This is a genomic window from Mycobacterium sp. IDUB_28, assembly GCF_055419285.1.
Genome location: NZ_JBVAXK010000003.1, coordinates 303,391 through 361,061 on the forward strand (window position 1 = coordinate 303,391; position 57,671 = coordinate 361,061).

The following is a 57,671-nucleotide window of genomic DNA, read 5'->3' on the forward strand; positions in this document are numbered from 1 at the left end:
GGTCCCCGTGCGAGATCTGATGGTCGTTGAGGATGCGCAAGGATTCCCAGATGCTGCCGACCGGTGTCCGGCCGGCGCATTCCGCGAGCGGCACCCCCCGAACGGGCTCGTGGGCATACATCGTCCAGCCGCGGTCCAGAGCGGCCAGCGCGATCGTCGCGGTGTTCGCCACGCCGATGTCACTGATGGCGATCGCCATCAGGGCGCGATGCTCGACAGCGCGTCGCAGCGAGGTCTGCAGTGGTGCGGTCTCCGACCCGCGCAGCCGCAATTTCCACCACAGTTGACGCAGGGCACCGCCACTGCGCTGATGTGGCCCGTACAGTTCGACCGCGGCACGTGCCGCAGGCTCGGTGGCTTCGGCCGACAACACCAGCGGCCCCGGACCGCCGGGTCGGACCACCAGCAGCCGGGACGCCAGAAATCCGCGTTTGGCCATCGCGCGGACGGCGCCGTCCAGCGGGACCTCCAGCGCGGGGGTCCCGACGACCAGGACCACGAACGCGCCGACGAACCAGCCGACCGACAGCCCGACCACTGCACGCGCGGGGATGATGGCGCTGATGACGAGGTGGATCGGCACGAAAGCCAGCAGCAGCGTCCACCACCAGCGCCGCCAACGGGCGGGCAGCCACGGCCCGGACACGGTCAGTACCGCCGCAAGCATTGCGATCCAGCGCGGGTCGTCGAGGAACTGCGACGGCAGCGTGCTCAGCTTGTCGGTGAGGTCGAAGTGCCAGTTCGGCGCGGCGATGCGGTTGCTGCTGATCGACAGCGGCAGTACGGCCAGCAGCGCGGCGGCCCCGTACGCGCCGAGCAACTTCCACTGCCGCGACACGATCAGCCCGATCAGGATGATGAACGGCAACGCCAGGATGGCGATGCCGTACGCGAGGTACACCAGATCGGATTGGGTCTGCGTCAGCACCCCGACGATCTCGGAGATGGATTTCTCCAGCGCTATCCAGCGGGGGCGGGTGATCAGCGAACTGGTGATCACCCCGACGAGCGCGAGGGTCGCCAACCCCAGCCGGATGATGTCGTTGGTGCGCCGGGTCAGTGGTTGCAGCAAGCTGCCGGACACCGTGATGTCGCGCCCGTCGACTCGCATGTGCACGGGTCGTCCTTCGAGGTCCTTGGGATCGGTTCCGGCTGCCGTGTTCTACGACAACTTAGCCTGCGCCGTGCGCCGCAGCCGTTCCGATCCCCCTTTTGTTCTAGGGTCGGCGGTGGTGTCCATCGACTGCGGGAAGTCTGGAGTGTGAGCGAGCATCCGCTGTTCAGCGGCCAATTCGCAGCGACGCGGTGGGCGCTGGCCGACGGTCGTGAGCTGCTCTTCTTCGCGATGCCCGGCCACGTCCCCGCGCCGGTTCCGGATCGCCGGCCGCTACCCGAGCGCGACCCGGCGCCCTCGGAGCTGCGGTATGACCGGACCACCGGGCAATGGGTGATCATCGCTGCGCATCGCCAGGATCGGACCTACCGGCCGCCGGCCACGCAGTGTCCGCTGTGTCCGGGGCCGACGGGAATGACCAGTGAGGTGCCCGCCCCCGGATACGACGTCGTCGTCTTCGAGAACCGGTTTCCCAGCCTGGCCGGTACCGGCCTCATCAGCGACCCCGGCGACGACGCCTTCGTGTCCGCCGCACCCGCCGGGCGATGCGAAGTGATCTGCTTCTCGGCCGACCACACCGGCTCCTTCGCGGGTCTGGACATCGGGCACGCCCGCCTGGTGGTCGAGGCATGGCGGCACCGCACCGCCGACCTGCTGACCCGGCCCGGCGTTGCGCAGGTGTTCTGCTTCGAGAACCGCGGCGAGGAGATTGGTGTGACGCTGAGCCATCCGCACGGCCAGATCTACGCGTATCCGTATGTCACCCCGCGCACCGCCTTGATGCTGCAGCAGGCTCGTCGGCACCGGGCCCGCCACGGTTCCAACCTGTTTGCCGACCTGCTGGCCCGCGAGGTTGCCGACGGCGCCCGGGTCATCTCGCACGGGGAGTTGTTCACCGTTTTCGTGCCGTTCGCTGCGCGCTGGCCGGTGGAGGTACACATTTATCCGAATCGGTTGGTGCGCAACATCACTGAGCTGACCGGTGCGGAACTGGACGAGTTCGCGGTGACGTATCGTGACGTGTTGCGCAGGTTCGATCGGATGTATTCGTCACCGCTGCCCTACATGTCGGCGCTGCACCAGTACACCGATGCCCAGCGGGACGGCTATTTCCACGTCGAGCTCATGTCGATCCGGCGCAGCGCCGCCAAGTTGAAGTACCTGGCGTCCGCCGAGTCGGCGATGGATGCGTTCATCAGCGATGTCACCCCCGAAACGGTTGCCGCCCGCATGCGCGAGCTGGGTTCGTGAGCGTCCGTTACGCAGCGCCCGGGCGGGTCAACCTGATCGGCGAACACACCGACTACAACTTGGGTTTCGCGCTGCCGATAGCTTTGCCGCAGCGCACCGTCGCCACCTTCTCATCCGACCGCAGCGACGCAATCACCGTGCACAGTGATCGCGCCGACGAATCGGTGCGGATCAGGCTCGACACCGTGCCGGGTGAGGTGACTGGGTGGGCGGGCTATGTAGCCGGGGTGGTGTGGGCGCTGCGTCGGGCCGGCCACCGGGTACCGGGCGGAACGATGGCGATCAGCAGTGACGTCGAGATCGGATCTGGTCTGGCATCCTCTGCGGCGCTGGCGTGCGCGGCAGCGGGTGTCATCGACGCCGCCGCCGGTATCGGCCTGGAGCGGACCCTCCTGGCCAGGATGGCGCAGCGTGCCGAGAACGAATACGTTGGTGCGCCAACGGGTTTGCTCGACCAGTTGGCGGCGTTGTTCGGCAAGACGAAGAAAGCGTTGCTGATCGATTTCCAGACCACCACGGTCGAGTTGGTGCCTTTCGATCCGGACGCTGCCGATGTCGTTCTGCTGCTGCTGGATTCACGGGCCCGACACAGTCATGCCGGCGGGGAGTATGCGACACGACGAACCTCCTGTGAGCGGGCGGCTGCCGCTTTGGGCGTTGCCTCGTTGCGTGACGCGCAGGACCGCGGGCCGGCGGCACTGAGTGCGATCGCCGATCCGGTCGACGCCCGCCGCGCCCGGCATGTCCTGACCGAAAATCAACGGGTGCTGGATTTCGTTGCCGCGCTGCAAGATTCGGATATGGTTGCGGCCGGTCGAATCATGACCGCGTCACACGCCTCCATGCGCGACGATTTCGGCATCACCACCGGGCACATCGATCTGCTCGCCGACACCGCAGTGGCTGCCGGCGCGCTGGGTGCCAGGATGACCGGAGGCGGGTTCGGGGGAAGCGTGATCGCCCTGGTACCGGCGGATCGAACGACTGCCGTCGCATCGGCGGTACGACGGGCGGCGTCTGATGCCGGTTACGAGGAGCCGACGATCTGTTCGACGAGTGCTGCCGACGGGGCGTCCGTGTGTCAATGAGTGAGCGCGCCGGACTGCGGGCCCGCTCGGGCCGCTATTGAGGGCGGACGTGCGCATGGTCTGTCTTGACCCATAGGTCCGGCCACGGAGGTCGTAAATGAGGATCCGGCGAACCTGTTCGTCTCCGCGCAGCGCCGCTGAGTGGATCATTGCGGATCCTCAGCGGCGCGGGTATGCCCGCGCCAGTGCCGGTACCCGCGGCGCGCCGCGAACGCACCGATGATGGCGGTCACACACCACACGCCTATCGCCGCGTAGGCCAGCGTCGAGGACCGGTCGCGGATCGAGGCACCGAGCGCGGTGTAGACGAAGGCGCGGGGCGCCGATCCGATGAATGAGCCGATCGCCATCTGCCACAACGGAACTCCGAATGCACCGAACGTGTAAGAGGCGAGGGCGTCGGAGATGCCCGGAACGAATCGCTGGCCGACAACCGCCCACAGTCCGCGCCGCTCGATCAGCGCGTCGATGCGGTCGGCCCGGCGGGCACCCAGCAACCCGCGGGCGCTGTCCCGGCCGGCCCGGCGCCCGATCCGGCTCGCGACGATCGCAGTGCCCACCGACGCGCCCAGCGTCACGAAGATGCCGACCACCGGACCGAACAGCAGCCCGCTGCCGGCGGCCAGCACCGATCCCGGCACGAACAATGCACCCAGCATTGCCGACACCGGCACGTACACCAGCGGCGCCAACGGGCCCGTCGTCGCGACCGCCCGCCGCACCGCGTCGATATCGATCACGCGCGCGATGGCTGTCAAGTAGAACATCGCGAATAGGAAACCGAGCAGCAACACCAGTTTGACGATGTGGCGGCGACGCGAGTTGGGGACTACTTCGTCACTGTGGACCATGGTGTCTGCGTAGCCGCTAGGTGGCCCGCAGCCGAAGCGCCAACCCACTGGCCCGCACTGCGCGCCGCTCGATGGCGGCACGAACCGTGGCCTCGCCGCCGACTACCCGCACCTTCTTCTTGGCGCGCGTGACCGCGGTGTAGAACAGCTCCCGGGTGAGCAGCCGCGAATCCTCCTGCGGCATCAGCACAGTCACCTCGTCGGCCTGGCTACCCTGGCTCTTGTGAATGGTCATGGCATGCAGAGTCTCGACGTCCGACAGCCTGCTGCTTGCGAAGTCGAGCAAACCGCCGGCGCCGGCGATGACGGCCCGTAGCTGGCCCTCGCTGTTCAGCACCGTCACCCCGATGTCGCCGTTGTACACGCCGAGCCCATAGTCATTGGCGGTGACGAGCACCGGCCGGCCGGGATACCACGACGACCAGATCGACTCGCCCGTCGCCTCGGCCAGCCAGCGTTCGACCTGACGGTTCCAGTGCGCGATCCCGAACGGCCCGCGCCGATGCGCACACAACAACCGATGCTCGTCAAGGGTCCGCAGCGCCGCCCGTGCATCGCCGAGCACGGCAGCCTGGCGCAACCGAACCGCGTGTGGCACCAGCACATTTCGCAGCCGCTCAGGAGCGTCGTCGGTGGCCAGCCACTCGATGTGATCCCCGCCCGCCCGGAGCACATCGATGGCGAGGTCGGCGTCACCCGACCGGATCGCCGACGCGAGCGCACCGATCGATTCACCGAACCGGTGCGATGTCTGCAACGCCGCCAGCGCGTGGTCGCGCGGGCCGAGCCCGTCGACCAGGTCGGCCAGTACCGCACCGGCTTCCACCGAGGCCAACTGATCCGGGTCACCCACCAGCAGCAGCCGCGCCTGCGGGCGCACCGACTCCAGCAGGCGCGCCATCATCGTCAGCGACACCATCGAGGTCTCGTCGACGACGATCACATCGTGGGGCAACCGGTTGCCGCGGTGATGCCGGAAACGCGACGAGGTATCGGGACGGCTACCCAACAGGCGGTGCAAGGTGGTTGCCCGCAGGCCCGAGACGCGTTGCCGGTCAGCAGCATCCAACTTGTCGATCTCCAGTTGCACCGCCTCGTTGAGCCGGGCGGCCGCCTTGCCCGTCGGTGCCGACAGAGCGATGCGCAGCCGCGGCCTGCCGTCCCGCTCCGCCTGTTCGGCGAACAGCGCCAGCAACCGGGCCACCGTGGTCGTCTTTCCCGTCCCCGGTCCTCCGGTGAGGACCGTGAGGCGCTGCCCGAGGGCAATGCGTGCGGCCGCCCGCTGTTCTTCGTAGCCGGACGGGAACAACCGCTCAATGCCGGGCGGATGTTGCGAACTGCGTGCGGCCAGCAGGGCAGTGAAGTCCTGGGCGACCTGCTGTTCCTCGCGCCAGTATCTGTCCAGATACAACAGACGGTCGTCGTAAACCCGTAGCGCCGTCGGACTTTGGGTCAGCGGGCTGGCCAGCACGGCCGCGATCATGTCGACTGCACTGGGCCAAGGCAGGTCGGGGACGCCCACCTGGGCTTCGACCGACGTCAGGTCGACACACACCGAGCCACCGCGCAGCGCCCGGACCGCCAACGCGATCGCCAGCGCGACGGACGGATTGGTTTCCCCCGACATCGTCGTGAGCCGTTGCGCCACATGGACATCCGCGGATTCGATGACGCCGGCGTCGTTGAAGGTGCGCAGCAGGCCGGTCGCGCTGACAGCCTGCCGACGGTCGGTGGGGTCGAGAATTTCCGACGGATTCGTCATGCCATCACCCTGCGTGCATCCAGCAGCTCGGACAACGCCGTCACCAGCGAAGCCGACGGCGCCCAACTGAACACCCCAGCCGGATGGCCGTCCATCACCGGCGTGGCGGGGCCACACATCCCGCGCACAAACAGATACAGCACGCCACCGAGATGCCGCTGCGGATCGTATCCCGGTTGCCGCCAGCGCAGAAACCGGTGCAGCACAACGCTGTACAGCAATGCCTGCAGCGGGTAATCGGAATGCAGCATTGCCGCGGCCATGCGCGTCGGCGTGTAGTCCGCGGCGGTCAGCGGTCGGTCCGGATCGCCCAACCAATTGGTTTTATAGTCGACGATCAGGTAGCGATGCCCCCCGCCGGCGGGGATGCGCAGCACGGCATCGATCGAACCACTCAGATATCCGCGCAGTGACTGCCCGCCCAGCGCTTCACCGCTGAGCCTGTCGGCATAGGAGGCCAGCGGATCATCGGCAGGAAGATGCGACCGCAGCAGCAGTCCGACATCGGAGAGCCGGATATCAGTCGCGGTGCCGCGACCATCGCCACCGGCCAGCGGAAACTCGAAATCCAACTCTCGCAACCGATCCGGCAGACCAATCTGCCGCAGCGTCAAACCGTCGGCCAGCGGACCCAGCGCAGTGTCATGCATCGGGACCAGGGCCGCAGCCAATTCACCGGTGGGCACCTCCACCGGCCACCACACCGAGTGCGTCTGGATCTGTGCCTCGAGCTCACCGGCGAGGTCGACCGCCAACGGATCGCTGGTTTCCAAGACCGCGTGCACCAGCGTGCCGAACCTGGCACCGGTGGGCAGCGCACCCATGGGTGAGGGCACCTCCGATGCGGGTGCCGCAGCAACGAGGGGGATGTCACCGGCTTCGTCATCGAGCTCGGTGGTCTCCGGTTCACTGCTCACACCCGTGGCTGCCGTCTTCTCGGCGACCCGGATGAGCCCCGAGTAAGAGGTACGCCGCCACGCGGTGTCGATCGGGCGATGAAAGTGCCGGATCCCAAGATCCGACGGCGGCGCCGGTTCGGACATCGTTGGGACCGAGGCGATCACGGATTCCTCCACGACCGGCCCGCCCGCGGTCTCCCATTCCTGCAGGCGGGCCCAGGCATCCTCGTCGCTGATCTTCGCGGGCGTGCAACGGTCCGGAACCACCGTTTCTCCGGGCCGCCGCCCGCGCAACAGCCGCGACAGACCACCGTTGGGTTCGTCGAACGCCGGCGACCACCAGGCCACCACCTGCGATTGGGCTCGGGTCATCGCGACGTAGGTCAACCGGCTGTCGTCGTTGGCAGCTTCCTTGCTGCCCAGCTGTTCGACGACGGGAAAATCCGGGCTGTCCCTGCCACCGACATGCAGACAGCGCACACCCTGGTCGTGGAACAACACCAGGTCGCGTTCCCGGATATTGCGATTGAACGCGAACGGCAGATACACCACCGGGTACTGCAGACCCTTGCTCACCCACACCGTCATGATCTGGACGGCGGCGGCATCGCTGTCGATCCGGCGTTTGCGTTCGCTGGCACCACCCCGCTCGTCACGCTGGTCGCGCAGCCAGTCCCGCAGTGCGGGCAGCGAATAGCGCTCGCGGTGGGCAATCTCCTGCAACAGTTGGGTCACGTGCGCCAGGTCGGTCATGTGCCGCTCACCACCATGCCACGACAGCACGCGGTCGCTCATGCCGTTGCGCTGCGCGGCCTCGAAGATCGCGGCGACGCCGCGCTCCCGTGCGTGGTCCGTCCACTCCCGCAGGGTGTCGGCCACCCGGTCGGTCAGCGCATCACCACCGGCAGCGAGATCGGCTGCCGTGTGACCGAAGAACATCGTCGCAGCGGCAGCGCGGACCACGCCGGGGCGGTGCGGCTGATCGAACGCCTCCAACAGGGACAACCAGTCGTCGGCGGCCGCCGAGCTGAACACGTCCGAGTCACCGGTGTACACCGCCTGGATGCCTGCCTCGGTCAGTGCGCGGTGACAGGCGCGGGCGTCCTTGTGCGTCTCGACAATCACCGCGACGTCGCGGGCCGCGATCGGCCGACCGTCATAGGTCGCCCCGCTCGCCAACAGCGCGCCGATGTCAGCGGCCAGATCGCGGCCGATGTGTTCCCGCAGGACGTCGATCGGCAGGTTCTGAACACCGCTGCGGCCCAGCGTGTTCCGTTGTACGACCCGAAGCCGGAACGGATCGTTCCTGGGGGCCCCGGCCAGACGGTGGCCCTGGTGATACGCCTGCACCTCGTGGACCACGATGGCGGGGTCACCGAGTTCGGCACCACCCAACACGGCCTGCAGGCGATCGACGAGCGCCCGGTCGCTGCGCCAGTTGGTGGCCAGCGTCCGTCTGTCGCCCGCCGTCCGTGCCGCACGAAGATAGGTGACGATGTCACCGCCACGGAAGGCGTAGATCGCCTGTTTCGGGTCGCCGATCAGGATCAGCGTGGACCGCCCGCTGAATGCACGTTCGAGTACCTGCCACTGCACCGGATCGGTGTCCTGGAACTCGTCGACCATGACGATGGGCCAGCGTTGGTGCATGCGGGCGCGGGCCGGTGACTCCTCGGCGTCCAGCGCCTCGGCCAACCGGCTGAGCAGGTCGTCGTAGCCGAGTATGCCGCGCCGCCGTTTGCGCTTCTCCAATTCGGCCAGCACATCTTTCGCGAAATCCACCCGCGATGCGGCCGGAGTGCCCGGCTGCGGGTCGAGCGGACGAAGCTGCGTGCACGGGTTGTTGACCACGTTGCGCGCAATGCGCAGTGCGTCGGAATAGGTCAGTGCGGGAGCATCGCGCACCCGACCGAAATGCGCCAGGTAGAGATCGTCGACGATCTCGGTGACCAGTTCGTCGAGGTCTTCGACCAGCGTGACACCCGCATCGGTATCGCCGGCTACCCCGAGCGATTTCAGTACCAGCTGGCAGAACTGATGGATGGTGGCGATGGTCGCTGCATCGAAGCCGGCCAGCGCGTCGCGCAGCCGTTGCTGGCGCTCGCGGCGCTCCTCCTCGCTGCCCTGCACCAGGTGTTGCACCAGTTCGTTGTCGCCGGCCGCCGGATCGTCGAAGGCCCGCAGCGCATCAACGATCTGGCAGCGAACGCGCTCGCGAAGTTCCAGGCTGGCCGCCCGGCCGAACGTGACAAGCAACATCTCATCGAGGGTGGCCCGGCCCTCGGCCAGATAGCGGGTGACCAAGCCGGCCAGCGCGAACGTCTTGCCGGTGCCGGCGCTGGCTTCCAGCACGGTGGTGGATCGCTCAGCGGGCAGCGGGCCCAAGAGATCGAATGCCTGCATCACCCCGGCGGCCTTTCCGCGCGCAGCATGGGCAGCCACACGCGAGCGGCGAAGGCGCCCAGGCGGTTGTCCTCGGCACCGCATTCCTCACCGGGCCGCAACGGTTGCATCAGCCGGGTCAGCGGCGCGTTCCTGCCCCAGGCTTGCACCTGAGCCGGCTCGTCCACCTCGTACTTCCACCGGTACCGGGCCGCTGTCACCGGGTCTTCGCGACTGAGACGGGCCGCCGCCCACGCGTAGGAAGTCTTGACCGGCAACGGAATCGGCTCCCGGCGCCCGGCATCGTAGATCGCGACCAGCTCCCGTAGCACCTCGACGGGCGCCACCTCCTGCGGGCGCCCCAAGCCCTCCTCCCGCGGGGTCGTCCCGCGCTTCGGCCGGCCGATGCACACCGCCGACCAGTCCCGGTCCGGTGCGTGAGCGAGCAGGGCCAACAACAGGATCCACGACTCGATCAGGTGCTTGCCACCGATTTTGGAATACCTCACCGGCACCAGCCGATCGCCGAACACCTGCGGCACCGTGCCGGTCAGGCGCCGGGAGCCGAGGTCGACGTCGATGTCGTAGGCCCTCGCGTCGCCGCGACGATAGCCGCGTGCTGCATCGGCCAGCAATGCCGCCTGGCCGCGGATCTCGGTCACCTTGCGCCAGCCGAGTTGCCCGGGCGGCAGGGTGCCGCGACGCCACTCCGCATTGCGCGCCTCGTCCGGTTCCATGCCGCCCAGGATGTCGTTCAGCATCCGGTCGCCGACCGTCCATGCCTCGAGATCGTCGATATCGACCGGCATCGCGTCCTGGACGCCGTCGACGTCCCACGGCAGCGTGTACACGAGCGCGCGGAAAAATCCTTTGACCGGATCTTTGAAGAAGTCGACCAGATCGGCCAGGACGACGTCAGCGGGTGGGGGTTGAGGCAGCGGTCCGTCGATGAACTTCGGTTGCGGGCCCCGTATTCCGGCGGCCGACCGGGCCGCCCGCAGCACGGTCGGATCGAAGCTGAACGGCACCCCGGCCACCAGTCGGCCCGGTTGCACATTGCGGACATCGAAGGGCTGCAGAGGATGTTCGACCACTATCCGAGAGCGGACCGGCGCGCTGGTCGTCATATCCAGGGTGTCGAGCAGTTCTGCCAGCGGCACCGCGGGCGGTCGGCGTTGACCCGAGTGTTCGTTGGCGCCGGTGTAGGTGATGACCAGATGGCTGGTCGCCGCGCCGATGGCATCGAGCAGCAGTTGACGGTCCTCGGAACGGATGTCGCGTTCGCCGGTCAACGGGCGGCGAGCCAGGACGTCGTCGCCGTCTACGACACCGAGTCGGGGGAACACGCCGTCATCCAGACCGACCAGGCAGATCACCCGGTGGGGGACCGAACGCATCGGCACCATGGTGCACACGGTCAGGGTGCCGGTCCGGAAGTTGGCGCGGGTGGGACGCCCGGCCAGGTGACGCTGCAGCAGTGCGCGGATGTCGGTGAGTTGCAGCGAGGTCTCCGACCGGTCGCCCGCGGTGCGAAGCACGTCGGCGAATTCGCTCTGCATCTGGTTGGTCTGCCAGGCGTCAGCATCCTCGGTGCGGGTCAGCAACGCTATGCCGCCGGACAGGGCGGCCAACCACTCCCGCAGTGGCCGGGTGCCGGTCAGCGAGTCGACCACGCGCTGCAACCGATCGATGAACTCGGCGAACTTGCCGACCAGTTCGGTGCGGTTGCTGCCGACATCGTCCAGCGGCAGCGTCGAATCGATCCAGGCGCGCGAAGCCTCGGACATCGCGACACCAGCCAGGATCCGGTCGACGCCGAACCGCCAAGTGTTGTGCACGAAGTCGACGCCGAACGGTCGGCGATGCTCCTGATCGAAACCCCACCGGATGTTGGACTGCCGCACCCAGCCGGTGATGTCCTCCAGATCGTCGTCGCCGAACCCGAACCGGGCGCGCACCGGAGCGGCCTGGGCGAGATTGAGGACCTCGCTGGCGGTGGCCCGGCCCCCGGCCAACGACAGCAATTCCGATGCGACGCCGAGCAGCGGATTCGTCTGCAGCAGAGAGCGGTCGGCGAGACGCACCCGCAGGCGGTGCGCGGGATGCAGATTGTCGACCACGTCACCGAGGCCGAAATCCGCGACGATCAACGGCGCATACGTCTCGATGTCAGGACACATCACCAGGATGTCGCGCGGCTCCAGCGTCGGGTCCTCAGCGAGCAGCCCGAGCAGCACCTCGCGCAACACGTCGATCTGGCGGGCCGGGCCGTGGCAGCTGTGCACCTGAACCGAGCGGTCGTCGTCGGCCAGCGTGCGACCTACCGGCCGGACAGCATTGGCGGCCAGATCGGCCTGTAGCCAACCGAGCAGCGTGGCCGGCCGGTCGGGACCGCTCAGCGCCTCATCGGTGGCGGGGTGTTCAGGCAGCCCGCGTTGCAGCTCGCGCTGATCCCGACCCAAGGTCGCCAGCAACGGGTGGCCGACCGTGCGGTGGCTGGTGTCCGCGCGCCGCGGTATCGCACCGTGCCGGCCGGCGAGGGACCGCCACAGCTCATCGCTGGGGTGTGGCAGCCACAGGTGCAGCTCGTGATGGGTGGCGACCGCCTCCAACAGTTCGATGTCGGTGCACGCCAGCCGGGTGTGCCCGAACAGAGACAACCGGGCTGGTAGATCGGCGGGACCGCCGTGCAGGCGAGCAAGCGTTGTGGCGTGCCGGACGTGCGGCGGATCGGCGGGAATGATCGCCACCAGGGCCCGCCACAGCTCGGGCTGCCAGGACAGATCATTCTCGAGGTCACCCACATCGCCGTCCAGCCAGTCGACGAGCAGACCGGGACGTTGCCGGGCGTAAGACGCGAAAAGCCCGGCCAGCCGGCGGGCGACCCCGTACCGGCGCCCCCGGCGCAACTCGGCCTCGTCGCCAACGTCGAAGTGACCCAGATGCTTTGCCAGAGTGCGACACCACGGCTGGTCCAGCGAGCAGTCGATCACCTGCAGGAGCGGCCAGGTCATCGCCTCCGGCGACCACGGGTCGCCGTCGGTGGTGCCGGTGAGTTCAGCGATCAGTGAAGCCGGGCTGCGGAAAGCGACCCCGGCGCACACGCCGTCGCCGCGATCCGGCCCCGCGCCCAACCGGTGGGACAGACGCTGACTCAACCAGCGTTCGACGCCGCGGGCCGGTACCAACACCAGGTCCTGGGCGAACGGGTCCGGCGGCGGCACAGTCAGCAGGGTGCCGAGACCGTCAGCAAGCAGATCGGTCCGTTCAGCCCGGTGAAGATGAAGCGCCATCGCGGGCCACCATAGACCGCCGCTGCGGCACTGCATGGTCGCGACCCGCTGCGCCCGGCTTCGCCGCGCTTGCGATCGCTCCGCGCTATCTGGTCGCGACCCGCTGCGCGCGGCTTCGCCGCGCTTGCGATCGCTCCGCGCTATCTGGTCGCGACCCGCTGCGCCCAGCTTCGCCGCGCTTGCGATCGCTGGGGGCGGCTCGCGTGGCAGCATGAGGTCATGGAGACCTGGGACGCCATCTGCGCGCGGCGAAATGTTCGTCAGTACACGAACGAGCCGGTGTCCGACACCGACCTGGACCGCATCGCCGAGGCCGGGTGGCGGGCCCCGTCGGCCAAGAACCGGCAGCCGTGGGACTTCGTCATCGTCACCGAACGCGCTGTGCTGCAAGAACTTTCGACCGTGTGGATGGGTGCCGGTCACATCGCATCGGCCGCGGCCCCCATCGTGCTCGTGGTGCCGGTTCCGCCGGACGAGCGCAGAAAAGTCATCGACCAGTACGACATGGGCCAGGCGACCATGGCGATGATGCTCGCGGCTACCGACCTGGGTATCGGCACCGGGCATTCATCGGTGGGGGACCAGGACAAAGCGCGGGCGATCCTGGGCGTTCCGGACGATCACCTCGTGGCGTTCATGCTCGGCATCGGATACCCCGCCGACCGGCCGCTGCGGCCCATCCGCAAACCGGACCGACGGCCGTTCGACGAGGTTGTCCATCGTGGCCGCTGGTGAGGCGACGGACCCGCAGCCGCGGACTCGGTCGCGCAGCACGACCGTCTGGAACGTCATCGGTTATCTGCTCTACGCCGCGATGGTGGCCGCCGGCCTGGTAGCCGTCTGGATCTCACTGTTCTTCGCTATGGCCACCGACGGCTGCCACGATTCTGCCTGCGACGCCAGCTACCACGTGTACCCGGCGATGCTGACCATGTGGATCGGAGTTCCCGTCGCACTACTGCTCACGCTGGTGGTCATGCTGGTGCAGTCGATCCGAGGCAAGATCGTGGTGGTCTGGCCGCTGCTCGGATTGCTGGCGCTGGGCGGCGTTTACCTGATGTCGCTGAAAATTTTGCACTGACCGGTCCCACGACCGGACATCGATACGGGCATGCTGGGGCCATGGACCGAAACGAGATCACCGAGCAGATCGTGATTGCCCGCCTGGCCAAAGGGGTGAGCTGGCAGCAGCTGGCCGACGCCATCGACAGACCGCTGCTGTGGACCACGTCGGCGCTGCTCGGTCAGCACCCCGTCCCGGCCGAACAGGGCAAAATCCTGGTCGAGATGCTGGGACTGGACGCGTCGGCCATACCGGTGCTGGCGGCACCCCCGATGCGCGGCGGACTGCCCACCGCCGTGCCGACCGATCCCACCATCTACCGCTTCTACGAAGCGCTTCAGGTCTACGGCGGCGCGCTGAAAGAGATCATTCACGAGCAGTTCGGCGACGGCATCATGAGCGCGATCAACTTCAGTGTCGACCTGCAGAAGAAGCCGCACCCGTCAGGTGACCGGGTGGTGGTGACGTTCGATGGGAAATTCCTTCCCTACCAATGGACTTCGGCGCACGATTGACATGGCCAACGAGAAGGTGGCCGACCAGCGGCCCAAGGCGGCGCGTCGCAAGCCCGTCGACCTGGTGTTGTCCGGTGGCGGCGTCAAAGGCGTCGGACTGGTCGGGGCCGTGGTCGCCCTGATGGACGCCGGATACGCGGTCAAACGGGTCTCCGGCGTCTCCGCCGGTTCGCTGGTCGGATCGATCCTGGCCGCTTCGTCCGTCGGCGACACACTGACCACCGACCAGCTCAAGGAGATCGCACTCACTCTGCCGTATCAGAAATTCCGCGACAGCGGACCGGTCGGGCATCTGCCGGTGGTCGGTCAGGCCTGGGGATTGCTACGCGAAAGTGGTTTGTATCGCGGCGATTTCGCGCATCAGTGGATCCGCAGCGAGCTGAAGAACCTGGGTGTGACGACGTTCGGCGACCTCGCCTTGACCGACCGGCAGATCAGTGCCGAGCGCCGCTACCGACTGGTCGTGACCGTCACCGACATCACCACCGGGCAGTTGGTGCGGCTGCCCTGGGACTACGAACGGCTGTACGGACTGGATCCCGACGAGCAACTGGTCGCCGACGCGGTGCGCGCGTCGATGTCGATTCCGTTCTACTTCCGCCCGGTCACGCTGACGAGCGCTGCCGGAGTCACCTCGACCCTGGTGGACGGCGGTGTGCTGTCGAACTTTCCGATCGACTCTTTCGACCGGCTCGACTGCAAGGCCCCGCGCTGGCCCACCTTCGGCGTCACGGTGGTGCCCAATCTGCCCGAAGGCAACGACCAGATGATTCCGGGCGTGAGCGCGTTGCGTCTACTGGGACCACCGTCGGTGTTGCTCGAGCAGTTGATCACCACCATGTTCGTCGGTCATGACCAGACCTACCTGAACCAGCCCTGGGTCAGTGCCCGCGCGATCCGCGTCGACTCGACCGCGGTCAACTTCCTGGACTTCGGCATCTCACGCCAGGACGCTGAAGCGTTGTACGACAAGGGATATCAGGCGGCCGAGAGGTTCCTGTCCACGTGGAACTGGGTGGAATACCTCGAAAAATTCCGGCAGTACCAGTAACGGGCGACCTACAGGCCGAATTCCTTTTCGATCCCGTCGATGCCGGCCCGGATCGCCTTGAGCGCGTCGGCCCGCGCGCGCAACTTGGTCGCGGCGTGCGCCGACTGGTGCAAGTGGGCGAACTCGTGTGCGGCTTCCTCGGCACGCGCGACCACCATGTCCGGCAACGCCATCTCGTCGATGAACCCGGCGGCCAGGGCCGTCTCCCCGAAGAACGTCTTGGCCAGGCCGGTGGCCTGCTGGTAAGCCGACCGGGTCAACCGAAGCTGCAGGACCTCCAGGGCCGCCCAGGGGATCACCATGCCGATAGCGACCTCATTGGCCTGAATGTTGTACGCGTGCGCGGCGATGCGGTGGTCACCGGAGCACAGCAGAAATGCGCCCATCGCGATCGCCGGACCGGTGCACGCCATCACCACCGGCTTGGGATAGGACAACAGCCGATACGACAATTCGAAGCCGCCGCGCAGCATGTCGATCGCTGGCTGCGCCTCGCCGGAGGTCAGCACCTTCAGGTCGAAACCGCCGCTGAACACCCGCTCGTTGCCGGTGATCACCAGGGCTTTGACGTTGTCGCTGTCGGCCTGGTCGATCGCGTCGTTGAGCGCCTGCTGCATGGTGGGACCCAGCGCGTTGACCTTGCCGTCGTCCATCCGGATGACCCCGATGCTCTCATCATGGGTGTAGACGACCGGACCGCTCATGGGTGACTCCTTCGCTGGGGCAACGGAGTCGATTGTTACACGCGTTGACTGCGGTGCTTGCCCAGCTCGTTCTCTGCGTCACCCCAGCGCAGGCTGACGTCTGTCGGCTCATCGAGCTGCCGGGTCCGCCACCTGTCCTGGGTCTCCTGCACGGCGCGGTTGATCCGATCGATCTCCCCGCGGAACACCTCGGGCCGCGTTTCCTTGCTCGCGTAGTGGAAGTACGTCAGCAAGGTGCGCAGCAACTCGAGCTTCTGCTTCTCCCGCTTCGCCAAGTCGTGTGTGGTCATCAATTCGATGCGCTGCACCGGCGGCAGGGCGTCCCAGTCCAGCACCACCCTGGTCTGCAGCGCGCGACGCGGGCGCTGCCAGAACTTCCAGCCACGTGGCTGCTCCGGCCGGTCGTAGTAGACCACCGTTCCTTCGAAGCGGGATTCGACACCATGGCCGATCTCGGCGCGGTCGAGCGCTGAATCCCACACCATCCGCCACTCCTGGCCGGGAGCCAGGGTAGGCAGTTCGCGCGGCAGCTGGAGCTCCACCACGTCGGCGTAGCCGTCGGAGGCATTCTCGTATTCCGCGACGGTGGGCGGGTTGGGGAAGTTGAACCGGATGTCGTACGCGGCGGTGCGCCCGAAGTTGCGCACCACCAACTCGATGACATGCCAGTCCGCGACATGCGGCTCCATCAGCATGGCGACATAGGGCCGGGTCTTTTCGGCGGCCAGCGCGCGATTGCGCTGCAGTTGCCGGTGGGTGAAGATCAGCGCGACGACGCCGAGCGCCAGGGCCGCCCAGGCAGCCCACGCCAACCAGGTACTGGACTCCACGTTCTCGAACCCGTGCCAGCTTCCTTGGACCCAACCCATGGAACCCGCCCTTCGCTCACCGGATGTAGCTGTGATGATCGTAGAGGGGCTTGCTGTGTATTGCTGCCAGACGTATCGACCGAGCGCAGAAGATTGTCCGTGTTCGCCGCTCGGCGCTCAGCCGCCCATCAACATGCGCCATTGATCCAGGTTGGCGGGCCGGTACACGTAGTTGGTGCGTTTGACCGTCGACAGCGATGCGCTGGGGTCGGCCGCGTACCAGTGCCCGGGAAACACCGTCGGGTCACCGGGCAGGCCGGCGAGTTGCTGCAGGCTGCGATACATCTCGTCGGAATCGCCGCCGGGGAAGTCGGTGCGACCGCACCCGTCCAGGAACAACGTGTCGCCGGCGACCAGCCGTCCGTCGAGCAGGAAGCACTGGCTGCCCGGGGTGTGTCCGGGCGTGTGCAACAGTTCGATGTCGATGTCGCCGACGCTGATCTTGTCGCGGTGCTCGTGCGTGGTCAGATCGCTCATCGGGATTCCGGTGATCCGCGAGACCCACACCGCCTCGTGGGTGTTGACGTGCACCGGCACGCTCACCCGCTCCAGTAACTCCGCCAGCCCTTTGAGTTCAAACCCCATCATGGAGCCGCCGACGTGGTCCGGGTGGTGATGCGTCACCAGGACACCGGACAGCTGCAGGCCGTCCGCTTCCAGCGCGTCGACCAGGTCGCCGGCGGCATACGCCGGGTCCACCACCACGCAGTCGCCCGTCTGGCGGTCGCCGATCAGGTAGGCGAAATTTCGCATCTGAGCCGCGATGGGGTCGCCGGCGGCAAAGTCGCGACCGGAGAGTAACTGGCGAAAATAAAGACGGTCCGAATCTGGCACGTCACCAGAGTATGGGGAGCGGGCAAGCGCGCTGAGTGCGGTGGCGGTCGCACCCGGCCGGGGGTCGCGGCCGGCGCTGTCCCAGCCCGGCGGTTTGGAGACGCTGTGGGCCAGGTTGTACCCTCTTTTAGGCCCTTGAGAGCGCACCGCACGACTGGTCGCTACGGGTGAACGGCCCCCTTAGCTCAGTCGGTAGAGCGTTTCCATGGTAAGGAAAAGGTCAACGGTTCGATTCCGTTAGGGGGCTCGGCGGACGCCGAGCAAGGCGGACGGCACGTACCAGAGGCGATGTAGCTCAGTCGGTTAGAGCGAACGACTCATAATCGTTAGGTCGCCGGTTCGAGTCCGGCCATCGCTACAAGACAACATTGGCACTTCGAGAGAGACCTGAGAGAACAAAGTCATGGCTTCCAGTACCGACGTCCGGCCCAAGATCACTTTGGCGTGCGAAGTGTGCAAGCACCGTAACTACATCACCAAGAAGAACCGCCGTAACGATCCGGACCGGTTGGAGCTGAAGAAGTTCTGCCCGAATTGCGGCAAGCATCAGGGGCACCGCGAGACGCGTTGACGCGTGCGGGGAATTTTCACACTGATCCGGAAGATTTAGGTAGGTTCAAGAGCCGTGCCCTTGAGCGCAGACATCGTCGGGATGCACTATCGCTACCCCGACCATTACGTGGTCGAGCGGGAGAAGATTCGCGAATACGCCAGCGCCGTCCAAAACGACGACCCGGTGTTCTTCGGTGAAGACGCGGCGGCCGAGTTGGGTTACTCCGGCCTGGCGGCTCCGCTGACGTTCATCTGTGTGTTTGGATACAAGGCGCAATCGGCATTCTTCGACCACGCCAACATCGCGATTTCGGACGAGAAGATCGTCCAGATCGACCAGATCCTGAAATTCCAGAAGCCGATTGTGGCGGGCGACACGCTGTACTGCGACGTGTACGTAGATTCGGTGCGTGAGTCGCACGGCACTCAGATCATCGTGACCAAGAACATCATCACCAACGACGCCGGCGAGACAGTGCAAGAGACCTACACAACCCTGGCCGGCCGCGCCGGTCAGGACGGAGAAGAGGGATTTTCTGATGGCTCTGCGTGAGTTCAGTTCGGTGCAGGTGGGTGACCAGCTCCCAGAGCGGATCTACCCGCTGACCCGCCAGGATCTGGTCAACTATGCCGGTGTCTCGGGTGACCTCAACCCGATTCACTGGGACGACGAGATCGCCAAGATGGTCGGGTTGGACACCGCGATCGCGCACGGCATGCTGACGATGGGCATCGGCGGCGGTTACGTCACGTCGTGGGTGGGAGATCCCGGTGCGGTTACCGAGTACAACGTGCGGTTCACCGCCATCGTCCCGGTTCCCAACGACGGCAAGGGCGCTGAGCTGGTGTTCAGCGGCCGGGTGAAGTCCGTCGACCCCGAGAGCAAGTCGGTGACCATCGCGCTGACCGCCACCACCGGTGGCAAGAAGATCTTCGGCCGGGCCATCGCCTCGGCGAAACTGGCGTAGCGGATGGCCCTCAAGACCGACATTCGTGGGATGACGTTCGAGTACCCCGACTACTTCGAGGTGGGCCGCGAGCAGGTTCGGCAGTTCGCACGGTCGACGAAGTGCGACACCCGGGCCAATTTCGACGAGGACGCGGCCGCCGAGCTCGGCTACGACGCGATTCTGGCCCCGCTGACCTTCGTATCGATCCTGGCGAAACTGATCCAGGACGATTTCTTCCGCAACGTCGACGTGGGTTTTGAGACGATGCAGATCGTGCAGGTCGACCAGAGATTCGTCTACCACAAGCAGATCAAGGTCGGCGACAAGCTGTACGGCAGCCTGCGCGTCGAATCCGTCAACGAACGTTTCGGTGCCGACATCGTCGTCACGAAGAACTTCTGCCACAACCAGGACGGCGACCTGGTGCTGGAGGCGTTTACGACCCTGATGGGGCACGAGGGGGACAACTCCATCCAGCTCAAGTGGGACAAGGAAACCGGGCAGGTCGTCCGGACCGCGTAATTAGTATCTGGGACCTGCGTCGATGTACACTCGGACCTCGGGTTTTCCCATCACAAGCGCGCTGTCCGTCGGTTCGCAGTACCGCACGGGGAGCGCGCGAGTTGTGTAAGCCCGTAAAGGGGCGTAGCTCAACTGGCAGAGCAGCGGTCTCCAAAACCGCAGGTTGCAGGTTCAAGTCCTGTCGCCCCTGCTGAGGCCGGCCCGGCTGGAGCGAGGAGCCGGACCGCAGGTGTGCCGTGCCATGGTGGACACTGGAACAGTGACCCGTCGAACAGGTACGGCGCGCGGAATAGTTGACGAACGAAGGAGCACGCGGTGAGCGACGAAGGCGACGTTGCCGACGACGCCGCAGGCGACGGTGGTGCCGTGGTGACCAAGGCCGCGGCGCGGCCACAGCGGCCCACGGGCAAGCGGTCCCGGGTGCGCCCGGTGGAGGCCGACGACGACGACTCGACCAAGGTGGAGCTGTCCAAAGAGCCGGCCAAGAAAGACGTGGCCAAGAAAGACTCGTCGAAGACAGCCAAGGGCAAGTCGGCTCAGCAGACCAAGGCCAAGAAGCCGAAGACCGCCACATCGGTCAACCCGTTCGTGTTCGTCTACAACTACATCAAGCAGGTTGTGGCCGAGATGCGAAAGGTCATCTGGCCCAATCGCAAGCAGATGATCACCTACACCTCGGTGGTGTTGATCTTCCTGGCCTTCATGGTTGCGCTGGTAGGCGGTACCGACCTGGGTCTGAGCAAGCTCGTGCTGCTGGTGTTCGGCTGAGAAGTAATAGAGAGGACTCAATACCGTGACTACCTTCGACGGTGACACGTCCGCGGGTGAAGCGGTCGACGTGCAAGAGGCCCCGGAAGTTGTAGAGACTCCTGCGGAAGACGTCGATCCGGCTGCCGCGCTCAAGAAAGAGCTGCGCGCCAAGCCCGGCGACTGGTACGTGATCCACTCGTACGCGGGCTACGAGAACAAGGTGAAAGCCAATCTCGAGACCCGGGTGCAGAACCTCGACGTCGGCGACTACATCTTCCAGGTGGAAGTGCCCACCGAAGAGGTCACCGAGATCAAGAATGGCCAGCGCAAGCAGGTCAACCGCAAAGTGTTGCCCGGCTACATCCTGGTGCGCATGGATCTGACCGACGACTCGTGGGCAGCGGTGCGCAACACCCCGGGCGTGACCGGGTTCGTCGGCGCGACGTCGCGTCCGTCGGCGCTCGCGCTGGACGACGTGGTGAAGTTCCTGTTGCCGCCGGGGTCGGCCAAAAAGGCCGCCAAGGGCGCGGCGAGCACCGCCGCGGCGACAGAGACCGGTGGGCTGGAACGTCCCGTTGTCGAGGTCGACTACGAAGTCGGCGAATCGGTGACAGTGATGGACGGCCCGTTCGCCACGCTGCCGGCCACCATCAACGAGGTCAACGCCGAACAGCAGAAGCTCAAGGTGCTGGTCTCCATCTTCGGCCGGGAAACGCCGGTGGAACTGACCTTCAGCCAGGTCTCCAAGATCTAGCCCGCTGGGCAGACAATTCAGGAAGGAACGAAGACAACTCATGGCCCCGAAGAAGAAGAAAGTCGTCGGGCTGATCAAGCTGCAGATCACGGCGGGTCAGGCGAATCCCGCACCCCCGGTCGGCCCCGCGCTCGGTCAGCACGGCGTCAACATCATGGAGTTCTGCAAGGCGTACAACGCCGCGACCGAGAATCAACGCGGCAACGTGATCCCGGTGGAGATCACGGTCTACGAAGACCGCAGTTTCACCTTCGCGTTGAAGACGCCGCCCGCCGCCAAGCTGCTGCTCAAGGCCGCCGGCGTGCAGAAAGGCTCGGCCGAACCGCACAAGACCAAGGTCGCCAAGGTCACCTGGGACCAGGTGCGCGAGATCGCCGAGACCAAGAAGACCGACCTCAACGCCAACGACGTCGACGCCGCGGCCAAGATCATCGCCGGCACCGCCCGGTCGATGGGTATCACGGTCGAGTAGGTACACATCAGGACGCGTGGGAGGGCCAGCTTCGGCCCGATCAACCACGAACCCAACACAGATTGGATTGACAATGAGCAAGACCAGCAAGGCATACCGCGCGGCCGCTGAAAAGGTGGACCGCAACACTCTGTACACCCCGCTGCAGGCAGCCAAGCTCGCCAAGGAGACGTCCTCGACCAAGCAGGACGCGACCGTCGAGGTGGCGATCCGGCTCGGCGTCGACCCGCGGAAGGCCGACCAGATGGTCCGCGGCACGGTCAACCTGCCGCATGGCACCGGCAAAACGGCGCGCGTCGCGGTGTTCGCGGTCGGTGAGAAGGCCGATGCGGCAGTGGCGGCGGGAGCGGACATCGTCGGCAGCGACGACCTGATCGAGAAGATCCAGGGCGGCTTCCTGGACTTCGACGCGGCGATCGCGACGCCCGACCAGATGGCGAAGGTCGGCCGCATCGCTCGGGTCCTCGGACCCCGTGGGCTGATGCCGAACCCCAAGACCGGCACTGTGACCCCCGATGTCGCCAAGGCCGTCGCCGACATCAAGGGCGGCAAGATCAACTTCCGGGTGGACAAGCAGGCCAACCTGCACTTCGTCATCGGCAAGGCGTCGTTCGACGAGAAGAAGCTGGCGGAGAACTACGGGGCCGCGCTGGACGAGGTGTTGCGGCACAAGCCGTCGTCGTCCAAGGGGCGCTACCTGAAGAAGGTCACGGTGTCGACGACGACCGGACCCGGTATCCCGGTGGACCCGTCGATCACGCGCAACTTCGCCGCGGAGGCGTAGCTCCTCCTCGCGACTGTGCATCCTGCGACGCCGCACCGGCGTGTCTCGTCGCGAGATGCACAGTCGGCGCGGGGCCGACGGCCCTCTAGGCGACCGCGCCCGGCTTCAGGTAGGTCACCAGGCTGACGTCGAGCATCTCGTCGTCGAAGTAGTGCTCACAGCCCCGCAGATACTTCATGTACCGCTCGTAGACCTCCACCGAGGTCACCTCGATGGCCTTCTCGCGGTTGGACTCCAACGTGTCGCCCCAGATGTGCAGCGTCTTGATGTAGTGCGGCCGCAGCGAAACAGGCTCGGGGACAATGAAACCGGCCTTTTCGCCGTGCTCGACCATCATCCCGGTGGACGGCAGCCGGCCGCCTGGGAAGATCTCGGTGACGATGAACTTGATAAAGCGCACCGTGTCGAAGGTGATCCGCTTCCCGCGGGCAGCCATGTCGTACGGGTGGTAGCTGACGCTGCTCTGGACGACCAGCCGGCCATCCTCGGGCATGATGTCGAAGCAACGCTTGAAGAAATCGTCGTAGTTCTCGTGACCGAAGTGCTCGAAGGCTTCGATGGACACGATCCGGTCGACGGGCTCGTTGAAGTCCTCCCAACCCTGCAGGAGCACCCGCCGGGAACGGTCGGTATCGAGTGCCTCCAGCACCTGCTGGGAACGGGCGTGCTGATTCTTGGACAACGTCAGCCCGACGACGTTGACGTCGTACTTCTCGACGGCACGCTTCATCGTGGTGCCCCAGCCGCAGCCGATGTCCAGCAGCGTCATGCCGGGCTTCAGGTCCAGCTGGTCGAGGTTCAGATCGATCTTGGCGATCTGGGCTTCCTCGAGCGAGATGTCCGGCGGCTCGAAGTAGGCGCAACTGTAGGTGCGGGTCGGGTCCTGGAACAGGCCGAAGAAGTCGTCGGAGACGTCGTAGTGCGCCTGGATGTCCTGGAAGTTGCGTTCGCGCGTCTTCGTCGGGCTAAGCGGGTTCTCGGCCATTCTGGTCTTTCTTCTCCTGGATCATCGGTAGCCGCACATGCGGGGCCTCGGGCTGAAATGCCAACCGTGCGAGCCCGTCGTGGTACGAAGTCTACTTCGCCAGGGTGAAGTGGTTGCAGTCGATATAGCCAATGCGAAATGCCTTGGCGCAGCCGGTCAGATATCTCATGTACCGGTCGTAGACCTCTTCGGACTGGATCTCGATGGCCTCGTCCCGGCGGGCCTGCAGGGCCTCACCCCAGAAGTCCAGGGTCCGGGCGAAGTCCAGCTGCAGCGACTGGATCTGAGCGACGTTGAAGCCGACCTTGGTCGCGTGCTCCTCGACCTTCTCGATCGTCGGCAGCCGGCCGCCCGGGAAGATGTCGGTGGTGATGAACTTCATGAACTTCGCCCACTCCATCGTCAACGGCATGCCACGCGCGATGATGTCCCGGGGATGCAGTCCGGTGATCACGTGGAGCAGCATGACGCCGTCGGTGGGCAGGGCCTGGTAGACGAACTTGAAGAAGTCGTCGTAGCGGTGAAAACCAAAGTGTTCCACCGCCTCGATTGTGACGATCCGGTCCACTGACTCGTCGAAGTCGGCCCAGTCGCTGAGCAGGACCCGGTGTGTGCGATTGGTGTCGACCTGGTCGAGCAGCTGCTGGCAGTAGTTGTGCTGATTCTTGGAGAGCGTGAGACCGACGACGTTGACGTCGTATTTCTCCAGCGCTCGCTTGAGCACCGGACCCCAGCCGCAACCGACGTCCAGCAGCGTCATACCCGGCTCGAGGCCCAGCTTGTCCAGCGCCAGGTCGATCTTGGCGAGCTGGGCTTCCTGCAGGTCCATGTCCTCGCGCTCGAAGTACGCACAGCTGTAGGTGCGTGTCGGATCCACGAAGAGTGCGAAAAACTCGTCGGACAAGTCGTAATGCGCCTGAACGTCGTCAGAATTGGACCGCAGACTTCCGGCGCGGGTGTACGTATCCGCCATATGTCCTCCCGTAGGACATGCCCACCCCCCCACGAGGTGGCCATCCACCGGACCCTACACGGGCGGGGGCACATCCTATGTATCTGACGTCGCCGCGAGGGCCTTTTCATCGAAATCGGGGGCGGCCAGGCATCGCTCTGGCCGCCCGCGTCACTACTTTTCCAGCGTGAACTGGTTGACGTCGATATAGCCGACCCGGAACGAGTCGGCGCAACCGGTCAGGTATTTCATGTACCGGTCGTAGACCTCTTCGGACTGGATCTCGATCGCTTCGTCCCGGCGCGACTGCAGCGCCGCGGCCCACAGGTCCAGGGTCTTTGCGTAGTGCTGTTGCAGCGACTGGCGGCGGGTCAGCGTGAAACCCGCGCGCGAGGAGTGGTCTTCGACCTTCTCGATCGACGGCAACCGTCCGCCCGGGAAGATCTCGGTCATGATGAATTTGCTGAACCGGGCCATCTCGAACGTCAGCGGCATGCCACGCTCAATCATCTGCGGTCCGGTCAGTGCGGTGATCGAGTGCAGCAGCAGCACGCCGTCGTCGGGGAGCAGTTTGTGGGCCAGCGCGAAGAAGTCGTCGTAGCGGTCGTGGCCGAAATGCTCGAATGCACCGATCGACACGATGCGGTCGACGGGTTCGTCGAACTGTTCCCAGCCCGCCAGCAGCACCCGCCGCTCGCGGGTGGTGTCCATCGCGTCGAAGGACTGCTGCACGTGCGCCGCCTGGTTCTTGGACAGCGTCAGGCCCACGACATTGACGTCGTAGTTCTCGATCGCACGGCGCATGGTGGCGCCCCAGCCGCAACCGACGTCCAGCAGGGTCATTCCGGGCCGCAGGCCCAGCTTGCCCAGTGCCAGGTCGATCTTGGCGATCTGAGCCTGTTCCAGCGTCATGTCGTCGCGCTCGAAGTAGGCGCAGCTGTAGGTCTGGGTTGGATCAAGGAACAGCCGGAAAAAATCGTCGGACAAGTCGTAATGCGCCTGCACGTCATCGAAGTGCGGCTTCAGCTGTTGAGCCATGTTTTGGTGTGCCTTTCCGGACCACATCGGGTCCCCGGTTGCATGCGAAATTGAATGTGCAACCCCCGAACATGCGAAATGCATGCTATCCGATGCAGCGCTGCATCGCTAAATTGTGACGCGTCCGACCAGCGCGAACGGCGGCGCTATTTGACCAGGGTGTATTGAGCTACATTCGACAGGCCTTTGCGGAACAGGCCCGCGCAGCCGGTGAGATAACGCATGAAGCGGTCGTAGACCTCTTGCGACTGGATAGCGATCGCCTGCTCGCGATTGGCTTCCAAATTCGCGGCCCACATATCGAGCGTTCGCGCGTAATGCGGCTGCAGGTATTGAATCTCGTCGACCGCGAATCCACTGTTCTTGGCATTGTCGATGATGTCGACTTCGCCGCACATTCCGCCGCCGGGGAAGATTTCCGTCGCCAGGAAGCGGAAGAACCGCAGATCGCTCATGGTCACGGTGATGCCGTGATCACGCCAGTACGTCTGCTCGTGGGTGAAGATGCTGTGCAGCAGCATGCGGCCGTCGTCGGGCATGATCTCGTAAGAGCGATCGAAAAACGCCGGCCAGCGCTCCTTCTTGAACGCGTCGAAGGCTTCGAAGCTGACGATTCGATCGACTTTCTCGTGGAACTCTTCCCACCCCTGCAGGCGTGCCTCGGCGCGTCGCTCAGTCGGGATCGCGGCCAGCCTTTTCTGGCTCAGCGCGGCGTGGTGCCGGCTCAAGGTGATGCCGATGACGTTGACGTCGTACTTCTCGACCGCACGGACCACCGCACCGCCCCAACCGCAACCGACGTCCAGCAGCGTCATCCCGGGTTCGAGGTTGAGCTTGTCCAATGCCAAGTCCAACTTGGCGAGTTGCGCCTCCTCGAGCGTCATGTCGTCACGCTCGAAGTACGCGCACGTGTAGACCATGTTGGGGTCGAGGAAAAGCCGGAAGAAGTCGTCGGAGATGTCGTAGGTCGCTTGGGACTCTTCGTAATACGGCTTTAGTTCGGCCATGTCAGACAACCTCCTGTTCCAACGGTAACAACCTCGCACGCGACACAAGACACGGAGAAGGAATTCATCGAACTAACCCTTGACCGTGTCGGCGGCGGCGAAATTGCTCGTGAGTTCACCGATCACTCGATCCCACAACTGCTTCGGCAAATCATGTCCCATCCCGTCGACTAACACCAATCGGGCACCGTTGATCGCCCGCGTGATGGCCCGGCCGCCCGCCGGGCGCATCAACTTGTCGGCGCGGCCATGGATCACCACGGTCGGCGCAGTGATGCGCCGGTCATAGTGCAGCAGGCTGCCGCTGCCCAGGATGGCGCTGAACTGCTGAGCGAGACCCCAGGGGTGGTAATTGCGGTCGTAGCTTTCTGCGGCATCGGCGCGGGCTTCGTCGTCGGGCGTCGGATACTTGGGACTGCCGATGATCTTGCCGACTCGAACCGTGTTGTCGATGATGACCTCGCGCGGAGACTTCGGGTCCGGTCCTTTCAGCAGTGCCAACAGCTGCCGCGGCCCCGGCGGCGGCAGCGCCCGCTGGTTGTTGCTGGAGAAGATGATGCCCAACGTCTTGGTGCGCTGCGCGTACCGCGCCGCGAACACCTGAGCGATCATCCCGCCCATCGAGGCGCCGACGATGTGCGCCTGCTCGATGTCCAGATGGTCCAACAGGGCGGCGGCGTCGTCGGCCATGTCTTCCAGCCGGTAGGCCGCCTGGCTGGGCAGACCGAGAAACGACCGGACCAGCCGCACCGGCAGGGGCTGCTGGGCGGATTGCCGTTCCGACTTGGTGGACAGGCCGACGTCGCGGTTGTCGAAGCGGATGACGCGCAGGCCCTGGTTGACCAGGCGTTCGCAGAATCCGGTCCGCCACAACAACATTTGGGCGCCCAGGCCCATGATGAGCAGCACCGGGGGATGGTCCAGCTCGCCCATGTCCTCGTAGTAGAGCTTCACATCCCCGGAGGCGGCGGTGCCGCTACGAACGTCCACGGCGCTAGACCTCGACGTCCGCGGAATGCTCGCGGCTGACCTCGACCATGAAGTTGGCGAAGTACCCGGTCAGCTGCGGATCGGACATCATCTGCCACCTCGGCGCCAGCAGCTTCATGTACCGCTCGACGTAGAGGAACTGCTTACCGATCAACACCAGCTCGCGCGGCAACTTCACGTCGTAGGCGTCGGCCAGGGCGGACAGTTGGCGGCCGATGTCGGCGTAGGACATGTCGCCCAGTGACTGCATGGTCAGCGGGGTGGCGAACTTCTCCAGGTCCTTGGCGGCCTGCGCCTCAGGTTTCACCGTGCCGACGGCGCCCATCAGCACGACGATCTTGCCCGCAGCGGCGTGGTCCTTCTTGACCAGCAGCGCGTACACCAGTTCGCGCAGCAGCCAGCGGGTGCGCGGGTCGATGCGGCCCATGATCCCGAAGTCGAAGAACACGATGCGGCCCTCATCGTCGACGTAGAGGTTGCCCGCATGCAGGTCGCCGTGGAACAGCCCGTGCCGCAGCCCGCCCTCGAACAGGCTGAACAGCAGGGCTTTGACCAGCTCGGTGCCGTCGAAGCCGGCCTTGCGGATCGCCGCGACGTTGTCGATGCGGATCCCGTGCACCCGTTCCATCGTCAACACGCGTTGGCTGGTGAAGTTCCAATGCACCTGCGGCACCCGGATGTTCTTGCCCAGCGGCGACGCGTGCAGATGCGACACCCAGGCGTCCATGGACTGGGCTTCCAGCCGGAAGTCCAGCTCTTCGGCCAGGTTGTCGGAGAAGTCGGCGACCACGTCCTGCGCCGAGAGCCGACGGCCCAGCTTGGCCAGTTCGACGGCTTGGGCGAAGCGCTGCAGGATCTGCAGGTCGGCGGCCACCCGGCGGCGGATGCCCGGCCGCTGGATCTTGACCACTACCTCCTCGCCGCTCTGCAACGTCGCGTAGTGCACCTGGGCGATCGAGGCGGACGCGAACGGTTCTTCTTCGAAGTGGGCGAACAGGTTGGCGGGCTCGTCACCGAGTTCCTCGACGAATAGTTTGTGCACCTCGTCGGTGTCGGCGGGCGGCACCCGGTCCAGCAGGCTGCGGAACTCGCGGGACAGCGACTCGCCGAACGCCCCCGGGCTCGACGCGATGATCTGGCCGAACTTCACGTACGTCGGACCCAGGTCGGCGAACGTCTGCGGAATCTGCTTGATGACCTTCTGTTGCCACGACCCTTTGCCGGGCAGGCTGGTGACCACGCGCGCAGCGGTGCGGGTGACCTGCCAACCGGTGACAGCTACCCGGGCCGCTTCGACCGGCAAGGGCACCCGGTCCAGCTTGGCCACATCGCGATGCTTGGTGGAACTCATTTGAGCAGTGTGCCAAACCTGGATGGTCAACTCTAAATTTGCGTGACCCCGCTCACGTGCTTTACGCCGGACTGGCCGGTCTGCGCCACGGCGTGATCCACGGCTTCGGTTCCCAATTCTCCAACCCGGCGATGAGTTCGTACATAGTGGCGCCGTCGATGGATTCCCGGATGATGTCGGCTTGCCCGGAGTGCCGGGCCAGCTCGTTGATCACGTGCAACAGGACCCAGCGCACCGACCAGGCGTCGATGTCTGTCGGGAACCACGGGGCGTCCCGCGGCACCGGCACCCGGGCATCGAGGTCGGCGGTCTCGGCCAGCCGCAGGGTCCGGGCATTCTGCTCGGTGAAGGCCCGCAGCAGCCCGGCCAGTGTCTCGTCCGGTCCCATCACGTACTCGGCGTGGAACTGCGCGGCTCGCACCTCGAACGGTCGGGTGTCCCGCTCCGGCTCGCCGGGTGCGGCGGCGACCCGCGCCATCCAGCTGCGCTGCATGCCGGTGGCGTGTTTGACCAGGCCGCCAATCGACAGCGCGCTGGCCGACGGCGTCGAGCGCGCCTGTTCGTCGGTGAGTCCGTAGCAGACGGCGAAGTACGCGCTCTGGTGGTAGGCGAGGTATTCACGCAGCGCGCTGCGTTCGTCGGCTACTGGTGCGGCAGGTGCAGGCATGTATCACTCCTTGTGTAGGTAGAGGTCGCGCAGGCAGGCGATTTCGGCGCCGTGATGGATCGCTTCCCGATTGATGTGCAGGACGAGTTCGAGCAGCGCGTACTCGGCGTAAGGGCCTTCGGCCGGTCCGCACGGGCGGTTCAGATCGGTAGCGGACAACGATCGCACGCCGGATATCCAGGCCGCGTAGGTCTCGTCGAGCTGGTGCAGCGCGGTGGCGGCGTCGGTGGCATAGGTCCAATGCTGATAGTCGGCCGGCGGCCCGCCGAAATGGTTGTGGTTGCGCATCGCGAAAACACCGACGATCACGTGGGCCAGCCGCCAGGCGATGGTGGTGAACGGAACCGGATCCGGTGTCGGGTAGGCGAAGTCGATCGAGCCGTCCGCGTGGACGGTCCAGCAGTCGGGTACCGGCTGCCAGAAGTACTCGTCGTCGGTCAGACCCGCCAGACGGGGACGCAGTTGGGTGCGCCAGTGCACGTCCAGTTGATCGGCCAGCTGTGCGGTCAGGTCTGCCATGTCCACCGAGTTTTCCATCCACGACGGCTGCGGGTCGCCGTAAGGTGCGGGAATGCAGGTGATTTCGGTCGGTTCGACCGAACTGTTCGTCGGTCCGTCCCAGGCGCCGTTGCAGCTCGTGCAGGTCGGGGTTGCCGTCACCGGACCAACGACGGTCTACGTCGACGGCGACGGCCTGAGTGGGTCGATGGTGGCCGAACTCGGACAACTCTTGCTCGAGATCCCGGTCAAGGTGCGCCGCCCCGTCGTCGGACAGCGACGGGCGGCACGCGTGCGGGCGGGCGACGCCGACATGCCCTTCGAGTTCGTGGTGGCCGAGCCCGGTTGGACGATGTTCATGATCAGCCATTTCCACTACGACCCGGTGTGGTGGAACACCCAGGGTGCCTACACCAGCGAATGGACCGAAGACCCGCCCGGACGCGCCCGGCAGACCAATGGTTTCGAGCTGGTGCACGCGCATCTGGAGATGGCTCGTCGCGATCCTGACTACAAGTTCGTGCTGGCCGAGGTCGACTACCTCAAGCCGTACTGGGACACCCGGCCGCAGGATCGCGCCGACCTGCGCCGGTTCCTCGCCGACGGCCGGGTCGAGGTGATGGGCGGCACCTACAACGAGCCCAACACCAACCTCACCAGTCCGGAGACGACCATCCGAAACTTCGTGCACGGCATCGGGTTTCAGCGCGATGTGCTGGGCGCGGACCCGGCCACCGCCTGGCAACTCGATGTCTTCGGCCACGATCCGCAGTTCCCGGGAATGGCTGCCGACGCCGGGCTGACCTCGAGCTCGTGGGCGCGTGGACCGCACCATCAGTGGGGTCCGGGGCAGGACGGCATGCAGCGCATGCAGTTCTCCAGCGAATTCGAGTGGATCTCGCCGTCGGGCAACGGTCTGCTCACCCACTACATGCCGGCCCACTATTCGGCGGGCTGGTGGATGGACTCGTCGACCACGGTGCAGGAGGCCGAGGAAGCCACCTACGCGCTGTTCGAGCGACTCAAGAAGGTCGCGCTGACCCGCAACGTGTTATTGCCGGTAGGCACCGACTACACCCCGCCCAACAAGTGGGTCACCGAGATTCATCGCGACTGGGCTGCCCGCTACACCTGGCCGCGCTTCGTGTGCGGGCTGCCGCGCGAATTCTTCGCCGCGGTGCGCGCCGAACTCGGCGAGCGGGGCGCAGTGGCCTCGCCTCAGACCCGCGACATGAACCCCATCTACACCGGCAAGGACGTGTCCTACATCGACACCAAACAAGCCAACCGTGCGGCGGAGAACATCGTCCTGGACGCTGAGCGCTTCGCGGTGTTCGCCGGGCTGATGACCGGTGCCGAGTACCCGCAGGCAGCGTTGTCGAAGGCATGGGTGCAGCTGGCCTACGGCGCCCACCACGACGCGATCACCGGATCGGAATCCGACCAGGTCTACCTGGACCTGCTGACCGGCTGGCGCGACGCCTGGGAGCTGGGCGGCACCGCGCGGGACAACTCGCTGCAGCTGCTGTCCGGCGCGGTGGCCCGCGACCGCGACTCGGTGGTGGTGTGGAACCCGTTGACGCAGCAGCGCAGCGACGTCGTGACCCTGCGGTTGGACGCGCCGGCTACCGGGGTGCGGGTGCTGGACTCCGATGGGATCGAGGTGCCCGCGCAGGTTGACGACGACGCGTGCTCGGTCAGCTGGCTCGCCCGGGATCTGCCGTCGCTGGGCTGGCGCACGTACCGGCTGGTTCCCGGCGACGCCGCGGGCTGGGTCCCGAAGGCGGGCCGGGAGATCGCCAACGAGCATTACCGCCTGACCGTCGACCCGCAACGCGGCGGGGCGGTGACCTCGCTGGTACACCAGGGCCGCGAACTGATCGCCGTCGGCGAAGTCGGCAACGAGCTCGCCGTCTACGACGAATACCCCGCGCACCCGACCCAGGGCGAAGGTCCCTGGCACCTGCTGCCCATGGGCCCGGTGGTCGGGTCCGCGGAAGAACCCGCGACCGTGCAGGCGTATCGCGGGCCACTGGGCCAGCGGCTGGTCGTCCAGGGTGGCATCGGCACCCTGTTGCGGTACACCCAGACCCTGACGCTGTGGCACCAGGTCGACCGTCTGGACTGCCGCACCACCATCCACGACTTCATCGGCGAGGACAGGTTGTTGCGGCTGCGCTGGCCGTGTCCGGTGCCTGGCGCGACGCCGGTCAGTGAAGTCGGGGACGCCGTCGTCGGGCGCGGATTCGCGTTGTTACATGACGGGGACCGTTCGGTGGACACCGCGCAGCACCTGTGGACGCTGGACAATCCGGCCTACGGCTGGTTCGGGTTGTCGTCAGTGGTTCGCGTGCGGATCGGGAGCACCACGCGGGCAATCTCGGTGGCCGAGGTGATCGCGCCGTCGGAAACCGTGTCGGGTCCGTTGGCTCGCGACCTGATGGTGGCGCTGGTGCGCGCCGGTGTGACGGCCACCTGCAGCGGCGCCGACCGACCCCGCTACGGCCACCTCGACGTCGACTCCAACCTGCCTGACGCCCGGATCGTGCTGGGTGGGCCGGCTGGCAACGTATTCACCGCGGCGCTGCTGGCCGAGGCCGATCCCGCCTATGCCGACGAACTCGAACGGCAACTCACCAAGACCGGCAAGGCGCGGATATGGGTACCGGCGGCGACGGACCTGACCGCGGTCTGGGTGCCTGACGCCGACCTGCGGGCCCGCCGCGCGCTGCCGGTGCTGGTGATCGCCGGACGCGACGACAAGAGCTTGGCCGCCGCGATCGCCTCGGTGGTTCGCGACCTGGCCGACGCCGAGATCGTCGTCCGCCAGCGCTGCCCGGTCGACGCCGCGACGTTTGAGGACTACACCGTCGCTGTACTGAACCGCGGGGTGCCCAGCTTCGCGGTGGACACCGAAGGCACCCTGCACACGGCGCTGATGCGGTCCTGCACGGGCTGGCCGTCGGGCATCTGGATCGACGAGCCACGCCGCACCGCGCCGGACGGTTCGAACTTCCAACTGCAGCACTGGACCCATGATTTCGACTACGCGCTGGTCTGCGGCCGCGGTGATTGGCGGCGCGCCGGGGTGCCGGTCCGCAGCGCCCAGTTCGCCAACCCGCTGATTGCGGTGGCTCCCCGCGACCAGCACGGGGCGTTGCCGCCGGTTGGGTCGCTGCTGCGGGTCGAGCCCGAGTCGGTAACGCTGGGGGCGCTCAAGGCCGCCGGGAACCCGCTGACCTCCGGCCGCGCCGAACCCGTCACATCGAGCGACGTGGCCGTGCGGCTGGTCGAATCGACCGGTGTGGCGACTCGGGTCGAGGTCAGCTCGGAACTCGGTGAGCTGCGCGCGATCCGGCACGCGAATCTGCTGGAAGTGGCGCAGCGCCGCACCGGCGCCATCCGGCTGCACGGCTATCAGGTCGCAACTGTTCGAGGTCACCTTGACGTGCCTGCCCTACCTGTCGAACCTACTGAGCTGGCTCCGCAGGCCGAGGTGGCCCAGCCGCTCTACGCCCGGTACTGGTTGCACAATCGCGGCCCGGCACCGCTGGGCGGACTACCGGCCGTCGCCCACCTGCATCCGCAGCAGCTCAGCGCCGAGGCGGGCGACACGGTGACACTTCGTCTCACCGCTGCCAGCGACTGCACCGATGCCGAACTGGGCGGCACCGTCGAGGTGCGGTGTCCCGACGGTTGGTCCGCCCAACCGGCCGAATTGCCCTTCACCCTGGGCGTCGGTGCGCACCTGGAAACCGACATCGTGCTCACCATCCCGGCGCACGCGCCGGCAGGGTTATATCCGGTCCGGGCGCAGTTGCGCCTGACCTCCGACGTGCCGTCGTGGCGGCAGGTGGTCGAGGACGTCGCCGTCCTGGCCGTGGGAACCGACGACGACGAACTCCTCCATCTGCGTGACGGTCCGACCGACATCGTGCTTTCCGCGGGACAAGCGATGCGGCTGACCGTCACGATCGGCAGCCGGGCCCGCGCCGATCTGGCGCTCGAGGCACACCTGATCAGCCCGTGGGGGACGTGGGAGTGGACCGGGCCGGCCGCGGTCGGGGCCGTCCTACCGGCCGGCGGCGCCGTCGAGCTGACCTTCGATGTGGCACCGCCCCGCTGGCAGGATCCCGGGCAGTGGTGGGCGCTGGTCCGGGTCGGCTGTGCGGGCCGGTTGGTCTATTCGCCGGCGGTCAAGGTGACGGTGACATGACCCATCACGTGGTGGCGACGGTCGGCGGCGCCGAGGTCGAGGAAGCCGAAGTCGATGCGCGCGAGGCGCGGTTGCGCAACGGACCTCGCGCTGCCGCGTTGCCGGCCGTCGGCACCAGCGAGGGCCGCCAGTTGCGGCGCTGGCTCACGCAGCTGATCGTGACCGAGCGGGTGGTTGCCGCCGAAGCGACCGCCCGTGGCCTGTCCGCCCTCGATGCCCCACCCGAGGCTGACCTGCTGCCCGACGTCACCGCCCGGCTGGAGATCGGCAGCATCGCCGCCGCGGCGCTGGCCGATCCGCCGGCGCGCGCGTTGTTCGCCGATGTCACCGCGGGTGTCGACGTCAGCGACGACGATGTCGCCGACTATCACCGGCGCAACCCGATGCGGTTCGCGCCGGCCCGCCCCGCCGGACTCGGATGGCGGACACCGGCGCTGGTCGCCCCGCCGCTCGATCAGGTGCGGCAGGCGGTCGCCGGGCATCTGCTGGGGGCTGCTCGGCGGCGCGCGTTCCGGGTCTGGCTGGACGTGCGTCGCGCCGAACTGGTGCAGCTGGCCCCCGGTTACGAGCATCCTGGCGATCCCCGCCAGCCTGACAACACCCACCGACACTGATGCTGACGCTTTGCCTGGATATCGGCGGCACCAAGATCGCAGTCGGTCTCGTTGACGACGTCGGCGCGCTGGTGCACACGGCTACCTGCCCGACGCCGGCCGGTGTCGATGAAGAACAGATCTGGGCCGCGGTCGAGGCCCTGATACGCGACGGACTGCACGTGGCGGGCGGGGTGGTGGCCGGCGTCGGGATCGCGTCGGCCGGTCCGGTGGATCTGGCCGGCGGCACGGTCAGCCCGATCAATATTCCGGCCTGGCGCGGTTTCCCACTGCAGCAACGGGTTTCAGCCGTCGTGCCCGGGGTGCGGGTACGGCTGGGCGGTGACGGCGTGTGCATGGCACTCGGTGAGCACTGGCAGGGCGCGGGACGCGGTGCCGGCTTCCTGCTGGGCATGGTGGTGTCCACCGGGGTGGGCGGGGGCCTGGTGCTCGAAGGGTTGCCCTATGACGGCCGCACCGGTAATGCCGGTCACGTCGGTCATGTGGTGGTCGACCCGAACGGTCGGGGGTGTGCCTGCGGTGGGCGCGGCTGCGTCGAGACCGTCGCGTCCGGTCCGTCGATGGTGCGTTGGGCTCGGGAAAACGGCTGGTCAGCGCCGCCGGCGGCGAGCGCCAAGGAGTTGGCCGACGCGGCCGCCACCGGAGATCCGGTGGCGCTTGCGGCATTTCAGCGGGGAGCCGCCGCGCTGGCCGCGATGATCGCCTCCGTCGGCGCGGTATGCGACCTGGACCTGGTGGTTATCGGCGGGGGAGTGGCCCGCTCCGGGCCCCTGCTGTTCGACCCGCTGCGTGCGGCGCTGGCCGAATATGCCGGATTGGACTTCCTGACCGGTCTGCGGGTGCTGCCCGCCGAACTCGGCGGAAATGCCGGGCTGGTGGGCGCGGCGCGCCTGGCCGGGCTGTAGCGAGCGGCGCGCCGCGGCAGCGTCGTGGGTCGCGCGTGGGTGCGAATTGGCTGTTCGGACCAGGCCAGGCTATGGTGGGTGCCGATCCACCGAAGACCGTCGGTCACCGAGCAATCGGTTGAAGGTCCGGGAACATCCCGGCGGCCCACGCAGGAGGACGAGGCAAGACCGCCGGCCGACGCGCCGGTGAATCCCAACGCCCCGGCCGCACCCTGCGCCGGGGCGTTAGTCGTCTGCGGTGGAACGAGACGCCGAGTCCACACACGTACAGGAGGCATGCATGGCCAGGGCTGACAAAGCCACCGCCGTCGCCGACATCGCCGAGCACTTCAAGAGTTCGAGCGCGACCGTCATCACCGAGTACCGCGGTCTGTCGGTGGCCAACCTCGCCGAGCTGCGCCGATCGCTGGGGGAGGGAACCACCTACGCGGTGGCCAAGAACACCCTCATCAAGCGCGCTGCCTCCGAGGCCGGCATCGAGGGGCTCGACGAGCTGTTCGCCGGTCCGACGGCGATCGCATTCGTCACCGGTGAGCCGGTGGATGCCGCCAAGGCACTGAAGACCTTCGCCAAGGAGCACAAGGCGCTGGTCATCAAGGGCGGTTACATGGACGGACACGCGCTGTCCGTCTCCGAGGTCGAGCGCATCGCCGACCTGGAATCCCGCGAGGTGCTGCTGGCCAAGCTGGCCGGTGCGATGAAGGGCAACCTCGCCAAGGCTGCCGGGCTGTTCAATGCGCCCGCGTCGCAGATGGCCCGCCTGCTGGCCGCTCTGCAAGAGAAGAAGGACTCCGAAGCCCCCGCAGCCGCAGCTGCGGAGACGCCCGCAGCTGCCGAGGCACCCGCCGAAGCGGCATCCGCCGAATAACTCCGACCAAACGCACAAAGTTCAGAAAGGACCCACACCATGGCAAAACTGTCCAGCGACGACCTGCTCGACGCCTTCAAGGAAATGACCCTGTTGGAGCTCTCCGACTTCGTCAAGAAGTTCGAGGAGACCTTCGAGGTCACCGCGGCCGCCCCGGTCGCCGTCGCCGCGGCCGGCCCGGCCGGTGGCGGCGCAGCCGCTGAGGCCGCCGAGGAGCAGACCGAGTTCGACGTGATCCTCGAGGCCGCCGGTGAGAAGAAGATCGGTGTCATCAAGGTGGTCCGCGAGATCGTCTCCGGCCTGGGCCTCAAGGAGGCCAAGGACCTGGTCGACGGCGCGCCCAAGCCGCTGCTGGAGAAGGTCGCCAAGGAGGCCGCCGACGAGGCCAAGGCCAAGCTCGAGGCCGCCGGCGCCAGCGTCACCGTCAAGTAGTTCCATCCGCGCAGCCCTCGGGCATCCCGGCAACGGGGTCCCGGGGGCTTCCGCGTTTATCAGCGCAGTGCAGCCAGCTGCGAGCGCTGTACCCGCTCAGCTGAATCGCCTAGGGCGACCAGCAGATTCGTGGTCATTGCGGCCAGCACGGGGACCAGTGCCGAGCCGTCGGCGCCGTAAAACCCGGCCAGCTCGAGCATCACGTAACCGTGGATGAGCGCCCAGAATTGGGCTGCCGTGGCCACCACGGACGCATCGTCGTCCGCCGGGCACGCCGTGATCCGGCCGGCGAGAATGCACCGGTGCACCGCGCGCACCACGTGGGCGAAGCTGGGTTCGTGCTGCTCGATCTCGTCGAGCGACAGCGTCAGGACGTCGCCGGTCGGCGCGTTGATGCCGTGCGCACTGGTGCTGCCGAACATCAGCCGGTACATGTGCGGGCGCTCGATCGCATACCGCCGGTAGGCGGCTCCGACGGACATCAGATCGGCCACCGGGTCGTCGGTCTCCGGCACCGCCAAGGCGGCGTCGAACTGGCGTAGACCCTCCTCGGCGACCGCGGCGATGAGTTCGCGCATCCCGCCGAAATGGGTGTACACGGCCATCGTCGAGGTGCCGGCGGCACCGGCCACCTTGCGGGTCTGCAGCGCATCGGGACCGTGCTCGTCGAGCAAGTCCACCGCGGCCTGCACCATCTGGTCGCGAACGCTGCGCTGGGTCGAAGTCATCTCGCCAAACAATATTGCCATCTCCTCGGCGGCGGCGTACCGTCCCAATAACAGCGTAATAACAATGTTATAGGAGTTCAGCGATGACGGCCACGCAGACCGCCCAAGCCGGCAACCCGTACCTGAGTGGTTTTCTGGCACCGGTGCGGGCCGAACTGACCGCAACCGACCTCGAGGTCACCGGCCACATTCCCGAGCACCTCAGCGGACGCTATCTGCGCAACGGTCCCAACCCGGTCGCCGAGGTCGACCCGACTACCTACCACTGGTTCAGCGGGGACGCGATGGTGCACGGGGTCGCGCTGCGCGACGGCAAGGCCACCTGGTACCGCAACCGCTGGGTGCGCACCCCTGCGGTGTGCGCCGCATTGGGCGAGCCGCAGCCCGCGGGGCTGGACCCGCGGGCCGGCATGCTGTCGGTGGGGCCCAACACCAACGCGTTGAGTCACGCCGGCCGGACGCTGGCCCTGGTCGAGGGTGGCGGCGCCAACTACGAGTTGACCGACGAGTTGGACACGGTCGCGCCCTGCGACTTCGACGGAACCCTCTTCGGCGGCTACACCGCCCACCCGCACCGCGATCCGGCGACCGGGGAATTGCATGCCCTGTCCTACTCCTTCACCCGCGGACGCACCGTGCAGTACTCGGTGATCGACACCAACGGACGTGCCCGTCGCACAGTGGACGTCCGAGTGGGCGGGTCGCCAATGATGCACGACTTCTCGCTGACCGAGAAGTACGTCGTGATCTACGACCTGCCCGTAACGTTCGACCCGATGCAGGTCCTGCCGGTGCGGGTGCCGCGCAGACTGACCAGGCCGGCTCGCCTGGTGGCGGAGTCGCTGCTGGGTCGCGTACGGGTACCCAACCCCGTCGCGGCGATGATCAACCGGAACCGGCAGCCCGTGCACAAGATGCCGTACCGCTGGAACGCCGACTATCCGGCGCGCATCGGCGTTCTGCCCCGCGAGGGCACCGGCCGAGACGTCCGGTGGTTCGACGTCGAGCCGTGCTACGTCTATCACCCGCTCAACGCCTACAGCGAAGACCGCGGCGGCAACGAGGTGCTGGTCCTGGACGTGGTGCGCTATGCGCGGATGTTCGATCACGACCTGCGCGGTCCCGGCGACAGCAAGCCCACCCTGGACCGCTGGACGATCAACCTGACCACCGGCGCACTCAGCACCGAGCGCCGCGACGACCGCCCGCAGGAGTTTCCCCGGATCAACGAGACCTTGCTGGGCGCCAAGCACCGGTTCGGCTACACCCTCGGTGTCGACGGCGGCTATCTCTCCGGCGGCGCCCGCGACATGTCGACGGCGGTGTACAAGCACGACTACGCAACTGGCGCCCGCGAAGTCGCCGCCCTCGATCCGGACCTGTTGATGGGGGAGATGTCCTTCGTGCCCAACCCGGCCACGTCCCCGGCAAGCCGGGTCGAGGATGACGGCGTCCTGATGGGTCTGGGCAGCCGCCGCGACACCGACACCGGCGTGCTGTTGCTGCTGGATGCGCAGACCCTGGAAACGAGGGCCACCGTGGAACTTCCGCAGCGGGTCCCCATGGGCTTCCACGGCAATTGGGCACCTTTTGAATAGGGTGTGCTGGGCGGATTGTTATTGATCCAACCCTGATGCGTAGACCGGCCGTGCGCTACAGTGACTCAAGCCACACGGGGCTGGTGGCTGAACCGCGCGTCGACGGAAGGGTCTCCCATGGGTGTCGCGATCGAGGTAAACGGGCTTACCAAGTCGTTCGGATCCTCGAGGATTTGGGAAGACGTCACGCTCACCGTCCCCGCCGGAGAGGTCAGCGTGCTGCTGGGCCCGTCGGGTACCGGCAAGTCGGTGTTCCTGAAGTCATTGATCGGCCTGCTGAAGCCGGAGCGCGGCTCGATCCTCATCGACGGCACCGACATCATCGAGTGCTCGGCCAAAGAGCTCTACGAGATCCGCACCCTGTTCGGGGTGCTGTTCCAGGACGGCGCGCTGTTCGGCTCGATGAACCTGTTCGACAACACCGCTTTCCCGCTGCGGGAGCACACCAAGAAGAAGGAAAAAGAGATCCGCGACATCGTCATGGAGAAACTGACGATGGTGGGTCTCGGCGGTGACGAGAAGAAGTTCCCGGGTGAGATCTCCGGCGGTATGCGCAAGCGTGCCGGCCTGGCGCGGGCCCTGGTGCTCGACCCGCAGATCATTCTGTGCGACGAGCCGGACTCGGGTCTGGACCCGGTCCGTACCGCCTACCTGAGCCAGCTGATCATGGACATTAACGCCCAGATCGACGCCACCATCCTGATCGTGACCCACAACATCAACATCGCCCGCACCGTGCCGGACAACATGGGCATGTTGTTCCGCAAGCACCTGGTCATGTTCGGGCCCCGCGAGGTGCTGCTGACCAGCGACGAGCCGGTGGTGCGGCAGTTCCTCAACGGTCGGCGTATCGGGCCGATCGGTATGTCGGAGGAAAAGGACGAGGCCACCATGGCCGAGGAGCAGGCCGCGCTCGACGCGGGCCAGCACGCCGGTGGTGTCGAGGACATCGAGGGAGTGCCGCCGCAGATCCAGGCGTCGCCCGGGATGCCGGAGCGCAAAGGCGTCGCCCGCCGGCAGGCCCGGGTGCGCGCCATGCTGCACACCCTGCCGAAGAACGCTCAGGAAGCGATCCTGGACGACCTCGAAGGCACCCACAAGTACACCTCGCACGAGTACTGATCCGACCGGTCGCTGCCGAGTTCTGCTGCGCAGGATTCCGGCGTGCCGCCGCGCGCCCGCCGGTCGTCGGCGATGCCCCCACCAGCGGGCACCGTGGAAAATTTCTCCACACCTCTGCACAACTTGCCGTGCCCACCTCTTGACGGAACAGCCCAAACGGGTCAATCTGTTGGGCAGCATGTGTACGCGGGATATCGCAGGTGCCAGCCAGCGCCGGTCTTCCACGGACCGCGTGCGACCGTGTGTAGTGGTGCGCATTTGAGGAATGTACTGTCCTGCGCTATTGTTGGACGTTGCGCTGGCTACTTCCTGCCCACCTCACACCCGCCACTTGACACCGTGGTCTTAGCCTGAGCCCTTTTCTGCGGCTCAGCTATTCAGTTGCGTGCGTGAGATCCGGACAGTTCGTCCGCCAGCCGAACCGATAAACATCTGCGGCGAACAGACCCGGTGGCGTCTCCTCAGGGCTCTCATAGTCGCACGAGGTGCTGGAAGGACGCATCTTGGCTGATTTCCGCCAGAGCAACACAGGTCGCCCACAGAGTTCTTCGAACAGCTCCGTACCCGGGGCTCCCAACCGGGTTTCTTTCGCCAAGCTGCGTGAACCGCTCGAGGTCCCGGGATTGCTCGACGTTCAGACCGATTCATTCGAGTGGCTGATCGGCTCGCAGCGCTGGCGTGAGACCGCCGCCAAGCGCGGCGACGTCAACCAGATGGGCGGTCTCGAAGAGGTTCTCTACGAGCTCTCGCCGATCGAGGACTTCTCCGGCTCGATGTCGCTGTCTTTCTCCGACCCGCGCTTTGACGACGTCAAGGCACCGGTCGACGAGTGCAAAGACAAGGACATGACGTACGCGGCGCCGCTGTTCGTCACCGCCGAGTTCATCAACAACAACACCGGCGAGATCAAGAGCCAGACGGTGTTCATGGGTGACTTCCCGATGATGACCGAGAAGGGCACCTTCATCATCAACGGCACCGAGCGTGTCGTGGTGAGCCAGCTGGTGCGCTCGCCGGGCGTGTACTTCGACGAGACCATCGACAAGTCCACCGAGAAGATGCTGCACAGCGTCAAGGTGATCCCCAGCCGCGGCGCGTGGCTGGAGTTCGATGTTGACAAGCGCGACACCGTCGGCGTGCGCATCGACCGCAAGCGGCGTCAGCCCGTCACCGTGTTGCTCAAGGCGCTCGGCTGGACCAACGAGCAGATCCACGAGCGGTTCGGCTTCTCCGAGATCATGATGGGGACGCTGGAGAAGGACAACACCGCGGGCACCGACGAGGCGCTGCTGGACATCTACCGCAAGTTGCGCCCGGGCGAACCGCCGACCAAGGAGTCCGCGCAGACGCTGCTGGAGAACCTGTTCTTCAAGGAGAAGCGTTACGACCTGGCCCGCGTCGGCCGCTACAAGGTCAACAAGAAGCTCGGGCTGAATGTCGGTGCGCCGATCACCAGTTCGACGCTGACCGAAGAGGACATCGTCGCCACCATCGAATATCTGGTCCGGCTGCACGAAGGCCAGCACGAGATGACGGTGCCCGGCGGCACCGAGGTGCCGGTGGAAACCGACGACATCGACCACTTCGGCAACCGCCGGTTGCGTACGGTCGGCGAGCTGATCCAGAACCAGATCCGGGTCGGCATGTCCCGCATGGAGCGCGTCGTGCGCGAGCGGATGACCACCCAGGACGTCGAGGCCATCACGCCGCAGACCCTGATCAACATCCGTCCGGTCGTCGCTGCGATCAAGGAGTTCTTCGGCACCAGCCAGCTCTCGCAGTTCATGGACCAGAACAACCCGTTGTCGGGTCTGACCCACAAGCGTCGTCTGTCGGCGCTGGGGCCGGGTGGTCTGTCGCGGGAACGGGCCGGTCTGGAAGTCCGGGACGTGCACCCGTCGCACTACGGCCGCATGTGCCCGATCGAGACCCCGGAAGGGCCCAACATCGGCCTGATCGGGTCGCTGTCGGTGTACGCGCGGGTCAACCCGTTCGGGTTCATCGAGACGCCTTATCGCAAGGTGGTCGACGGTGTGGTGTCCGACGAGATCCACTACCTGACCGCGGACGAGGAGGACCGCCACGTGGTGGCGCAGGCCAACTCGCCGATCGACGAGGGCGGCCGATTCATCGAGCCGCGCGTCCTGGTCCGTCGAAAGGCCGGCGAGGTCGAGTACGTGCCGTCCTCCGAGGTGGACTACATGGACGTCTCGCCGCGCCAGATGGTGTCGGTCGCGACCGCGATGATCCCGTTCCTCGAGCACGACGACGCCAACCGGGCCCTGATGGGCGCCAACATGCAGCGCCAGGCGGTCCCGCTGGTGCGCAGCGAGGCGCCCCTGGTGGGTACCGGAATGGAGTTGCGCGCGGCCATCGACGCCGGAGACGTCGTGGTGGCCGAGAAGGCGGGCGCCATCGAGGAGGTCTCGGCGGACTACATCACCGTCATGCACGACGACGGCACCCGGCGCACCTACCGGATGCGCAAGTTCGCCCGCTCCAACCACGGCACCTGTGCCAACCAGTCCCCGATCGTCGACGCCGGCGACCGGGTGGAGGCCGGCCAGGTGATCGCCGACGGGCCCTGCACCGAAAACGGTGAGATGGCTCTGGGCAAGAACCTGCTGGTGGCGGTCATGCCGTGGGAGGGTCACAACTACGAGGACGCCATCATCCTGTCCAACCGCCTCGTCGAAGAGGACGTGCTGACCTCGATCCACATCGAAGAGCACGAGATCGACGCCCGCGACACCAAGCTGGGCGCCGAGGAGATCACCCGGGACATCCCGAACGTCTCCGACGAGGTGCTGGCCGACCTGGACGAGCGCGGCATCGTGCGTATCGGTGCCGAGGTGCGCGACGGCGACATCCTGGTCGGCAAGGTCACGCCCAAGGGTGAGACCGAGCTGACCCCGGAAGAGCGGCTGCTGCGCGCCATCTTCGGTGAGAAGGCCCGCGAGGTTCGCGACACCTCCCTGAAGGTGCCGCACGGTGAGTCCGGCAAGGTCATCGGCATCCGGGTGTTCTCCCGCGAGGACGACGACGAACTGCCCGCCGGCGTCAACGAGCTGGTCCGGGTGTATGTGGCTCAGAAGCGCAAGATCTCCGACGGCGACAAGCTGGCCGGACGGCACGGCAACAAGGGCGTCATCGGCAAGATCCTGCCGGTGGAAGACATGCCGTTCCTGCCGGACGGCACTCCGGTCGACATCATCCTGAACACGCACGGTGTGCCGCGACGGATGAACATCGGCCAGATTCTGGAGACTCACCTGGGGTGGGTGGCCAAGGCCGGCTGGAACATCGAGGGTGCCCCGGACTGGGCGGCGAATCTGCCCGAGGAGCTGCGGCATGCCCAACCGAACCAGATCGTGTCCACCCCGGTGTTCGACGGCGCCAAGGAAGAGGAGCTGCAGGGCTTGCTCTCGGCGACGCTGCCCAACCGCGACGGCGAGGTGCTGGTCAACGAGGACGGCAAGGCGGTGCTCTTCGACGGGCGCAGCGGTGAGCCGTTCCCGTACCCGGTGACCGTCGGCTACATGTACATCATGAAGCTGCACCACCTGGTGGACGACAAGATCCACGCCCGCTCCACCGGTCCGTACTCGATGATCACCCAGCAGCCGCTGGGTGGTAAGGCGCAGTTCGGTGGTCAGCGGTTCGGTGAGATGGAGTGCTGGGCCATGCAGGCCTACGGCGCGGCGTACACGCTGCAGGAGCTGTTGACCATCAAGTCCGACGACACCGTCGGCCGGGTCAAGGTCTACGAGGCGATCGTCAAGGGCGAGAACATCCCCGAGCCGGGCATTCCCGAGTCGTTCAAGGTGCTGCTCAAGGAACTGCAGTCGCTGTGCCTCAATGTCGAGGTGCTGTCGTCGGACGGTGCGGCCATCGAGCTGCGCGAAGGCGAGGACGAAGATCTCGAGCGGGCTGCGGCCAACCTGGGAATCAACTTGTCGCGCAACGAATCTGCCTCCGTCGAGGACCTCGCCTAACTATCAGTTTCAACACCCGCAAGGGGAAAGGGAGTTACGTGTTAGACGTCAACTTCTTCGATGAACTCCGCATCGGCCTGGCCACCGCGGAAGACATCCGTCAGTGGTCCTACGGCGAGGTCAAGAAGCCGGAGACCATCAACTACCGCACGCTCAAGCCGGAGAAGGACGGCCTGTTCTGCGAGAAGATCTTCGGACCGACTCGCGACTGGGAGTGCTACTGCGGCAAGTACAAGCGGGTGCGCTTCAAGGGCATCATCTGTGAGCGCTGCGGCGTCGAGGTGACCCGTGCCAAGGTGCGTCGGGAGCGGATGGGCCACATCGAGCTGGCCGCGCCGGTCACCCACATCTGGTACTTCAAGGGCGTGCCCTCGCGCCTGGGGTACCTGCTGGACCTGGCGCCTAAGGATCTCGAGAAGATCATCTACTTCGCGGCCTACGTGATCACCGCGGTCGACGACGAGATGCGGCATAACGAGCTGTCCACGCTCGAAGCCGAGATGGTGGTGGAGCGCAAGGCCGTCGAGGACCAGCGCGACGCCGACCTCGAGGCCCGGGCGCAGAAGCTCGAGGCCGACCTGGCCGAACTGGAGGCTGAGGGCGCCAAAGCCGACGCCAAGCGCAAGGTCCGTGACGGCGGCGAGCGTGAGATGCGTCAGCTGCGCGACCGCGCCCAGCGTGAGCTGGACCGGCTCGAGGACATCTGGTCGACGTTCACCAAGCTGGCTCCCAAGCAGCTGATCGTCGACGAGAACCTCTACCGCGAGCTGCAGGACCGCTACGGCGAATACTTCACCGGCGCCATGGGTGCGGAGTCGATCCAGAAGCTGATCGAGAACTTCGACATCGACGCCGAGGCCGACATCCTGCGGGACGTGATCCGAAACGGCAAGGGGCAGAAGAAGCTTCGTGCCCTCAAGCGGCTGAAGGTGGTTGCCGCCTTCCAGCAGTCGGGCAACTCGCCGATGGGCATGGTGCTCGACGCCGTCCCGGTCATCCCGCCGGAACTTCGCCCGATGGTGCAGCTCGACGGTGGCCGGTTCGCCACGTCGGACCTCAACGACCTGTACCGCCGGGTGATCAACCGCAACAACCGGTTGAAGCGACTGATCGACCTGGGTGCGCCAGAGATCATCGTCAACAACGAGAAGCGGATGCTGCAGGAGTCCGTCGACGCGTTGTTCGACAACGGCCGTCGTGGCCGTCCGGTCACCGGGCCGGGCAACCGCCCGCTGAAGTCGTTGAGCGATCTGCTCAAGGGCAAGCAGGGCCGGTTCCGGCAGAACCTGCTCGGCAAGCGCGTCGACTACTCGGGCCGTTCGGTCATCGTGGTCGGTCCGCAGCTCAAGCTGCACCAGTGCGGCCTGCCCAAGCTGATGGCGCTGGAGCTGTTCAAGCCGTTCGTGATGAAGCGACTGGTCGACCTCAACCACGCGCAGAACATCAAGAGCGCCAAGCGGATGGTGGAGCGGCAGCGTCCGCAGGTGTGGGATGTCCTGGAAGAGGTCATCGCCGAGCACCCGGTGCTGCTGAACCGCGCACCCACCCTGCACCGGTTGGGCATCCAGGCCTTCGAGCCGATGTTGGTGGAAGGCAAGGCAATTCAGCTGCACCCGTTGGTGTGTGAGGCGTTCAACGCCGACTTCGACGGTGACCAGATGGCCGTGCACCTGCCGCTCTCGGCGGAGGCACAGGCCGAGGCCCGCATCCTGATGCTGTCGTCGAACAACATCCTGTCCCCGGCGTCCGGCCGCCCGCTGGCCATGCCGCGACTGGACATGGTGACCGGGTTGTACTACCTGACCACCGAGGTCGAGGGCGGCAAGGGCGAGTACCGCCCGGCCAATGGCGACAGCCCCGAGTCGGGCGTCTACTCCTCGCCCGCCGAGGCGATCATGGCCGCCGACCGCGGTGTGCTCTCGGTGCGGGCCAAGATCAAGGTGCGGCTGACCCAGCTGCGGCCGCCGGCCGACATCGAGGCGGAGCGGTTCGGGGCCAACGGATGGCGCCCCGGCGACGCCTGGGTGGCCGAGACCACGCTGGGTCGGGTGCTGTTCAACGAGTTGCTGCCGCTGGGCTATTCGTTCGTGAACAAGCAGATGCACAAGAAGGTGCAGGCGGCGATCATCAACGATCTGGCCGAGCGTTACCCGATGATCGTGGTCGCGCAGACCGTCGACAAGCTCAAGGACGCCGGTTTCTACTGGGCGACCCGCAGCGGTGTGACGGTCTCGATGGCCGACGTGCTGGTGCCGCCGCGGAAGAAGGAGATCCTCGACAACTACGAGGAACGTGCGGAGAAGGTCGAAAAGCAGTTCCAGCGTGGCGCTCTGAACCACGACGAGCGCAACGAGGCACTGGTGGAGATCTGGAAGGAGGCCACCGACGAGGTCGGTCAGGCGCTCCGCGAGCACTATCCGCCGGACAACCCGATCATCACCATCGTCGAGTCCGGCGCCACCGGTAACTTCACCCAGACCCGGACGCTGGCCGGCATGAAGGGGCTGGTGACCAACCCGAAGGGTGAGTTCATCCCGCGTCCGATCAAGTCCTCGTTCCGCGAGGGCCTGACCGTGCTGGAGTACTTCATCAACACCCACGGTGCTCGAAAGGGCTTGGCGGACACCGCGTTGCGTACCGCCGACTCCGGTTACCTGACCCGTCGTCTGGTGGACGTGAGCCAGGACGTCATCGTCCGCGAACACGACTGCCAGACCGAGCGTGGCATCCTCGTCGAGCTGGCCGAGCGTCAGCCGGACGGCACCCTGATCCGCGACCCGTACATCGAGACCTCGGCGTACGCACGGACGCTGGGCGCCGACGCGGTGGACGAGGCCGGCAACGTCGTGGTCGCGCGCGGTGAGGACCTGGGCGACCCGTCGATCGACGCGCTGCTGGCCGCGGGGATCACGCAGATCAAGGTGCGTTCGGTGCTGACCTGCACCACCGGCACCGGCGTCTGCGCGACCTGCTACGGACGGTCCATGGCGACCGGCAAGCTGGTCGACATCGGTGAAGCCGTCGGTATCGTGGCTGCGCAGTCCATCGGTGAGCCGGGCACGCAGCTGACCATGCGTACCTTCCACCAAGGTGGTGTGGGTGAGGACATCACCGGCGGTCTGCCGCGGGTCCAGGAGCTGTTCGAGGCCCGCATCCCGCGCGGTAAGGCGCCCATCGCCGACGTCACCGGCCGGGTGCGCCTCGAGGAGGGTGAGCGCTTCTACAAGATCACCATCGTGCCCGACGACGGCGGCGAGGAAGTGGTCTACGACAAGCTCTCCAAGCGGCAACGTCTGCGGGTGTTCAAGCACGAGGACGGTTCCGAGCGCGTGTTGTCCGACGGCGACCACGTCGAGGTCGGCCAGCAGCTGATGGAAGGCTCGGCCGACCCGCACGAGGTACTGCGCGTGCAGGGCCCGCGTGAGGTGCAGATCCACCTCGTCCGGGAGACCCAGGAGGTCTACCGGGCGCAGGGTGTGTCGATCCACGACAAGCACATCGAGGTGATCGTGCGGCAGATGCTGCGCCGCGTCACCATCATCGACTCGGGCTCGACGGAGTTCCTGCCGGGTTCGCTGATCGATCGTGCCGAGTTCGAGGCGTCCAACCGCCGGGTGGTGGCCGAGGGCGGCGAGCCCGCCGCCGGGCGTCCGGTGCTGATGGGTATCACGAAGGCGTCGCTGGCCACCGACTCGTGGCTGTCGGCGGCGTCGTTCCAGGAGACCACCCGCGTGCTGACCGATGCGGCGATCAACTGCCGCAGCGACAAGCTGCAGGGTCTGAAGGAGAACGTGATCATCGGAAAGCTGATCCCGGCCGGTACCGGCATCAACCGGTACCGCAACATCCAGGTGCAGCCCACCGAGGAGGCCCGGGCTGCGGCGTACACGATCCCGTCCTACGAGGATCAGTACTATAGCCCGGACTTCGGCCAGGCCACCGGCGCCGCGGTGCCGCTGGACGACTACGGATACTCCGACTACCGGTAGCGTTTCGTAGCGCGAGCAGACGCAAAAGCCCCCAAATCTCAAGGGATTTGGGGGCTTTTGCGTCTGCTCGCACATCCTCACCCGCGCGCCTATCCACATATGGCGCATCGCTGCCTAGCTATATGGACCGGTTTGGCTTCATCGTCTGGTTCATGGACATCGAGACCACGCTGCCGCGTGGCGAATTTGCGACCACCGCCCAACTCCTCACCGTCATGACCCGCAAGCGGTTGGCAGGACTTGTTCAGGCAGGCAAGCTCATTCGGGTCTGCCATGGCGTCTACGGGCACGCCGAACCAGACGTGCTGGGAAAGCTCGCAGCACTCGACGTGCTGGCTCGTGAGCAGATTGTCGCTTGCATGGGTACCGCCGCTGCCCTCTACGGATTCGACACGGAGAACACCTCGCGGCTACACATCCTTGATCCTGGTGTGCGCATGCGACCGACGAAGGGTCTGATGGTGCACCAGCGCATCGGTGCGCCGCTACGACGGGTTCAGGGCCGACTGGCGACCGCCCCAGCGTGGACGGCGATTGAGGTCGCACGGAGTTTGAGGTGGCCGCGCAGCCTGGCCACGCTGGACGCGGCGTTGCACATTCAGGCGTGCACCAAAGGGGAACTCGACGCAGTCATCCGGGAGCACAAGGGCCGGCGCGGCATCGTCAAGGTGCGGGAGCTGATCGGCTGCGCCGACCGACGGCCCGAGTCGCCGATGGAGAGCGAGGCGCGACTCGTGTTCATCGATAACAAACTGCCGATGCCGCAGCTCCAGTACAGCATCGTGGACCGGTACGGGAAGGTCTGGCGCGTCGATTTTGCCTGGCCGGATGTCATGCTGGCTGCGGAGTACGACAGCGTGCAGTGGCATCTGGGGCGTGACGCGTTACTGCATGATCGGTTGAAGACCGCGCGGCTGCAGGAATGCGGCTGGTTGTCGGTTCCGTTCACGGTCAACGACGTCCGCGGTGACCCAGTTGGGCTCGCCGAGCGCCTCGAGTACCACCTGGCGAGCAGACGCAAAAGCCCCTAATCAGCAAGGGATTTGGGGGCTTTTACGTCTGCTCGCCAACCTCAGGCGACGGTGAACTCCTGCGTCGAGGTGACGAATGGTTCGAGCCGGCCGCGGGTGTCCCGGGTGGTGTAGTGGTGCACGATGCGGTACTGCCCGGGTACCGCATCGCCGGGGATGTCCCAGCGGATGTGCACCCGCGACCCGGCCCGACCCTCGCGCTGCCACCGAAAGGTGGTCGACCAGTCGCCGTCGTCGGCGACCCGCACCCACCGATCTCCTTCGACGCGCACCACTTCGAGGAAAGTCCGGGTGCGGTGCAGATCGTTGTTCGGGTACGCGCTGACGAACGTCGCTTCCACCGCCTCGCCACGGCGGTGCGGGCCGCCCGGCCCGGCCAGGACCGCTCCGAACGAGCCGCGGTCGGCGGGCGGGCTGCGCAGCCAACTGCGCGGCCGGTGGGCCGGCGGCCCGGGTGCGGGTGGCACCGGCCGGCCGTCCCGCATCGCCTCGGCGAGTCCGGCGGCGGTCTGCATCAACGCCGGCAGCTCCCACCGCCCGAACAGGGTGCTGCCGCCCTCGTATCGCTGTTCGAGATACTCCTCCGGGGTGGTCACGTAGTGGATGTACGCATTCGAATAACCCACGCACAGCACGTCATTGAGCTCGGCGCCGACGATCGCGGCCACGGTACGGCGCAACCGCAGTCCCGCGACGATGGTCGGTTCACCCGGAATGCAGAGCAGATACAGCCGGCCGATCCGTACCAGGTGGACGGGCACCACTTCCTGGATGAACGGTTGCAACCGGTTCAGCAACCGCACCGGCACCACCAGGCCCTTGGGTTTCTGCACCGAACGGGCCGGCCCGACAACCCGGTAGAAGATTCGGGAAATGCTGTCCCAGAACGGGTTTTGCCCCTGACGGAAGCCGCGGAAGCCTTCGCCCTCGTCCGTGCCGGCGAACATCGAGGCGGCGATCATCGGCCGCCCGGTACGGTGTTCGCGACCGTCCGGCGTGTATTCCCCGCGCACCCGCACGGCACTGAGGTCGAGGTAGGTGAACCGCGATTCGACCCCGGTGCCGATCGGCGTCCCGGTGTCCAATTGCGCTACGGCATCGGCGAATTGGGCCAGCCCGATCTGTCGGGTCTGGTCCCGCTCCGCGTCGGCGGTGCCCGGCCCGTAGCCGATGGGTCCCGCCACGTGGGGGCTCATGTCACCGGGGTTGGTCTGGGCGAATGCGGAGATGAAGCCGGGCTGTCCGGCCAGGTAGTCCGCACCGCACCGGACGCGCTCCCAGTGGTAGGCGGCGAAACCCTTGTTGTCCCCGGAGATCAGCAGGTTGCGGTTGGTCATGCTGGTGCCATGGGTGGCGAAGAAGTGGATGGCGCCCACCGGGCCGGTGCCGCGGTCGATACGCACCAGGGTGGTCAGAGGGTCGATTCGGTCGGGGTAAAACACTCTGTCCGCCAACGGGTTACGGTCGAAGGCCGACGGCGAACGATTCCGGCTGGCGTCGTGCAACTCGCCGTGGGACAGCATCACCTCGGCAGGTGCCAGGTCGTCGTGGGCGTACCGGACCGATTCGACGATGCCGTCGACGATCGCGCCGAACGTCGCGGGCCGAAACCCACTGGTGGACAGGTTGTATAGCAGGTGCCCGCAGTATCCGCCGGGGCCGGCGTGGGTGTGGGTGGCGGTGATGACGGTGTTCTGGGCGCAGTAGGTGTCGCCGTAGGACGTGGCCAGGCGGCGCAGCACCTCGTCGGTCACGTTCTGCATCGGCAACGGCAGTTCGGCCACGACGAGCAAGACGCGGGCGCCGCCGTCGTCGAAGACGAATGCGCGCGATCGCAGTCGCAGGTGGATGCCTGCGGTGCGCTGTTCGACTTTGCCGTAGCCGAGCATGCCGCAGTCGGCCGCCTCGCCGGTGATGTCGGCGATGCCCCGTCCGACTGAAAGGCCCACGGATTCACACCTTAAGCGCCGGGCCTGCCGCAACTCACTAAACTGGCCAAGTGCTTATCGGTTCACATGTCCACCAGGACGATCCCCTGGCTGCGGCCGCTGCAGACGGCGCCGACGTGGTCCAGTTCTTCCTCGGGAACCCGCAGAGTTGGAAGAAGCCCAGGCCCCGTGCGGACGCCGACACGTTGAAAGCGGCCGGCATTCCGCTCTATGTGCACGCGCCGTATCTGATCAACGTGGCATCTGCCAACAACCGCATCCGGATCCCGTCGCGCAAGATCCTGCAGGACACCTGCGACGCCGCGGCGGCGATCAACGCGACGGCGGTGATCGTGCACGGCGGGCACGCGGACGACGACGACATGGCGGCCGGCTTCGAACGTTGGGCCAAGGCGCTCGACTACTTGGAAACCGACGTTCAGGTGCTGTTGGAGAACACCGCGGGCGGTGACCACGCGATGGCCCGTCACTTCGACACCATCGGCCGGTTGTGGGACCGCATCGGCGACAGCGGGATCGGCTTCTGCCTGGACACCTGCCATGCGTGGGCCGCAGGCGAGGCGCTGGTCGACTCGGTCCAGCGGATCAAGGCACTGACCGGTCGCATCGACCTGGTGCACTGCAACGACTCCCGGGACGCGGCCGGTTCCGGAGCCGACCGGCATGCCAACTTCGGCATGGGCCAGATCGACCCGGAGTTGCTCGTCGCCGTCGTCCGGGCCGCGGATGCGCCGGTGATCTGCGAGACGGCCGAGGAGGGCCGCAAGGACGACATCGCCTTTCTGCGGGACCGGATCGGTGACTGACCCGCATTACAAGTCTTGTGCGGTTGTCGGGAAACTGTAATATTGCGGTCATGCCCGATACGCACGTCGTGACCAATCAGGTCCCGCCCCTGGAGAACTACAACCCCGCATCCTCGCCGGTCCTGACCGAAGCCCTGATCCGCGAAGGGGGGCAGTGGGGCCTGGACGAGGTGAACGAACTGGGGGCGATTGCAGGCAGCCCGGAGGCGCAGCGCTGGGGTGAGCTGGCCGACCGCAACCGGCCCATCCTGCGTACCCATGACCGGGTGGGACACCGCGTCGACGAGGTGGAGTACGACCCCGCCTACCACGAGCTGATGCGCACCGCGATCGCGCACGGTCTGCACGGCGCCCCCTGGGCCGACGGCCGGCCCGGCGCCCACGTGGTGCGCGCGGCCAAGATGGCGGTGTGGAACGTCGAACCCGGCCACGTCTGCCCGATCTCGATGACCTACGCGGTGGTGCCGGCGCTGCGTTTCAATCCGGACCTGGCCGCCGTCTACGAACCGTTGCTGACCAGCCGCGTCTATGACCCGGAACTGAAACCGGTGACGACGAAAGCCGGTGTCACCGCGGGGATGTCGATGACCGAGAAGCAGGGTGGTTCCGACGTGCGGGCCGGTACCACCGAAGCCGTTCCTACCGGCTCCGGCACCTACCGCCTGCGCGGTCACAAGTGGTTCACCTCGGCGCCGATGTGCGACATCTTCCTGGTGCTCGCCCAGGCGCCGGGTGGGTTGTCGTGTTTCCTGCTGCCGCGCATCCTGCCCGACGGCACCCGCAACCGAATGTTGTTGCAACGGCTCAAGGACAAGCTCGGCAACCACGCGAACGCCTCCAGTGAGGTCGAATATGATGGCGCCACCGCCTGGCTGGTGGGCGAGGAGGGCCGCGGCGTGCCGACCATCATCGAGATGGTCAACCTCACCCGGTTGGACTGCACGCTGGGCAGCGCCACCAGCATGCGCACCGGGTTGACCCGCGCCATCTATCATGCACAACACCGAAAAGCGTTCGGCGCCTACCTGATTGACCAGCCGTTGATGCGCAACGTGCTGGCCGATCTCGCGGTGGAAGCCGAAGCCGCCACCATGGTGGCGATGCGGATGGCCGGTGCCACCGACAAGGCGGTCCACGGCGATCAGCGTGAGGCGCTGCTGCGCCGCATCGGGCTGGCGGCCAGCAAGTACTGGGTGTGCAAACGGTCCACGCCGCACGCTGCCGAGGCGCTGGAATGCCTGGGCGGCAACGGTTATGTCGAGGACTCCGGCATGCCCCGGTTGTACCGGGAAGCCCCGCTGATGGGCATCTGGGAGGGCTCGGGCAACGTCAGTGCGCTGGATACGTTACGCGCCATGGCAACTCGGCCCGAATCCGTCGAGGTGCTGTTCGACGAACTGGCCGGTACGGCCGGCCAGGACCCGCGGCAGGACGCGCACGTCGAGCGGTTACGCCGGCAACTGGGCGACCTGGACACGATCCAGTACCGGGCCCGCAAGGTCGCCGAGGACATCTGCCTGGCGCTGCAGGGTTCGCTGCTGGTGCGCCACGGACACCCCGCCGTCGCCGAGGCCTTCCTCGCCACCCGGCTCGGCGGTCAATGGGGTGGCGCTTTCGGCACCATGCCAACCGGGCTGGACCTGGCGCCCATCATCGAGCGTGCGCTGGTGAAGGGGTGACGCGCGTCGACGCCGGGGAGCGACGCACATGACCCACGCGATCAGGCCGGTCGACTTCGACCACCTCAAGACGATGACCTACGAGGTCACCGGCCGTATCGCCCGCATCACCTTCAACCGCCCGGAAAAGGGCAACGCGATCATCGCCGACACTCCGCTGGAACTCTCCGCGTGCGTGGAACGTGCCGACCTGGACCCGGACGTGCACGTGATCCTGGTGTCCGGGCGCGGTGAGGGATTCTGCGCCGGCTTCGACCTGTCCGCCTACGCGGACCGGACCGGCTCGGCGGGCGGCACCGGCGCGTATGACGGCACCGTGCTGGACGGTAAGACCCAGGGCGTCAATCACCTGCCCAATCAGCCCTGGGACCCGATGATCGACTACCAGATGATGAGCCGCTTCGTGCGCGGCTTCGCCAGCCTGATGCACGCCGACAAGCCCACGGTGGTCAAGATCCACGGTTACTGCGTGGCCGGTGGCACCGACATCGCGCTGCATGCCGACCAGGTGATCGCAGCCGCCGACGCCAAGATCGGCTACCCGCCGACCCGGGTCTGGGGAGTGCCGGCCGCGGGACTGTGGGCGCACCGACTGGGGGACCAGCGCGCCAAACGCCTACTGTTCACCGGCGACTGCATCACCGGCACGCAGGCCGCCGAGTGGGGTCTGGCGGTCGAGGCGCCCGCACCCGAGGATCTCGACGAGCGCACCGAGCGCCTGCTGGCCCGCATCGCCGCATTGCCGGTCAATCAGTTGATCATGATCAAGCTCGCGTTGAATGCGCCGCTGCTGCAGCAGGGTGTGGCCACCAGCAGGATGGTGAGTACCGTCTTCGACGGCGTCGCCCGGCACACACCCGAGGGGCATGCCTTCGTGGCAGACGCGGTCGAGCACGGTTTCCGCGAGGCGGTCAAACATCGCGACGAGCCATTCGGCGACTACGGCCGGCGCGCCTCCCAGGTTTGACGACATGCGCAGGATGACCGCCCGGTCGGTAGTGCTCAGCGTGCTGCTGGGTGCCCACCCGGCTTGGGCGAATGCCGGCGAATTGATCCGGCTGACAGCAGATTTCGGTATCAAGGAATCCACACTGCGGGTGGCCCTGACCCGCATGGTCAGCGCCGGCGACCTGATCCGGTCCGCCGACGGCTACCGGCTCTCGGATCGGCTGCTCGCCCGCCAGCGCCGCCAGGACGATGCCATCAATCCGCGCCGGCGGGACTGGGACGGCAGCTGGGCCATGCTGGTGGTCACCAGCGTCGGAACCGACGCGCCCACCCGTGCCTCGCTGCGGAACACTCTGCAGGACAAGCGTTTCGGCGAGTTGCGGGAGGGGGTCTGGATGCGTCCGGACAACGTCGTGGTCGACCTGGGCCCGGAGGTGGTCGAGCGGGTGCGGATGCTGACGGCCCGCGACGCCGACCCGCCCGGGTTGGCCGCAAAGTTGTGGGACCTGTCAGGGTGGGCGGTGCGGGGCCGCGAGCTGCTGGACGGCATGGCAGCCGCTGACATCCCGACCCGGTTCACCGTGGCCGCCGCGGTGGTGCGCCACCTGCTGACCGACCCGGTGCTGCCCGACGCGCTGCTGCCCGCCGACTGGCCGGGCGCCGCACTGCGCCACTCCTACCAGGACTTCGCCGCCGAATTGGTCGCGCGGCGCGACGGTGTCGAATTGACGGAGGCCCGACGATGAGCGGTGTGCGAGTGGAGAAGAGCGGGCCGGTGACGACGGTGATCATGAACCGGCCGCACGCCCGCAATGCCGTCGACGGCCCGACGGCGCTGGAGCTGCACGCCGCGTTCGACGACTTCGACAAAGATGAGACGGCGTCGGTCGCGGTGCTCTGGGGCGACAACGGAACCTTCTGTGCCGGTGCCGATCTCAAGGCGATCGGCACACCCGAGTCGAACCCGGTGCATCGCACCGGACCCGGCCCGATGGGTCCGAGCCGGATGGTGCTGTCCAAGCCGGTGATCGCCGCGGTCAGCGGGTTCGCGGTGGCGGGCGGCCTGGAGTTGGCGCTGTGGTGCGACCTGCGGGTGGTCGAAGAGGACGCGGTGTTCGGGGTGTTCTGCCGGCGGTGGGGTGTGCCGCTGATCGACGGCGGGACGGTGCGGCTGCCCAGGCTGATCGGCCACAGCCGCGCGATGGATCTGATCCTGACCGGCCGCGCCGTCGACGCCGAGGAGGCTCACGCGATCGGGCTGGCCAACCGCGTCGTCCCCACCGGCCAAGCGCGGCAACGCGCCGAGGAACTCGCTGCCGAGCTGGCGGCGCTGCCGCAGCAGTGCCTGCGGGCGGACCGGATGTCGGCGCTGGGTCAGTGGGGCATGACAGAGGCCGCGGCGATGGATGTCGAGTTCGGCAGCATGTCGCGGGTGGCGGCTGAAACATTGGACGGCGCAGCACGTTTCGCTGCCGGTGCGGGCCGGCACGGAGCCCGCGCCTAGCGTCGGAGGAGGGGGGACCGGTCGCCGGCGCTCTCCCAGCCAGGGTCGACGCCCGACGTACCGGTTCCAGTTCCGCATGCGCCGCGACGACCTGCAGCAGCCCGCGGTGTTCGGCGTAGGTCAGCCGCCCTTGGTCACTGTGTTGTTGGGGCCGATCTTGTTCACCTTCGGATCACCGTTCTTGTAGGTGACGGTGTTGTCCATCCCCAGCACCGTGATGCGGGTGTTGACCGTGTCGATGGTGATCTTGTTCTTGGTGCCACCGACGCTCACGGTCTCGCAGCTGCCGTTGACGGTCAGAGTGTTGTCCGAACCCGTCACGTTCAACGACTTGCCCTGCTCGCACGAGATGGTGGCGGTCTGCCCCATGTAGGCGTAGACGACCGTGTCACCCACCTCGACCGTCGTGCTCAGGGTGGGGTTCTCGTCGCTGGTGCTCTCCGCGGTACCGCTGCCCGACGAGCTCGACGAGGACTTGCTCGAGGACGACGACGCCGTACTGCCCCCCGGTGGGCTGGCGGTCGAACTGCACGCGACCAGCCCGCCGGCGGCCACGATGGCCAGCGCGCCTACCGCAGCGGCCGCCCGTGAAGCTCGAGAGGAGTTACCAAATGTATTGGCGCGCATAGTTACTCGATACCCTCCATGTTGAGGTCCCCGGTCAGGGACCGACCCGCTGAATTCGGTTGACCATGCCCAGCTCGCGGCCGCGGTCCCAGATGACCGGATCTCCGTTGTGATACAGCACCGTCCCGTCGTAGCCGTACACGGTGATGTCATTGATGACGGTGTCGGCGATGACCGTGTTGGACGTCCCCATCATCGTCACCGCCCAGCAGGTGCCCTTGGCGGTGACGATGTTCGACGTCCCGTTGACGATGAGCGTGGAATCGTTGCAGTCAATCGTGGTCTCCACGCCCTGCCCGGTGATGTGGGTGTCGCCGTTCTTGGCCTGCGCCGCCGGGGCGGTCACGGCCATGGTGGTGACGCAACATGCCAGCGCTGCGCCGGCGGCTGTCCATTTCACTGCGGCCCCCCTTCGTCGGGTGGGAGATGTGGGTCTGAGCCTACGGGCAACGGCCGCTCGGACGACAGACCCAACTGCTGTGCAGCGGGGGTTGGGCGGCCCGGTCAACTAGAGTCATTAGTTGACCCACACCGGTAGCTCCGATCGAAGGGCGAATTCGCCATGGCAGCTCAGCCCGATCCGCCGTCCGGTGGGCGCGCTCGCGGTGGGAGAACCGGGGCCCGCCAAGCAAAGCTCAGCCGCGACGGCATCGTCGAAGGCGCCCTGACGTTCCTGGACCGGGAGGGCTGGGATTCCCTGACCATCAACGCG

49 protein-coding genes, 3 tRNA genes and 1 pseudogene (2 of these 53 only partly in view) are annotated in these 57,671 nt (G+C 66.6%); 33 read left to right on the forward strand and 20 right to left on the reverse strand.

The annotated features are described in order from the left end of the window. Positions 1-1,111: the beginning of a lysylphosphatidylglycerol synthase transmembrane domain-containing protein gene (locus ACZYZ9_RS08210; RefSeq protein WP_463825980.1), read on the reverse strand. Its footprint begins 1,265 nt before the window's first position; 1,111 of the gene's 2,376 nt are visible here — the first part of the coding sequence; its start codon is at positions 1,109-1,111; its stop codon lies off the left edge, out of view. A gap of 234 nt (positions 1,112-1,345) precedes the next feature. On the opposite strand from ACZYZ9_RS08210, the gene galT reads away from it, so the two are divergent. Both galT and ACZYZ9_RS08220 read left to right on the forward strand, forming a co-directional pair. Then, on the forward strand, positions 1,346-2,365 hold the full coding sequence (galT, locus tag ACZYZ9_RS08215; RefSeq protein WP_463825981.1) for a galactose-1-phosphate uridylyltransferase: 1,020 nt from the start codon (positions 1,346-1,348) through the stop codon (positions 2,363-2,365). After that, positions 2,362-3,453 carry a galactokinase gene (locus tag ACZYZ9_RS08220; RefSeq protein WP_463825745.1) on the forward strand — a complete coding sequence of 364 codons (1,092 nt, stop codon included), beginning with the start codon at positions 2,362-2,364 and terminating at the stop codon, positions 3,451-3,453. The genes galT and ACZYZ9_RS08220 overlap by 4 nt, the downstream gene beginning before the upstream one ends. 146 nt (positions 3,454-3,599) lie before the next feature. Here the strand turns inward: ACZYZ9_RS08220 and ACZYZ9_RS08225 are convergent, their stop codons facing one another. The 4 genes from ACZYZ9_RS08225 to recC are packed head-to-tail and all read right to left on the reverse strand — an operon-like array spanning position 3,600 to position 12,640. Further along, the gene (locus ACZYZ9_RS08225) at positions 3,600-4,304 is read right to left on the reverse strand and encodes a TVP38/TMEM64 family protein (protein ID WP_463825746.1); all 705 of its coding nucleotides are present in this window, start codon (positions 4,302-4,304) and stop codon (positions 3,600-3,602) included. Between the two features lie 16 nt (positions 4,305-4,320). After that, positions 4,321-6,066 (reverse strand): exodeoxyribonuclease V subunit alpha, encoded by a 1,746-nt coding sequence (gene recD, locus ACZYZ9_RS08230; RefSeq protein WP_463825747.1) that lies wholly within the window; start codon positions 6,064-6,066, stop codon positions 4,321-4,323. Continuing rightward, entirely contained in the window at positions 6,063-9,368 is a 3,306-nt protein-coding gene (gene recB, locus ACZYZ9_RS08235) for an exodeoxyribonuclease V subunit beta (protein WP_463825748.1), read from the reverse strand. The genes recD and recB overlap by 4 nt, the downstream gene beginning before the upstream one ends. Then, a complete protein-coding gene (gene recC / locus ACZYZ9_RS08240; RefSeq protein ID WP_463825749.1) occupies positions 9,368-12,640 on the reverse strand; it encodes an exodeoxyribonuclease V subunit gamma in 3,273 nt (1,090 codons plus the stop codon). Before recC ends, recB begins: the two co-directional genes overlap by 1 nt. Before the next feature lie 219 nt (positions 12,641-12,859). On the opposite strand from recC, the gene ACZYZ9_RS08245 reads away from it, so the two are divergent. The 4 genes from ACZYZ9_RS08245 (at position 12,860) to ACZYZ9_RS08260 (ending at position 15,269) form a co-directional block, all read left to right on the forward strand. Continuing rightward, positions 12,860-13,375: a nitroreductase family protein gene (locus ACZYZ9_RS08245; RefSeq protein WP_463825751.1), complete on the forward strand. Its 516-nt coding sequence runs from the start codon at positions 12,860-12,862 to the stop codon at positions 13,373-13,375. A 79-nt stretch (positions 13,376-13,454) separates the two neighbouring features. Beyond that, positions 13,455-13,721 (forward strand): hypothetical protein, encoded by a 267-nt coding sequence (locus tag ACZYZ9_RS08250; RefSeq protein ID WP_463825982.1) that lies wholly within the window; start codon positions 13,455-13,457, stop codon positions 13,719-13,721. A gap of 41 nt (positions 13,722-13,762) precedes the next feature. Beyond that, positions 13,763-14,218 carry a cyanase gene (gene cynS, locus ACZYZ9_RS08255; RefSeq protein WP_463825752.1) on the forward strand — a complete coding sequence of 152 codons (456 nt, stop codon included), beginning with the start codon at positions 13,763-13,765 and terminating at the stop codon, positions 14,216-14,218. A gap of 1 nt (position 14,219) precedes the next feature. Further along, on the forward strand, positions 14,220-15,269 hold the full coding sequence (locus tag ACZYZ9_RS08260; protein ID WP_463825753.1) for a patatin-like phospholipase family protein: 1,050 nt from the start codon (positions 14,220-14,222) through the stop codon (positions 15,267-15,269). Positions 15,270-15,277: 8 nt separating this feature from the next. On the opposite strand, the gene ACZYZ9_RS08265 is transcribed toward ACZYZ9_RS08260, so the two are convergent. The 3 genes and pseudogenes from ACZYZ9_RS08265 to ACZYZ9_RS08275 form a co-directional block, all read right to left on the reverse strand. Further along, positions 15,278-15,973, reverse strand: coding sequence for a crotonase/enoyl-CoA hydratase family protein (locus ACZYZ9_RS08265; RefSeq protein WP_463825983.1), 696 nt, complete (start codon positions 15,971-15,973; stop codon positions 15,278-15,280). Positions 15,974-16,009: 36 nt separating this feature from the next. Continuing rightward, positions 16,010-16,842 (reverse strand): annotated as a pseudogene (locus ACZYZ9_RS08270) (hypothetical protein); the annotation flags it as partial. 117 nt (positions 16,843-16,959) lie between these two features. After that, complete coding sequence (locus tag ACZYZ9_RS08275) at positions 16,960-17,676, reverse strand: MBL fold metallo-hydrolase (protein ID WP_463825754.1); 717 nt, start codon at positions 17,674-17,676, stop codon at positions 16,960-16,962. 174 nt (positions 17,677-17,850) lie between these two features. On the opposite strand from ACZYZ9_RS08275, the gene ACZYZ9_RS08280 reads away from it, so the two are divergent. The 11 genes from ACZYZ9_RS08280 (at position 17,851) to rplA (ending at position 22,460) form a co-directional block, all read left to right on the forward strand. Beyond that, positions 17,851-17,923: transfer RNA gene (locus tag ACZYZ9_RS08280), tRNA-Thr, on the forward strand. Between the two features lie 37 nt (positions 17,924-17,960). After that, positions 17,961-18,034 (forward strand) — tRNA-Met (locus tag ACZYZ9_RS08285). A 45-nt stretch (positions 18,035-18,079) separates the two neighbouring features. After that, on the forward strand, positions 18,080-18,247 hold the full coding sequence (gene rpmG / locus ACZYZ9_RS08290) for a 50S ribosomal protein L33 (RefSeq protein ID WP_036352522.1): 168 nt from the start codon (positions 18,080-18,082) through the stop codon (positions 18,245-18,247). Positions 18,248-18,301: 54 nt separating this feature from the next. Then, positions 18,302-18,781, forward strand: coding sequence for a (3R)-hydroxyacyl-ACP dehydratase subunit HadA (gene hadA, locus ACZYZ9_RS08295; protein WP_463825755.1), 480 nt, complete (start codon positions 18,302-18,304; stop codon positions 18,779-18,781). Further along, complete coding sequence (gene hadB, locus ACZYZ9_RS08300) at positions 18,768-19,196, forward strand: (3R)-hydroxyacyl-ACP dehydratase subunit HadB (RefSeq protein ID WP_463825756.1); 429 nt, start codon at positions 18,768-18,770, stop codon at positions 19,194-19,196. Before hadA ends, hadB begins: the two co-directional genes overlap by 14 nt. A 3-nt stretch (positions 19,197-19,199) precedes the next feature. After that, positions 19,200-19,700: a (3R)-hydroxyacyl-ACP dehydratase subunit HadC gene (gene hadC, locus ACZYZ9_RS08305; protein ID WP_463825757.1), complete on the forward strand. Its 501-nt coding sequence runs from the start codon at positions 19,200-19,202 to the stop codon at positions 19,698-19,700. A 117-nt stretch (positions 19,701-19,817) separates the two neighbouring features. Further along, positions 19,818-19,890 (forward strand) — tRNA-Trp (locus ACZYZ9_RS08310). A 125-nt stretch (positions 19,891-20,015) separates the two neighbouring features. After that, complete coding sequence (secE, locus tag ACZYZ9_RS08315) at positions 20,016-20,468, forward strand: preprotein translocase subunit SecE (RefSeq protein WP_463825758.1); 453 nt, start codon at positions 20,016-20,018, stop codon at positions 20,466-20,468. A gap of 25 nt (positions 20,469-20,493) precedes the next feature. Continuing rightward, on the forward strand, positions 20,494-21,204 hold the full coding sequence (gene nusG / locus ACZYZ9_RS08320) for a transcription termination/antitermination protein NusG (protein ID WP_463825759.1): 711 nt from the start codon (positions 20,494-20,496) through the stop codon (positions 21,202-21,204). Between the two features lie 40 nt (positions 21,205-21,244). After that, positions 21,245-21,676, forward strand: coding sequence for a 50S ribosomal protein L11 (gene rplK / locus ACZYZ9_RS08325; RefSeq protein ID WP_463825760.1), 432 nt, complete (start codon positions 21,245-21,247; stop codon positions 21,674-21,676). A gap of 73 nt (positions 21,677-21,749) precedes the next feature. After that, entirely contained in the window at positions 21,750-22,460 is a 711-nt protein-coding gene (gene rplA / locus ACZYZ9_RS08330) for a 50S ribosomal protein L1 (protein ID WP_463825761.1), read from the forward strand. Between the two features lie 85 nt (positions 22,461-22,545). Here rplA and mmaA4 read toward each other — a convergent pair whose 3' ends face one another. The 8 genes from mmaA4 to ACZYZ9_RS08370 all read right to left on the reverse strand — a co-directional run bounded on the left by mmaA4 (position 22,546) and on the right by ACZYZ9_RS08370 (position 29,969). Then, positions 22,546-23,445 (reverse strand): hydroxymycolate synthase MmaA4, encoded by a 900-nt coding sequence (gene mmaA4, locus ACZYZ9_RS08335; protein WP_463825762.1) that lies wholly within the window; start codon positions 23,443-23,445, stop codon positions 22,546-22,548. Between the two features lie 91 nt (positions 23,446-23,536). After that, the gene (locus tag ACZYZ9_RS08340; RefSeq protein WP_463825763.1) at positions 23,537-24,418 is read right to left on the reverse strand and encodes a cyclopropane mycolic acid synthase family methyltransferase; all 882 of its coding nucleotides are present in this window, start codon (positions 24,416-24,418) and stop codon (positions 23,537-23,539) included. 153 nt (positions 24,419-24,571) lie between these two features. Further along, positions 24,572-25,435, reverse strand: coding sequence for a cyclopropane mycolic acid synthase MmaA2 (gene mmaA2, locus ACZYZ9_RS08345; RefSeq protein WP_463825764.1), 864 nt, complete (start codon positions 25,433-25,435; stop codon positions 24,572-24,574). 146 nt (positions 25,436-25,581) lie between these two features. Continuing rightward, the gene (locus ACZYZ9_RS08350) at positions 25,582-26,442 is read right to left on the reverse strand and encodes a cyclopropane mycolic acid synthase family methyltransferase (protein ID WP_463825765.1); all 861 of its coding nucleotides are present in this window, start codon (positions 26,440-26,442) and stop codon (positions 25,582-25,584) included. A gap of 72 nt (positions 26,443-26,514) precedes the next feature. After that, positions 26,515-27,432: an alpha/beta fold hydrolase gene (locus ACZYZ9_RS08355; RefSeq protein ID WP_463825766.1), complete on the reverse strand. Its 918-nt coding sequence runs from the start codon at positions 27,430-27,432 to the stop codon at positions 26,515-26,517. A gap of 4 nt (positions 27,433-27,436) precedes the next feature. Further along, positions 27,437-28,783 (reverse strand): ABC1 kinase family protein, encoded by a 1,347-nt coding sequence (locus tag ACZYZ9_RS08360; RefSeq protein WP_463825767.1) that lies wholly within the window; start codon positions 28,781-28,783, stop codon positions 27,437-27,439. A gap of 61 nt (positions 28,784-28,844) precedes the next feature. Then, complete coding sequence (locus ACZYZ9_RS08365) at positions 28,845-29,450, reverse strand: DinB family protein (RefSeq protein WP_463825768.1); 606 nt, start codon at positions 29,448-29,450, stop codon at positions 28,845-28,847. Between the two features lie 3 nt (positions 29,451-29,453). After that, entirely contained in the window at positions 29,454-29,969 is a 516-nt protein-coding gene (locus ACZYZ9_RS08370) for a DinB family protein (protein WP_463825769.1), read from the reverse strand. 52 nt (positions 29,970-30,021) lie between these two features. Here ACZYZ9_RS08370 and ACZYZ9_RS08375 point away from each other — a divergent pair, with 52 nt between their 5' ends. From ACZYZ9_RS08375 to rplL, 5 genes are all read left to right on the forward strand, one after another. Next, positions 30,022-34,164 carry a glycoside hydrolase family 38 N-terminal domain-containing protein gene (locus tag ACZYZ9_RS08375; protein ID WP_463825770.1) on the forward strand — a complete coding sequence of 1,381 codons (4,143 nt, stop codon included), beginning with the start codon at positions 30,022-30,024 and terminating at the stop codon, positions 34,162-34,164. Continuing rightward, a complete protein-coding gene (locus ACZYZ9_RS08380) occupies positions 34,161-34,778 on the forward strand; it encodes a DUF7158 domain-containing protein (protein ID WP_463825771.1) in 618 nt (205 codons plus the stop codon). Before ACZYZ9_RS08375 ends, ACZYZ9_RS08380 begins: the two co-directional genes overlap by 4 nt. After that, complete coding sequence (locus ACZYZ9_RS08385) at positions 34,778-35,683, forward strand: ROK family protein (RefSeq protein WP_463825772.1); 906 nt, start codon at positions 34,778-34,780, stop codon at positions 35,681-35,683. The genes ACZYZ9_RS08380 and ACZYZ9_RS08385 overlap by 1 nt, the downstream gene beginning before the upstream one ends. A gap of 280 nt (positions 35,684-35,963) precedes the next feature. Then, on the forward strand, positions 35,964-36,551 hold the full coding sequence (rplJ, locus tag ACZYZ9_RS08390) for a 50S ribosomal protein L10 (protein ID WP_463825773.1): 588 nt from the start codon (positions 35,964-35,966) through the stop codon (positions 36,549-36,551). Positions 36,552-36,590: 39 nt separating this feature from the next. Next, entirely contained in the window at positions 36,591-36,983 is a 393-nt protein-coding gene (gene rplL / locus ACZYZ9_RS08395) for a 50S ribosomal protein L7/L12 (protein WP_463825774.1), read from the forward strand. Positions 36,984-37,042: 59 nt separating this feature from the next. Here the strand turns inward: rplL and ACZYZ9_RS08400 are convergent, their stop codons facing one another. Next, positions 37,043-37,711 (reverse strand): TetR/AcrR family transcriptional regulator, encoded by a 669-nt coding sequence (locus ACZYZ9_RS08400; RefSeq protein ID WP_463825775.1) that lies wholly within the window; start codon positions 37,709-37,711, stop codon positions 37,043-37,045. An 83-nt stretch (positions 37,712-37,794) separates the two neighbouring features. Here ACZYZ9_RS08400 and ACZYZ9_RS08405 point away from each other — a divergent pair, with 83 nt between their 5' ends. The 5 genes from ACZYZ9_RS08405 to ACZYZ9_RS08425 all read left to right on the forward strand — a co-directional run bounded on the left by ACZYZ9_RS08405 (position 37,795) and on the right by ACZYZ9_RS08425 (position 49,446). Continuing rightward, positions 37,795-39,309 carry a carotenoid oxygenase family protein gene (locus ACZYZ9_RS08405; RefSeq protein WP_463825776.1) on the forward strand — a complete coding sequence of 505 codons (1,515 nt, stop codon included), beginning with the start codon at positions 37,795-37,797 and terminating at the stop codon, positions 39,307-39,309. Positions 39,310-39,426: 117 nt separating this feature from the next. Next, on the forward strand, positions 39,427-40,431 hold the full coding sequence (locus ACZYZ9_RS08410; RefSeq protein WP_463825777.1) for an ABC transporter ATP-binding protein: 1,005 nt from the start codon (positions 39,427-39,429) through the stop codon (positions 40,429-40,431). A 503-nt stretch (positions 40,432-40,934) separates the two neighbouring features. Further along, positions 40,935-44,426, forward strand: a complete 3,492-nt coding sequence (gene rpoB / locus ACZYZ9_RS08415) for a DNA-directed RNA polymerase subunit beta (RefSeq protein WP_463825778.1) — start codon at positions 40,935-40,937, stop codon at positions 44,424-44,426. 38 nt (positions 44,427-44,464) lie between these two features. Further along, on the forward strand, positions 44,465-48,415 hold the full coding sequence (locus tag ACZYZ9_RS08420; RefSeq protein WP_463825779.1) for a DNA-directed RNA polymerase subunit beta': 3,951 nt from the start codon (positions 44,465-44,467) through the stop codon (positions 48,413-48,415). Between the two features lie 152 nt (positions 48,416-48,567). After that, a complete protein-coding gene (locus tag ACZYZ9_RS08425; protein WP_463825780.1) occupies positions 48,568-49,446 on the forward strand; it encodes a hypothetical protein in 879 nt (292 codons plus the stop codon). A gap of 41 nt (positions 49,447-49,487) precedes the next feature. Here the strand turns inward: ACZYZ9_RS08425 and ACZYZ9_RS08430 are convergent, their stop codons facing one another. Then, complete coding sequence (locus ACZYZ9_RS08430) at positions 49,488-51,395, reverse strand: neutral ceramidase (RefSeq protein WP_463825781.1); 1,908 nt, start codon at positions 51,393-51,395, stop codon at positions 49,488-49,490. Positions 51,396-51,445: 50 nt separating this feature from the next. Between ACZYZ9_RS08430 and ACZYZ9_RS08435 the strand changes: the two genes are divergently transcribed. The 5 genes from ACZYZ9_RS08435 to ACZYZ9_RS08455 are packed head-to-tail and all read left to right on the forward strand — an operon-like array spanning position 51,446 to position 56,332. After that, positions 51,446-52,201: a deoxyribonuclease IV gene (locus tag ACZYZ9_RS08435; protein ID WP_463825782.1), complete on the forward strand. Its 756-nt coding sequence runs from the start codon at positions 51,446-51,448 to the stop codon at positions 52,199-52,201. 50 nt (positions 52,202-52,251) lie between these two features. Then, positions 52,252-53,880 (forward strand): acyl-CoA dehydrogenase family protein, encoded by a 1,629-nt coding sequence (locus tag ACZYZ9_RS08440; RefSeq protein ID WP_463825783.1) that lies wholly within the window; start codon positions 52,252-52,254, stop codon positions 53,878-53,880. A gap of 28 nt (positions 53,881-53,908) precedes the next feature. Continuing rightward, on the forward strand, positions 53,909-54,847 hold the full coding sequence (locus tag ACZYZ9_RS08445) for a crotonase/enoyl-CoA hydratase family protein (RefSeq protein WP_463825784.1): 939 nt from the start codon (positions 53,909-53,911) through the stop codon (positions 54,845-54,847). A 4-nt stretch (positions 54,848-54,851) separates the two neighbouring features. After that, positions 54,852-55,574 carry a PaaX family transcriptional regulator C-terminal domain-containing protein gene (locus ACZYZ9_RS08450; protein ID WP_463825785.1) on the forward strand — a complete coding sequence of 241 codons (723 nt, stop codon included), beginning with the start codon at positions 54,852-54,854 and terminating at the stop codon, positions 55,572-55,574. After that, positions 55,571-56,332, forward strand: a complete 762-nt coding sequence (locus ACZYZ9_RS08455) for a crotonase/enoyl-CoA hydratase family protein (protein WP_463825786.1) — start codon at positions 55,571-55,573, stop codon at positions 56,330-56,332. The genes ACZYZ9_RS08450 and ACZYZ9_RS08455 overlap by 4 nt, the downstream gene beginning before the upstream one ends. A gap of 120 nt (positions 56,333-56,452) precedes the next feature. Here ACZYZ9_RS08455 and ACZYZ9_RS08460 read toward each other — a convergent pair whose 3' ends face one another. Together ACZYZ9_RS08460 and ACZYZ9_RS08465 are read right to left on the reverse strand one after the other, a co-directional pair. After that, positions 56,453-56,959, reverse strand: coding sequence for a DUF3060 domain-containing protein (locus ACZYZ9_RS08460; RefSeq protein ID WP_463825787.1), 507 nt, complete (start codon positions 56,957-56,959; stop codon positions 56,453-56,455). A 34-nt stretch (positions 56,960-56,993) separates the two neighbouring features. After that, positions 56,994-57,311 (reverse strand): DUF3060 domain-containing protein, encoded by a 318-nt coding sequence (locus tag ACZYZ9_RS08465; RefSeq protein ID WP_463825984.1) that lies wholly within the window; start codon positions 57,309-57,311, stop codon positions 56,994-56,996. Between the two features lie 210 nt (positions 57,312-57,521). Here ACZYZ9_RS08465 and ACZYZ9_RS08470 point away from each other — a divergent pair, with 210 nt between their 5' ends. Next, positions 57,522-57,671, forward strand: partial view of a TetR/AcrR family transcriptional regulator gene (locus ACZYZ9_RS08470; protein WP_463825788.1) — the 5' portion only. The gene runs 501 nt beyond the window's last position; the window shows 150 of its 651 coding nt (coding positions 1-150); its start codon is at positions 57,522-57,524; its stop codon lies off the right edge, out of view.

Coding starts and splice junctions, on each gene's coding strand:
- ACZYZ9_RS08400 (WP_463825775.1), bottom strand. CDS start 37,711: ATGACTTCGACCCAGCGCAGCGTTCGCGACCAGATGGTGCAGGCCGCG.
- ACZYZ9_RS08250 (WP_463825982.1), top strand. CDS start 13,455: ATGGTGGCCGCCGGCCTGGTAGCCGTCTGGATCTCACTGTTCTTCGCT.
- ACZYZ9_RS08445 (WP_463825784.1), top strand. CDS start 53,909: ATGACCCACGCGATCAGGCCGGTCGACTTCGACCACCTCAAGACGATG.
- rplL (WP_463825774.1), top strand. CDS start 36,591: ATGGCAAAACTGTCCAGCGACGACCTGCTCGACGCCTTCAAGGAAATG.
- ACZYZ9_RS08360 (WP_463825767.1), bottom strand. CDS start 28,783: ATGAGTTCCACCAAGCATCGCGATGTGGCCAAGCTGGACCGGGTGCCC.
- ACZYZ9_RS08245 (WP_463825751.1), top strand. CDS start 12,860: ATGGAGACCTGGGACGCCATCTGCGCGCGGCGAAATGTTCGTCAGTAC.
- mmaA2 (WP_463825764.1), bottom strand. CDS start 25,435: ATGGCTCAACAGCTGAAGCCGCACTTCGATGACGTGCAGGCGCATTAC.
- ACZYZ9_RS08385 (WP_463825772.1), top strand. CDS start 34,778: ATGCTGACGCTTTGCCTGGATATCGGCGGCACCAAGATCGCAGTCGGT.
- ACZYZ9_RS08425 (WP_463825780.1), top strand. CDS start 48,568: ATGGACATCGAGACCACGCTGCCGCGTGGCGAATTTGCGACCACCGCC.
- ACZYZ9_RS08380 (WP_463825771.1), top strand. CDS start 34,161: ATGACCCATCACGTGGTGGCGACGGTCGGCGGCGCCGAGGTCGAGGAA.
- ACZYZ9_RS08365 (WP_463825768.1), bottom strand. CDS start 29,450: ATGCCTGCACCTGCCGCACCAGTAGCCGACGAACGCAGCGCGCTGCGT.
- ACZYZ9_RS08405 (WP_463825776.1), top strand. CDS start 37,795: ATGACGGCCACGCAGACCGCCCAAGCCGGCAACCCGTACCTGAGTGGT.
- ACZYZ9_RS08460 (WP_463825787.1), bottom strand. CDS start 56,959: ATGCGCGCCAATACATTTGGTAACTCCTCTCGAGCTTCACGGGCGGCC.
- ACZYZ9_RS08340 (WP_463825763.1), bottom strand. CDS start 24,418: ATGGCGGATACGTACACCCGCGCCGGAAGTCTGCGGTCCAATTCTGAC.
- mmaA4 (WP_463825762.1), bottom strand. CDS start 23,445: ATGGCCGAGAACCCGCTTAGCCCGACGAAGACGCGCGAACGCAACTTC.
- ACZYZ9_RS08450 (WP_463825785.1), top strand. CDS start 54,852: ATGCGCAGGATGACCGCCCGGTCGGTAGTGCTCAGCGTGCTGCTGGGT.
- galT (WP_463825981.1), top strand. CDS start 1,346: ATGCCCGGCCACGTCCCCGCGCCGGTTCCGGATCGCCGGCCGCTACCC.
- recC (WP_463825749.1), bottom strand. CDS start 12,640: ATGGCGCTTCATCTTCACCGGGCTGAACGGACCGATCTGCTTGCTGAC.
- rplJ (WP_463825773.1), top strand. CDS start 35,964: ATGGCCAGGGCTGACAAAGCCACCGCCGTCGCCGACATCGCCGAGCAC.
- hadB (WP_463825756.1), top strand. CDS start 18,768: ATGGCTCTGCGTGAGTTCAGTTCGGTGCAGGTGGGTGACCAGCTCCCA.
- ACZYZ9_RS08375 (WP_463825770.1), top strand. CDS start 30,022: ATGCAGGTGATTTCGGTCGGTTCGACCGAACTGTTCGTCGGTCCGTCC.
- ACZYZ9_RS08370 (WP_463825769.1), bottom strand. CDS start 29,969: ATGGCAGACCTGACCGCACAGCTGGCCGATCAACTGGACGTGCACTGG.
- ACZYZ9_RS08455 (WP_463825786.1), top strand. CDS start 55,571: ATGAGCGGTGTGCGAGTGGAGAAGAGCGGGCCGGTGACGACGGTGATC.
- ACZYZ9_RS08465 (WP_463825984.1), bottom strand. CDS start 57,311: ATGGCCGTGACCGCCCCGGCGGCGCAGGCCAAGAACGGCGACACCCAC.
- ACZYZ9_RS08225 (WP_463825746.1), bottom strand. CDS start 4,304: ATGGTCCACAGTGACGAAGTAGTCCCCAACTCGCGTCGCCGCCACATC.
- recD (WP_463825747.1), bottom strand. CDS start 6,066: ATGACGAATCCGTCGGAAATTCTCGACCCCACCGACCGTCGGCAGGCT.
- ACZYZ9_RS08265 (WP_463825983.1), bottom strand. CDS start 15,973: ATGAGCGGTCCGGTCGTCTACACCCATGATGAGAGCATCGGGGTCATC.
- rplK (WP_463825760.1), top strand. CDS start 21,245: ATGGCCCCGAAGAAGAAGAAAGTCGTCGGGCTGATCAAGCTGCAGATC.
- hadC (WP_463825757.1), top strand. CDS start 19,200: ATGGCCCTCAAGACCGACATTCGTGGGATGACGTTCGAGTACCCCGAC.
- ACZYZ9_RS08440 (WP_463825783.1), top strand. CDS start 52,252: ATGCCCGATACGCACGTCGTGACCAATCAGGTCCCGCCCCTGGAGAAC.
- recB (WP_463825748.1), bottom strand. CDS start 9,368: ATGCAGGCATTCGATCTCTTGGGCCCGCTGCCCGCTGAGCGATCCACC.
- ACZYZ9_RS08260 (WP_463825753.1), top strand. CDS start 14,220: ATGGCCAACGAGAAGGTGGCCGACCAGCGGCCCAAGGCGGCGCGTCGC.
- ACZYZ9_RS08350 (WP_463825765.1), bottom strand. CDS start 26,442: ATGGCCGAACTAAAGCCGTATTACGAAGAGTCCCAAGCGACCTACGAC.
- ACZYZ9_RS08410 (WP_463825777.1), top strand. CDS start 39,427: ATGGGTGTCGCGATCGAGGTAAACGGGCTTACCAAGTCGTTCGGATCC.
- cynS (WP_463825752.1), top strand. CDS start 13,763: ATGGACCGAAACGAGATCACCGAGCAGATCGTGATTGCCCGCCTGGCC.
- rpmG (WP_036352522.1), top strand. CDS start 18,080: ATGGCTTCCAGTACCGACGTCCGGCCCAAGATCACTTTGGCGTGCGAA.
- rplA (WP_463825761.1), top strand. CDS start 21,750: ATGAGCAAGACCAGCAAGGCATACCGCGCGGCCGCTGAAAAGGTGGAC.